At 74.1% G+C, this 57,671-nt stretch carries 47 protein-coding genes and 4 tRNA genes (2 of these 51 running past the window's edge); 10 read left to right on the top strand and 41 right to left on the bottom strand.

The window, feature by feature from the left end:
• The 12 genes from fusA to CAE01nite_RS02985 form a co-directional block, all read right to left on the bottom strand.
• Nucleotides 1-591, bottom strand: partial view of an elongation factor G gene (fusA, locus tag CAE01nite_RS03040; protein ID WP_146899621.1) — the beginning only. Its footprint begins 1,512 nt before the window's first position; 591 of the gene's 2,103 nt are visible here — the first part of the coding sequence; the start codon lies at nt 589-591; the stop codon falls past the left edge of the window.
• A gap of 97 nt (nt 592-688) precedes the next feature.
• Nucleotides 689-1,159: a 30S ribosomal protein S7 gene (gene rpsG / locus CAE01nite_RS03035; RefSeq protein WP_146899618.1), complete on the bottom strand. Its 471-nt coding sequence runs from the start codon at nt 1,157-1,159 to the stop codon at nt 689-691.
• A 5-nt stretch (nt 1,160-1,164) separates the two neighbouring features.
• Nucleotides 1,165-1,533: a 30S ribosomal protein S12 gene (rpsL, locus tag CAE01nite_RS03030; RefSeq protein WP_146899615.1), complete on the bottom strand. Its 369-nt coding sequence runs from the start codon at nt 1,531-1,533 to the stop codon at nt 1,165-1,167.
• A 399-nt stretch (nt 1,534-1,932) separates the two neighbouring features.
• A complete protein-coding gene (locus tag CAE01nite_RS03025) occupies nt 1,933-5,811 on the bottom strand; it encodes a DNA-directed RNA polymerase subunit beta' (protein ID WP_146899612.1) in 3,879 nt (1,292 codons plus the stop codon).
• Nucleotides 5,812-5,933: 122 nt separating this feature from the next.
• On the bottom strand, nt 5,934-9,440 hold the full coding sequence (rpoB, locus tag CAE01nite_RS03020) for a DNA-directed RNA polymerase subunit beta (RefSeq protein ID WP_146899609.1): 3,507 nt from the start codon (nt 9,438-9,440) through the stop codon (nt 5,934-5,936).
• Between the two features lie 500 nt (nt 9,441-9,940).
• Entirely contained in the window at nt 9,941-10,330 is a 390-nt protein-coding gene (gene rplL / locus CAE01nite_RS03015; protein WP_146899606.1) for a 50S ribosomal protein L7/L12, read from the bottom strand.
• A gap of 82 nt (nt 10,331-10,412) precedes the next feature.
• Nucleotides 10,413-10,943 (bottom strand): 50S ribosomal protein L10, encoded by a 531-nt coding sequence (gene rplJ / locus CAE01nite_RS03010; RefSeq protein ID WP_146899603.1) that lies wholly within the window; start codon nt 10,941-10,943, stop codon nt 10,413-10,415.
• Between the two features lie 476 nt (nt 10,944-11,419).
• On the bottom strand, nt 11,420-12,142 hold the full coding sequence (gene rplA, locus CAE01nite_RS03005; protein ID WP_146899600.1) for a 50S ribosomal protein L1: 723 nt from the start codon (nt 12,140-12,142) through the stop codon (nt 11,420-11,422).
• Between the two features lie 73 nt (nt 12,143-12,215).
• A complete protein-coding gene (rplK, locus tag CAE01nite_RS03000; RefSeq protein ID WP_146899597.1) occupies nt 12,216-12,647 on the bottom strand; it encodes a 50S ribosomal protein L11 in 432 nt (143 codons plus the stop codon).
• 81 nt (nt 12,648-12,728) lie between these two features.
• Nucleotides 12,729-13,547, bottom strand: coding sequence for a transcription termination/antitermination protein NusG (nusG, locus tag CAE01nite_RS02995; protein WP_146899595.1), 819 nt, complete (start codon nt 13,545-13,547; stop codon nt 12,729-12,731).
• A gap of 90 nt (nt 13,548-13,637) precedes the next feature.
• On the bottom strand, nt 13,638-13,931 hold the full coding sequence (secE, locus tag CAE01nite_RS02990) for a preprotein translocase subunit SecE (protein WP_146899592.1): 294 nt from the start codon (nt 13,929-13,931) through the stop codon (nt 13,638-13,640).
• A gap of 122 nt (nt 13,932-14,053) precedes the next feature.
• Nucleotides 14,054-14,126, bottom strand: a tRNA-Trp gene (locus tag CAE01nite_RS02985).
• A gap of 145 nt (nt 14,127-14,271) precedes the next feature.
• Between CAE01nite_RS02985 and CAE01nite_RS02980 the strand changes: the two genes are divergently transcribed.
• The 4 genes from CAE01nite_RS02980 to CAE01nite_RS02965 all read left to right on the top strand — a co-directional run bounded on the left by CAE01nite_RS02980 (nt 14,272) and on the right by CAE01nite_RS02965 (nt 18,129).
• On the top strand, nt 14,272-15,513 hold the full coding sequence (locus CAE01nite_RS02980) for a pyridoxal phosphate-dependent aminotransferase (protein ID WP_371862879.1): 1,242 nt from the start codon (nt 14,272-14,274) through the stop codon (nt 15,511-15,513).
• 64 nt (nt 15,514-15,577) lie between these two features.
• Nucleotides 15,578-16,606 (top strand): adenosine deaminase, encoded by a 1,029-nt coding sequence (locus CAE01nite_RS02975; protein WP_146899586.1) that lies wholly within the window; start codon nt 15,578-15,580, stop codon nt 16,604-16,606.
• Nucleotides 16,607-16,708: 102 nt separating this feature from the next.
• Nucleotides 16,709-17,638 (top strand): hypothetical protein, encoded by a 930-nt coding sequence (locus CAE01nite_RS02970; RefSeq protein ID WP_146899583.1) that lies wholly within the window; start codon nt 16,709-16,711, stop codon nt 17,636-17,638.
• Nucleotides 17,635-18,129 (top strand): GntR family transcriptional regulator, encoded by a 495-nt coding sequence (locus CAE01nite_RS02965; RefSeq protein ID WP_146899580.1) that lies wholly within the window; start codon nt 17,635-17,637, stop codon nt 18,127-18,129. The genes CAE01nite_RS02970 and CAE01nite_RS02965 overlap by 4 nt, the downstream gene beginning before the upstream one ends.
• On the opposite strand, the gene CAE01nite_RS02960 is transcribed toward CAE01nite_RS02965, so the two are convergent.
• The 3 genes from CAE01nite_RS02960 to CAE01nite_RS02950 are packed head-to-tail and all read right to left on the bottom strand — an operon-like array spanning nt 18,086 to nt 22,012.
• Entirely contained in the window at nt 18,086-19,273 is a 1,188-nt protein-coding gene (locus tag CAE01nite_RS02960; RefSeq protein WP_146899577.1) for a UDP-N-acetylmuramate dehydrogenase, read from the bottom strand. The genes CAE01nite_RS02965 and CAE01nite_RS02960 overlap by 44 nt on opposite strands.
• A gap of 10 nt (nt 19,274-19,283) precedes the next feature.
• Nucleotides 19,284-20,591: an MFS transporter gene (locus CAE01nite_RS02955; protein ID WP_146899574.1), complete on the bottom strand. Its 1,308-nt coding sequence runs from the start codon at nt 20,589-20,591 to the stop codon at nt 19,284-19,286.
• Nucleotides 20,588-22,012, bottom strand: a complete 1,425-nt coding sequence (locus CAE01nite_RS02950) for an MFS transporter (protein WP_146899572.1) — start codon at nt 22,010-22,012, stop codon at nt 20,588-20,590. Before CAE01nite_RS02950 ends, CAE01nite_RS02955 begins: the two co-directional genes overlap by 4 nt.
• A gap of 156 nt (nt 22,013-22,168) precedes the next feature.
• Here CAE01nite_RS02950 and CAE01nite_RS02945 point away from each other — a divergent pair, with 156 nt between their 5' ends.
• Nucleotides 22,169-23,242 carry a LacI family DNA-binding transcriptional regulator gene (locus tag CAE01nite_RS02945; protein WP_146899569.1) on the top strand — a complete coding sequence of 358 codons (1,074 nt, stop codon included), beginning with the start codon at nt 22,169-22,171 and terminating at the stop codon, nt 23,240-23,242.
• Between the two features lie 20 nt (nt 23,243-23,262).
• On the opposite strand, the gene CAE01nite_RS02940 is transcribed toward CAE01nite_RS02945, so the two are convergent.
• From CAE01nite_RS02940 to CAE01nite_RS02915, 6 genes are all read right to left on the bottom strand, one after another.
• The gene (locus tag CAE01nite_RS02940) at nt 23,263-23,709 is read right to left on the bottom strand and encodes a MaoC family dehydratase (RefSeq protein ID WP_146899566.1); all 447 of its coding nucleotides are present in this window, start codon (nt 23,707-23,709) and stop codon (nt 23,263-23,265) included.
• Complete coding sequence (locus CAE01nite_RS02935; RefSeq protein WP_146899563.1) at nt 23,706-24,155, bottom strand: FAS1-like dehydratase domain-containing protein; 450 nt, start codon at nt 24,153-24,155, stop codon at nt 23,706-23,708. Before CAE01nite_RS02935 ends, CAE01nite_RS02940 begins: the two co-directional genes overlap by 4 nt.
• Nucleotides 24,156-24,177: 22 nt before the next feature.
• A complete protein-coding gene (gene rpmG, locus CAE01nite_RS02930; protein WP_146899560.1) occupies nt 24,178-24,348 on the bottom strand; it encodes a 50S ribosomal protein L33 in 171 nt (56 codons plus the stop codon).
• Nucleotides 24,349-24,440: 92 nt separating this feature from the next.
• A tRNA-Met gene (locus CAE01nite_RS02925) sits at nt 24,441-24,514 on the bottom strand.
• A 54-nt stretch (nt 24,515-24,568) separates the two neighbouring features.
• Nucleotides 24,569-24,641: transfer RNA gene (locus tag CAE01nite_RS02920), tRNA-Thr, on the bottom strand.
• Between the two features lie 171 nt (nt 24,642-24,812).
• A tRNA-Tyr gene (locus CAE01nite_RS02915) sits at nt 24,813-24,894 on the bottom strand.
• 153 nt (nt 24,895-25,047) lie between these two features.
• Here CAE01nite_RS02915 and CAE01nite_RS02910 point away from each other — a divergent pair.
• Nucleotides 25,048-25,545 carry a YajQ family cyclic di-GMP-binding protein gene (locus CAE01nite_RS02910; protein ID WP_146899558.1) on the top strand — a complete coding sequence of 166 codons (498 nt, stop codon included), beginning with the start codon at nt 25,048-25,050 and terminating at the stop codon, nt 25,543-25,545.
• A 52-nt stretch (nt 25,546-25,597) separates the two neighbouring features.
• Here the strand turns inward: CAE01nite_RS02910 and htpX are convergent, their stop codons facing one another.
• A complete protein-coding gene (gene htpX / locus CAE01nite_RS02905) occupies nt 25,598-26,521 on the bottom strand; it encodes a zinc metalloprotease HtpX (protein ID WP_146899557.1) in 924 nt (307 codons plus the stop codon).
• Between the two features lie 158 nt (nt 26,522-26,679).
• Between htpX and CAE01nite_RS02900 the strand changes: the two genes are divergently transcribed.
• Genes CAE01nite_RS02900 through CAE01nite_RS02890 form a run of 3 tightly spaced genes read left to right on the top strand, consistent with a single transcriptional unit; the run spans nt 26,680 to nt 29,205 of the window.
• A complete protein-coding gene (locus tag CAE01nite_RS02900) occupies nt 26,680-27,531 on the top strand; it encodes an ABC transporter substrate-binding protein (protein ID WP_146899554.1) in 852 nt (283 codons plus the stop codon).
• Nucleotides 27,532-27,550: 19 nt separating this feature from the next.
• A complete protein-coding gene (locus tag CAE01nite_RS02895) occupies nt 27,551-28,420 on the top strand; it encodes an amino acid ABC transporter permease (RefSeq protein WP_146899551.1) in 870 nt (289 codons plus the stop codon).
• Entirely contained in the window at nt 28,417-29,205 is a 789-nt protein-coding gene (locus CAE01nite_RS02890) for an amino acid ABC transporter ATP-binding protein (RefSeq protein WP_146899548.1), read from the top strand. The genes CAE01nite_RS02895 and CAE01nite_RS02890 overlap by 4 nt, the downstream gene beginning before the upstream one ends.
• A gap of 40 nt (nt 29,206-29,245) precedes the next feature.
• On the opposite strand, the gene CAE01nite_RS02885 is transcribed toward CAE01nite_RS02890, so the two are convergent.
• Nucleotides 29,246-30,640 (bottom strand): FAD-dependent oxidoreductase, encoded by a 1,395-nt coding sequence (locus tag CAE01nite_RS02885; RefSeq protein ID WP_146899545.1) that lies wholly within the window; start codon nt 30,638-30,640, stop codon nt 29,246-29,248.
• A gap of 243 nt (nt 30,641-30,883) precedes the next feature.
• Between CAE01nite_RS02885 and rarD the strand changes: the two genes are divergently transcribed.
• Complete coding sequence (rarD, locus tag CAE01nite_RS02880; protein WP_146899542.1) at nt 30,884-31,858, top strand: EamA family transporter RarD; 975 nt, start codon at nt 30,884-30,886, stop codon at nt 31,856-31,858.
• Nucleotides 31,859-31,885: 27 nt separating this feature from the next.
• Here the strand turns inward: rarD and CAE01nite_RS17985 are convergent, their stop codons facing one another.
• The 18 genes from CAE01nite_RS17985 to CAE01nite_RS02790 form a co-directional block, all read right to left on the bottom strand.
• Nucleotides 31,886-32,359, bottom strand: coding sequence for an LpqN/LpqT family lipoprotein (locus CAE01nite_RS17985; protein WP_186816390.1), 474 nt, complete (start codon nt 32,357-32,359; stop codon nt 31,886-31,888).
• A complete protein-coding gene (locus tag CAE01nite_RS17980) occupies nt 32,356-33,207 on the bottom strand; it encodes an FHA domain-containing protein (RefSeq protein ID WP_186816389.1) in 852 nt (283 codons plus the stop codon). Before CAE01nite_RS17980 ends, CAE01nite_RS17985 begins: the two co-directional genes overlap by 4 nt.
• Nucleotides 33,208-33,389: 182 nt before the next feature.
• Nucleotides 33,390-35,849, bottom strand: a complete 2,460-nt coding sequence (locus tag CAE01nite_RS02870; protein ID WP_146899539.1) for a transglutaminase-like domain-containing protein — start codon at nt 35,847-35,849, stop codon at nt 33,390-33,392.
• A complete protein-coding gene (locus CAE01nite_RS02865; RefSeq protein WP_146899536.1) occupies nt 35,846-37,000 on the bottom strand; it encodes a DUF58 domain-containing protein in 1,155 nt (384 codons plus the stop codon). Before CAE01nite_RS02865 ends, CAE01nite_RS02870 begins: the two co-directional genes overlap by 4 nt.
• A complete protein-coding gene (locus CAE01nite_RS02860; protein ID WP_146899533.1) occupies nt 36,997-42,798 on the bottom strand; it encodes an Ig-like domain-containing protein in 5,802 nt (1,933 codons plus the stop codon). The genes CAE01nite_RS02865 and CAE01nite_RS02860 overlap by 4 nt, the downstream gene beginning before the upstream one ends.
• Nucleotides 42,795-44,462 (bottom strand): serine/threonine-protein kinase, encoded by a 1,668-nt coding sequence (locus CAE01nite_RS02855; protein ID WP_146899531.1) that lies wholly within the window; start codon nt 44,460-44,462, stop codon nt 42,795-42,797. Before CAE01nite_RS02855 ends, CAE01nite_RS02860 begins: the two co-directional genes overlap by 4 nt.
• Nucleotides 44,459-45,802 carry an FHA domain-containing protein gene (locus tag CAE01nite_RS17975; protein ID WP_186816388.1) on the bottom strand — a complete coding sequence of 448 codons (1,344 nt, stop codon included), beginning with the start codon at nt 45,800-45,802 and terminating at the stop codon, nt 44,459-44,461. Before CAE01nite_RS17975 ends, CAE01nite_RS02855 begins: the two co-directional genes overlap by 4 nt.
• On the bottom strand, nt 45,799-46,599 hold the full coding sequence (locus tag CAE01nite_RS02840) for a PP2C family protein-serine/threonine phosphatase (RefSeq protein WP_146899528.1): 801 nt from the start codon (nt 46,597-46,599) through the stop codon (nt 45,799-45,801). The genes CAE01nite_RS17975 and CAE01nite_RS02840 overlap by 4 nt, the downstream gene beginning before the upstream one ends.
• A 161-nt stretch (nt 46,600-46,760) precedes the next feature.
• Nucleotides 46,761-47,789, bottom strand: coding sequence for an AAA family ATPase (locus CAE01nite_RS02835; RefSeq protein WP_246130955.1), 1,029 nt, complete (start codon nt 47,787-47,789; stop codon nt 46,761-46,763).
• A 25-nt stretch (nt 47,790-47,814) separates the two neighbouring features.
• On the bottom strand, nt 47,815-48,828 hold the full coding sequence (locus CAE01nite_RS02830) for a polyprenyl synthetase family protein (RefSeq protein ID WP_146899525.1): 1,014 nt from the start codon (nt 48,826-48,828) through the stop codon (nt 47,815-47,817).
• Nucleotides 48,825-50,432 carry an NADH-quinone oxidoreductase subunit NuoN gene (gene nuoN / locus CAE01nite_RS02825; protein WP_246130954.1) on the bottom strand — a complete coding sequence of 536 codons (1,608 nt, stop codon included), beginning with the start codon at nt 50,430-50,432 and terminating at the stop codon, nt 48,825-48,827. Before nuoN ends, CAE01nite_RS02830 begins: the two co-directional genes overlap by 4 nt.
• Nucleotides 50,429-52,003, bottom strand: coding sequence for an NADH-quinone oxidoreductase subunit M (locus CAE01nite_RS02820; RefSeq protein ID WP_146899522.1), 1,575 nt, complete (start codon nt 52,001-52,003; stop codon nt 50,429-50,431). The genes nuoN and CAE01nite_RS02820 overlap by 4 nt, the downstream gene beginning before the upstream one ends.
• Before the next feature lie 12 nt (nt 52,004-52,015).
• Complete coding sequence (nuoL, locus tag CAE01nite_RS02815) at nt 52,016-53,971, bottom strand: NADH-quinone oxidoreductase subunit L (protein WP_146899892.1); 1,956 nt, start codon at nt 53,969-53,971, stop codon at nt 52,016-52,018.
• 34 nt (nt 53,972-54,005) lie between these two features.
• A complete protein-coding gene (gene nuoK, locus CAE01nite_RS02810; protein WP_146899519.1) occupies nt 54,006-54,305 on the bottom strand; it encodes an NADH-quinone oxidoreductase subunit NuoK in 300 nt (99 codons plus the stop codon).
• Nucleotides 54,306-54,363: 58 nt separating this feature from the next.
• Nucleotides 54,364-55,398, bottom strand: a complete 1,035-nt coding sequence (locus CAE01nite_RS02805) for an NADH-quinone oxidoreductase subunit J (protein WP_146899516.1) — start codon at nt 55,396-55,398, stop codon at nt 54,364-54,366.
• Nucleotides 55,395-56,222: an NADH-quinone oxidoreductase subunit NuoI gene (nuoI, locus tag CAE01nite_RS02800; RefSeq protein ID WP_146899513.1), complete on the bottom strand. Its 828-nt coding sequence runs from the start codon at nt 56,220-56,222 to the stop codon at nt 55,395-55,397. Before nuoI ends, CAE01nite_RS02805 begins: the two co-directional genes overlap by 4 nt.
• Nucleotides 56,215-57,561: an NADH-quinone oxidoreductase subunit NuoH gene (nuoH, locus tag CAE01nite_RS02795; protein ID WP_146899510.1), complete on the bottom strand. Its 1,347-nt coding sequence runs from the start codon at nt 57,559-57,561 to the stop codon at nt 56,215-56,217. Before nuoH ends, nuoI begins: the two co-directional genes overlap by 8 nt.
• Nucleotides 57,558-57,671, bottom strand: partial view of an NADH-quinone oxidoreductase subunit G gene (locus tag CAE01nite_RS02790; protein ID WP_146899507.1) — the end only. 2,802 nt of this gene lie beyond the right edge of the window; the window shows 114 of its 2,916 coding nt (coding positions 2,803-2,916); its start codon lies beyond the right edge, outside the window — the gene reads right to left on this strand; the stop codon is at nt 57,558-57,560. The genes nuoH and CAE01nite_RS02790 overlap by 4 nt, the downstream gene beginning before the upstream one ends.

Below are 57,671 nucleotides of genomic sequence, written 5' to 3'. Positions count from 1 at the left end.
CTTCTCGCCCATCGCCGTCTCGCCGCGCCACACCAGCGCGCGCATCTCGATGAGGTCGACGACGCCGATGAAGTCGTTCTCGGAGCCGATGGGGAGCTGGATCGGCAGCGGCTTGGCCTTCAGGCGGTCGACGATCGTCTTGACCGTGAAGTAGAAGTCGGCGCCGAGCTTGTCCATCTTGTTGACGAAGCAGATGCGCGGGACGTTGTACTTGTCGGCCTGGCGCCACACCGTCTCGGACTGCGGCTCCACACCCTCCTTGCCGTCGAAGACGGCGACGGCGCCGTCGAGCACCCGCAGGGAGCGCTCGACCTCGACCGTGAAGTCGACGTGACCGGGGGTGTCGATGATGTTGATCTGGTTGTCCTTCCAGTAGCAGGTCGTCGCGGCGGACGTGATCGTGATGCCGCGCTCCTGCTCCTGCTCCATCCAGTCCATCGTCGACGCACCGTCGTGCGTCTCACCGATCTTGTAGTTGACCCCGGTGTAGAACAGGATCCGCTCGGTGGTGGTGGTCTTGCCGGCATCGATGTGCGCCATGATGCCGATGTTGCGGACCTTGTTGAGGTCCGTCAGCACGTCGAGTGCCACGTTGTCGCCCTTCTGAGCAGTTGGTTCGCACCGAGGGACCCGGCGCAGCTGGGTTCACCAGCGGGTCTCGCCGAGGTCCCCCGGCGCGAGGCTGGGGTCACCAGCGGTAGTGCGCGAAGGCCTTGTTCGACTCGGCCATCTTGTGCATGTCCTCGCGACGCTTCACCGCGGCACCGAGGCCGTTGCTCGCGTCGAGGATCTCGTTCATGAGCCGCTCGGTCATCGTCTTCTCGCGACGGGCGCGGGAGTAGTCGGTGAGCCAGCGCAGCGCCAGCGTCGTAGAGCGCACGGGGCGGACCTCGACGGGCACCTGGTAGGTCGCGCCACCGACGCGGCGCGAGCGGACCTCGAGCGCCGGGCGGACGTTCTCCAGCGCGCGCTTGAGGACGACGACGGGGTCGCCGCTGGTCTTCTCGCGCACGCCCTCGAGGGCGCCGTAGACGATGGACTCGGCGACGGACTTCTTGCCGTCGAGCAGCACCTTGTTGATGAGCTGCGTGACGACCGGGGACCCGTAGACCGGGTCGACGATGAGCGGCCGCTTGGGGGCCGGACCCTTGCGAGGCATGTCGGTCAGCCCTTCTTCGCGCCGTAGCGGCTGCGAGCCTGCTTGCGGTTCTTGACACCCTGGGTGTCGAGAGCCCCACGGACGATCTTGTAGCGGACACCCGGCAGGTCCTTCACACGACCACCGCGCACCAGCACGATGGAGTGCTCCTGCAGGTTGTGGCCGACACCGGGGATGTAGGCGGTGACCTCGACCTGGCTCGAGAGGCGGACGCGCGCGACCTTGCGGAGAGCCGAGTTCGGCTTCTTCGGGGTGGTCGTGTAGACGCGGGTGCACACACCGCGGCGCTGCGGGGAGCCCTTGAGCGCGGGGGTCTTGGACTTGGTCACCTTGGGCGACCGGCCCTTGCGGACCAGCTGCTGGATCGTAGGCACTACGTCTCCGTGTCTGTTCGATGTGGATCTCTGATCGACCGGAGCCTTGTCCGATCTGGTGGGACCGACCTGACGGCCGGCCCGGAAGGCCTTGAGTCCCGCCCCGCCCCCGCAGCCGGGCGTGTCGCCCGGTTCCGGCGCACCGTCCACCGACCGAGATCAGCGATGGTGGGTGCGTGTGTGCGGTGGATCTGACCACCCGCACCCGTCCGGGCCGCCGTGGGACGGCCTCGGACGCAGGTGCATGCACGCAGGGCCCGACGGTGCGGGCACGGTGGACCACATTACCCGGCCCCGTACAAGGGGTCAAAGGCATGTGACCAGCCCGACACGGCCCGGCCCCCGCGCCACAGGGGCGCCGGGACCGGGCCGGTCGGGTGCGTCACCCGGACAGGACGGTCAGCGGAAGTCGCCGAAGTCCAGGTCCTCGAGCGGGATCGCCTCGCCCGAGCCGAGGCCCAGGGCGGGGAAGTCGATCTCGTCGTACCCGAAGCTCGGGTACAGCTCGGCCTTCGCGGCCTCGGTCGGCTCGACCGAGACGTTGCGGTACCGGGCCAGGCCCGTGCCGGCCGGGATGAGCTTGCCGAGGATGACGTTCTCCTTCAGGCCGAGCAGCGGGTCGCTGCGGCCGCTCATCGCCGCCTCGGTCAGCACCCGGGTCGTCTCCTGGAAGGAGGCGGCCGAGAGCCACGAGTCGGTGGCGAGCGAGGCCTTCGTGATGCCCATCAGCTCCGGACGACCCGAGGCCGGCTGGCCACCCTCGGCGACCGCACGCCGGTTGGCGTCCTCGAACCGGCCACGCTCGGCCAGCTCACCGGGGAGCAGGTCGGTGTCACCCGAGTCCAGCACGGTCACGCGACGCAGCATCTGCCGCACGATGACCTCGATGTGCTTGTCGTGGATGTCCACACCCTGCGAGCGGTAGACCTGGTGGACCTCGTCCACCAGGTGCTTCTGCGTCGCGCGCGGGCCGAGGATGCGCAGCACCTTCTTCGGGTCGACGGCGCCCTGGACGAGCTGGGTGCCGACCTCGACGTGCTGGCCGTCCGCGACGAGCAGACGCGACCGCTTGGTGATCGGGTAGGCGATCTCCTCCGAGCCGTCGTCCGGCGTCAGGACGATCCGGCGCGTGCGCTCGGCCTCGTCGATCGTGATCCGGCCCGTGAACTCCGCGATCGGTCCCTCACCCTTGGGGGTGCGGGCCTCGAAGAGCTCCTGGATACGGGGCAGACCCTGGGTGATGTCGTCCGCCGAGGCCACACCACCGGTGTGGAAGGTCCGCATCGTCAGCTGCGTGCCGGGCTCACCGATCGACTGGGCCGCGATGATGCCGACGGCCTCGCCGATGTCGACGAGCTTGCCGGTGGCCAGCGAGCGGCCGTAGCACTTGGCGCAGGTGCCGACCCGGGACTCGCAGGTCAGCACGGAGCGGACCTTGAGCTCGGTGACGCCGGCCTCGAGCAGGGCGTCGATGAGCACGTCACCGATGTCCTCGCCCGCCACGCCCAGCTGGGCGCCGTCGACGTCGACCGTCGTGGCCAGCGTCCGGGAGTAGACGCTCGTCTCGACCTTGTCGTGGCGACGCAGCGCCCCGTCGGGACCCGCGACGCCGACCGGCATGACCAGCCCGCGCTCGGTCCCGCAGTCCTCCTCGCGGACGATGACGTCCTGGGAGACGTCCACCAGACGACGCGTGAGGTACCCGGAGTCGGCGGTCCGCAGAGCGGTGTCCGCCAGACCCTTGCGGGCACCGTGCGAGGCGATGAAGTACTCCAGGACCGACAGGCCCTCGCGGTAGTTGGACTTGATCGGGCGCGGGATGATCTCGCCCTTCGGGTTCGCCACGAGGCCGCGCATGCCGGCGATCTGACGGACCTGCATCCAGTTCCCACGGGCACCCGAGCCGACCATCCGGTAGACGGTGTTGCGGGCCGGGAAGTTCTCCCGCATGGCCTCGGCGACCTTGTCGGTGGCCTGGGTCCAGATCTCGATGAGCTCCTGACGGCGCTCGTCGTCGGTGATCAGGCCCTTCTCGTACTGGGACTGGATCTTCGCCGCGCGCCCCTCGTGGTCCTCGAGGATCTGCGCCTTGGCCGCCGGCGTGGCGACGTCGGAGATGGCGATCGTGACGCCCGAGCGGGTGGCCCAGCGGAAGCCGGCCTCCTTCAGGGCGTCCAGGCTCGCCGCGACCTCGACCTTGGGGTACCGCTCGGCCAGGTCGTTGACGATGACCGAGAGGCGCTTCTTGTCGACGACGCCGTTCTCGTACGGGTAGTCCACGGGCAGCAGCTCGTTGAACAGGGCACGGCCCAGGGTCGTCTCGAAGACGATCGCGTCGCCCTCGCTCCAGCCCTCGGGGAGGGTCTCCGCCGTCGGGGCGACGAGGTCCTCCATGCGGATCCGCACGACCGCGTTGAGGTCCAGGTCACCGGCGTCGAAGGCCATGATCGCCTCGGAGACCGAGCTGAACAGGCGACCGGAGCCCTTGGCGTCCTCGGCCGGCTTGTCCGACGTCAGGTGGTACAGGCCGATGATCATGTCCTGCGACGGCATGGTCACCGGTCGGCCGTCGGACGGCTTGAGGATGTTGTTGCTCGAGAGCATGAGGATCCGGGCCTCGGCCTGGGCCTCCGCGCTCAGCGGCAGGTGGACGGCCATCTGGTCGCCGTCGAAGTCCGCGTTGAACGCGGCGCAGACGAGCGGGTGCAGGTGGATCGCCTTGCCCTCGACCAGCTGGGGCTCGAAGGCCTGGATGCCCAGGCGGTGCAGCGTGGGCGCACGGTTGAGCAGCACGGGGTGCTCGGTGATGACCTCTTCGAGGACGTCCCAGACCACCGGACGGGCGCGCTCGACCATGCGCTTGGCCGACTTGATGTTCTGCGCGTGGTTGAGGTCCACGAGCCGCTTCATGACGAACGGCTTGAAGAGCTCGAGCGCCATCTGCTTGGGCAGACCGCACTGGTGCAGCTTGAGCTGCGGGCCCACGACGATGACGGAACGACCCGAGTAGTCCACGCGCTTGCCGAGCAGGTTCTGGCGGAACCGGCCCTGCTTGCCCTTGAGCATGTCGGAGATCGACTTCAGCGGGCGGTTGCCCGGGCCGGTCACCGGACGCCCACGGCGGCCGTTGTCGAACAGCGCGTCGACGGCCTCCTGGAGCATGCGCTTCTCGTTGTTGACGATGATCTCCGGAGCACCCAGGTCGAGCAGGCGCTTGAGGCGGTTGTTCCGGTTGATCACGCGGCGGTACAGGTCGTTCAGGTCCGAGGTGGCGAAGCGGCCACCGTCGAGCTGGACCATCGGGCGCAGGTCCGGCGGGATGACCGGGACGGCGTCCAGGACCATGCCCTCGGGCGAGTTGCTCGTGGTGAGGAACGCGTTGACGACCTTGAGCCGCTTGAGCGCACGCGTCTTGCGCTGGCCCTTGCCGTTCTTGATCGTGTCCCGCAGCGAGTCGGACTCCGCCTCGAGGTCGAAGGCCTGCAGGCGCTTCTGGATCGCCGCGGCGCCCATCGAGCCCTCGAAGTAGTTGCCGTACCGGTCGTTGAGCTGGCGGTACAGCATCTCGTCGCCCTCGAGGTCGGCGACCTTGAGGTTCTTGAAGCGGTCCCACACCGTGTCCAGGCGCTCGAGCTCGGCGTCGGCACGCTTGCGGATCTGCGCCATCTCGCGCTCGGCGGAGTCGCGCACCTTGCGGCGCGCGTCGGACCGGGCACCCTCGGCCTCGAGCTCGGCCAGGTCGGCCTCGAGCTTCTGGGCGCGGGTGTTGATCTCGTTGTCGCGGCGGTCCGCGATCTCCTTCTTCTCCAGGTCGATCTCGTTCTGGAGGTTGGGCAGGTCCTCCTGGCGACCGGCGTCGTCGACCGACGTGATCATGTACGCGGCGAAGTAGATGACCTTCTCGAGGTCCTTCGGCGCGAGGTCCAGCAGGTAGCCCAGGCGCGAGGGCACGCCCTTGAAGAACCAGATGTGGGTCACCGGGGCGGCGAGCTCGATGTGGCCCATGCGCTCACGGCGGACCTTGGAGCGGGTCACCTCGACGCCGCAGCGCTCGCAGATGATGCCCTTGAAGCGCACGCGCTTGTACTTGCCGCAGTAGCACTCCCAGTCCCGGGTGGGGCCGAAGATCTTCTCGCAGAAGAGCCCGTCCTTCTCCGGCTTGAGGGTGCGGTAGTTGATGGTCTCGGGCTTCTTGACCTCGCCGTGCGACCAGGCGCGGATGTCCTCAGCCGTGGCGAGTCCGATACGCAGCTCATCGAAGACGTTGACGTCGAGCAAGGGGGTCCTACTTCCTTCGCTTGCCGGGCACCCGACGGGCGCCCAGCGGTGATGGAGGAACTACAGAAGGGGTGCCGGCCCCGGCCCGCTCCGCGAGGCGGTGGCGGGCCGGGGGCGCGACGTCAGATCTCTTCGATGCTGCTGGCGTTGGGCCGGCGCGAGAGGTCGATGCCGAGCTCTTCCGCGGCGCGGTAGACCTCGTCGTCGTTCTCCTTCATGTCGATGGAGACGCCGTCCGAGGACAGCACCTCCACGTTCAGGCAGAGCGACTGCATCTCCTTGAGGAGCACCTTGAACGACTCCGGGATTCCCGAGTCGGGGATGTTCTCGCCCTTGACGATGGCCTCGTACACCTTGACGCGCCCGGGGACGTCGTCGGACTTGATGGTGAGGAGCTCCTGCAGCGTGTAGGCGGCGCCGTACGCCTCCAGGGCCCACACCTCCATCTCGCCGAACCGCTGACCACCGAACTGCGCCTTACCACCCAGCGGCTGCTGCGTGATCATCGAGTACGGGCCGGTCGAGCGGGCGTGGATCTTGTCGTCGACCAGGTGGTGCAGCTTGAGGATGTACATGTAGCCAACCGCGACCGGGTCCGGGAACGGCTCCCCCGAGCGACCGTCGAACAGGCGCGCCTTGCCGGTGCCGTCGACCATGCGGTCCCCGTCCCGGTTCGGGTGCGTCGCGTCCAGCAGGCCGGTGAGGACCTGCTCGGGCACGCCGTCGAACACGGGGGTGGCGACCGGCGTGCCGGGCGCGCTGCGCTCGGCCGCGGACGGGACGTCGGAGACCCACGACGCGGAGGCGTCGGCGAGCTCGATGTCCCAGCCCTGCTTGGCGACCCAGCCCAGGTGCGTCTCGAGGACCTGGCCGACGTTCATGCGGCCGGGCACGCCGAGCGGGTTGAGCACGACGTCGACCGCGGTGCCGTCGGGCAGGAAGGGCATGTCCTCGACCGGGAGGATCTTGGAGATGACGCCCTTGTTGCCGTGACGGCCGGCGAGCTTGTCGCCGTCGGTGATCTTGCGTCGCTGCGCGATGTACACGCGGACCAGCTCGTTCACGCCGGCGGGCAGCTCGTCGCCGTCCTCGCGGTTGAACGTGCGGACCTCGATGACCGTGCCGGACTCGCCGTGCGGCACCTTGAGCGACGTGTCGCGGACCTCGCGGGCCTTCTCGCCGAAGATCGCGCGGAGCAGGCGCTCCTCCGGGGTGAGCTCGGTCTCGCCCTTGGGCGTGACCTTGCCGACCAGGATGTCGCCGGCCGCGACCTCGGCACCGATGCGGATGATGCCGCGCTCGTCGAGGTCGGCCAGGACCTCCTCGGAGACGTTCGGGATGTCCCGGGTGATCTCCTCCGGCCCGAGCTTGGTGTCGCGCGCGTCGACCTCGTGCTCCTCGATGTGGATCGAGGACAGGACGTCGTCCTGCACCAGGCGCTGGCTGAGGATGATCGCGTCCTCGTAGTTGTGGCCCTCCCACGACATGAACGCCACGAGCAGGTTGCGGCCGAGCGCGAGCTCGCCCTCGTCCGTCGCGGGGCCGTCGGCGAGCACCGAGCCGACCTCGACCCGGGCGCCCTCGTCGACCAGCACGCGCTGGTTGTAGGACGTGCCCTGGTTGGAGCGGCGGAACTTCGCGACGCGGTAGGTCTGCGTCGTGGCGTCGTCGGCCGAGACCACGATGAGGTCGGCGGAGACCTCGGTGACCACACCGGGCTTGGTCGCCACGATGACGTCGCCGGCGTCGACCGCCGCACGGCGCTCCATGCCGGTCCCGACCAGCGGGGCCTCGGACCGCACCAGCGGCACGGCCTGACGCTGCATGTTCGCGCCCATGAGCGCGCGGTTGGCGTCGTCGTGCTCGAGGAACGGGATGAGGGCCGTCGCGACCGACACCATCTGGCGCGGGGAGACGTCCATGTAGTCCACGTCGGCGCCGGGGACGAGGTCGACCTCGCCACCCTTGGTGCGCACCAGGACGCGGTCCTCGGTGAACCGGCCGCGGTCGTCCAGCACGGCGTTCGCCTGGGCGATGACGTAGCGGTCCTCGTCGTCGGCGGTCAGGTAGTGGACGTCCTCGGTGACGGCGCCGGCCACGACCTTGCGGTACGGGGTCTCGACGAAGCCGAACGGGTTGATCCGCCCGTACGTCGCGAGCGAGCCGATGAGGCCGATGTTCGGGCCCTCGGGGGTCTCGATCGGGCACATGCGGCCGTAGTGTGAGTGGTGGACGTCGCGGACCTCCATGCCGGCGCGGTCACGGGACAGACCACCCGGGCCCAGCGCGGACAGGCGACGCTTGTGCGTCAGGCCCGCGAGCGGGTTGTTCTGGTCCATGAACTGCGAGAGCTGCGACGTGCCGAAGAACTCCTTGATCGACGCCACCACGGGGCGGATGTTGATCAGGGTCTGCGGGGTGATCGCCTCGACGTCCTGCGTCGTCATGCGCTCGCGCACGACGCGCTCCATCCGGGACAGGCCCGTGCGGACCTGGTTCTGAATGAGCTCGCCGACCGCGCGGATGCGACGGTTGCCGAAGTGGTCGATGTCGTCGGTCTCGACGCGGACCTCGACGGCCTCCCCGTTGCGGTTCCCCGGGATGGTCGCGACGTCGGCGTGCAGGGCCGCCATGTACTTGATGGTGGCGACGATGTCCGTCACGGACAGGACGCTCTCGCCCAGCGGGGCGTCGATGCCGAGCTTCTTGTTGACCTTGTAGCGGCCGACCTTGGCGAGGTCGTAGCGCTTGGGGTTGAAGTAGAAGTTCTCCAGAAGCGCACGGCCGGCCTCGACCGTGGGCGGCTCGCCCGGGCGGATCTTGCGGTACAGGTCGAGCAGGGCCTCGTCCTCGGTGTGGACGTGGTCCTTCTCCAGCGTGTCCAGCACGGCCGGGAACTGCGCGAACTCCTCGCGGATCTGCGCCTCGGACAGGCCCAAGGCCTTGAGCAGCACCGTGACGGACTGCTTGCGCTTGCGGTCGACGCGCACGCCGACGGCGTCGCGCTTGTCGATCTCGAACTCGAGCCAGGCACCGCGGCTGGGGATGATCTTCGAGGTGAAGATGTCCTTGTCCGACGTCTTGTCCGCGACGCGCTCGAAGTAGACGCCCGGCGAGCGGACGAGCTGGGAGACGACGACGCGCTCGGTGCCGTTGATGATGAAGGTGCCGCGCTCGGTCATCAGGGGGAAGTCCCCCATGAAGACCGTCTGGCTCTTGATCTCACCGGTCGTGTAGTTGACGAACTCGGCCGTGACGAACAGCGGCGCGGCGTACGTGAAGTCCTTCTCCTTGCACTCCTCGGCCGAGTACTTCGGCGGCTCGAAGCGGTGCTCGCGGAAGGACAGCGACATGGTGCCGCCGAAGTCCTCGATCGGGGAGATCTCCTCGAAGATCTCCTCCAGGCCGGCGGTCTCCGGCACGTCGGTCCGGCCCGCCTCGACGGCGGCGGCCACGCGGGCCTGCCACTTCTCGTTGCCGAGCAGCCAGTCGAAGTTCTCGGTCTGCAGGCCCAGGAGGTCGGGGACCTCGAGCGGCTCGTGGATCTTGGCGAAGGAGATGCGGCGAGACGCGGTGCGATTTGCGATAGCGTCGGCGGACGGAGCGGACGGGGTGCGCGAGGCAGCCAAGAGGGGTCCTTCCCTGCGGATCGTGTGCACGCTGCGCTGCCCGGCGGTTCGCGACCCCCCGGCCGCAGGCCGTCGCACGTCGCACTTGCGACGATGGACGGTCGGGTTATACGGGGTAGCGGGCACAGGCCTGCGCAAAGCGCTAGCCTAGACCACCCGGTGGACCCTGTCCACCATCCTGGGCACGGGGGCTTCCCTCGCAGGCCCTGCGTCCCGTACCCTGCCCCGCCGCAGTGATGGGGGCCACAGCCGGCGCCGCGACGTCGTCGCCGCCGGCCGCCGTCGTCCCCCTGTCGGGCCGGCCCCTCTCCCCCGTCGCCCGCTCGCCACGGTGGCCCGCCCGGGCCCGGCGCGCAGCCCGCCCGCCGCAGTACACGGCCCGACGCACGCACGAGTCGCGCCGGACGCACGAGGCCCGCACCCCGTGACGGGGTGCGGGCCTCGAGATCCGTGGACTCCGCGTCAGACGCGGGGCGACGGGGTGCCCCGAAGGGCAGGGGTCACTTGACGGTGACGGTGGCGCCGGCACCCTCGAGCGCGGCGACGGCCTTGTCAGCGGCCTCCTTGTTGACACCCTCCAGGACGGCCTTGGGGGCACCGTCGACCAGGTCCTTGGCCTCCTTGAGGCCCAGGGACGTGAGCGCGCGCACCTCCTTGATGACCTGGATCTTCTTCTCGCCGGCGGCCTCGAGGACGACGTCGAACTCCGTCTTCTCCTCGACCTCGGGCTCGGCCGCACCGCCACCGGCGGCGGGGCCGGCGGCCACGGCGACGGGGGCGGCGGCGGTGACCTCGAAGGTCTCCTCGAACGCCTTCACGAACTCGGAGAGCTCGATGAGCGTGAGCTCCTTGAAAGCGCTGATGAGCTCGTCGGTGCTGAGCTTCGCCATGGTGGCGTTCCTTCCGTTCTGTCCCGCGGGCCCGGACGGGTCACGCGGATGCTGGGGTGGGGTGTGCGCGAGCCGGGTCGGCTCAGGCAGCGGTCTCGGCAGAGGCCTGCTTCTCGCGCAGGGCCTCGACGGTGCGCACGGCCTGGGCCGCGGGCGCCGTGAACAGGTACGCCGCCTGGAACAGCGTCGCCTTGAGCACGCCGGCCGTCTTGGCCAGCAGGACCTCACGGGACTCGAGGTCCGCGAGCTTGGTGATGTCCTCGGCGGTCAGGGCACGTCCCTCGAGGACGCCCCCCTTGATGACCAGCGCGGGGTTCGCCCTGGCGAAGTCACGCAGACCCTTGGCAGCCTCGACCGGGTCACCGGTGACGAAGGCAATCGCGGAGGGGCCGGCCAGGTGCGCGTCGTCGACGGGCACCCCTGCCTGCTTGGCCGCGATGGAGGTCAGCGTGTTCTTCACCACGGCGTAGGTTGCGTTGCCGCTGAGCGCGCGCCGCAGCTGCTTGAGCTGGGCGACGGTGAGCCCGCGGTACTCGGTCAGCACGGCAGCGTTGGAGTCGCGGAACTGGTCCGTGAGCTCGGCGACTGCGGCTGCCTTGTCCGGCCTCGCCATGGCAATCCTTCCGGTGGTGGTGCCACCGGTCGTCCGGGCCCCGGAACGACGAAGAGCCCCGCGCAGGCGCGGGGCTCGGACGCACGCGATGCATGCGGAGGAAGAGCTCACACCTGCGCTGGCCTCCGCTGCTGCGGGACTTCGGTGAGCCACCCGGTGAGGGGCAGCCGACGACCGGCGGTCTTGGGCAGGGACGACTGTACGTGACGCCGGCCGGGCGACCAAATCCGTCGTGGCCGCACCGGCGCACGTCACACCCGGCCCGCGCCGCGGCGTGCCGCGGCCCCGCCGTTCCACCGCGTCCCGCGTCCGGTCCCACCGAGTGCGACGTCGTGGACGCGTCGTGGGCCGGGAACGGTACGGAAGGTCGCACTCGACGGGAGGGGGCGGTGCGGGAGCGGGACGGCGGACGGAAGGCGAAGGGCCCGGCAGCCGAAGCTGCCGGGCCCTGCGGACCGTGCCGGGTGGAGCGGACGTCAGGCGGCGTCCGCGTCCTCCTCGGTGAGGTTCCGGGTCTTGCTCTGGTCGAGCAGGATCCCGGGGCCGTTCGTCGTGGTCACGACGGCCTTGCTGATGTAGCGGCCCTTGGAGGCGGCCGGCTTCAGACGCAGGACCTCGTCGAGCGCCGCGGCGTAGTTCTCCACGAGCTGGACGTCGGAGAACGACGTCTTGCCGATGATGAAGTGGAGGTTGGAGTGCTTGTCGACGCGGAACTCGATCTTGCCGCCCTTGATGTCGGACACGGCCTTGGCCACGTCCATCGTCACGGTCCCGGTCTTCGGGTTCGGCATGAGACCGCGCGGGCCCAGCACCTTGCCCAGGCGACCGACCTTGCCCATGAGGTCCGGGGTCGCGACCGCGGCGTCGAAGTCGGTGTACCCGCCCGCGACCTTCTCGATCAGCTCGTCGCCGCCGACCTCGTCGGCGCCCGCGGCGATGGCCTGCTCCGCGCGCGGACCGGTCGCGAAGACCAGGACGCGGGCGGTCTTGCCGGTGCCGTGCGGGAGGTTGACCGTGCCACGGACCATCTGGTCCGCCTTGCGCGGGTCGACACCCAGGCGGAAGGCGACCTCGACGGTGGCGTCGAACTTCGCCACGGAGGTGTCCTTCGCCAGCCGGATGGCCTCCAGCGGGGCGTACTGGTGGTCCTTCTCGATCTTCTCGGCGGCGGCCGTGTAGGCCTTGCTGCGCTTCGTCATCTGCTTGCTCTCTCTCGTGTGTCAGCAGTCGTGGTGCGGGCCAGCGCGGCCCTCCCACTGCGGTCGGGCTGGGTCAGCCCTCGACCTTGATGCCCATGGAGCGGGCGGTGCCGGCGATGATCTTCTCAGCGGCGGCGAGGTCGTTCGCGTTGAGGTCCTCGAGCTTGGTCGAGGCGATCGTGCGCACCTGGTCGGCGGACAGCGTCCCGACCTTGGTGGTGTGCGGGGTCGGCGAGCCCTTGGCGACGCCGGCGGCCTTCTTGATGAGCTCCGCAGCCGGCGGGGTCTTCGTGATGAAGGTGAAGGAGCGGTCCTCGTAGACCGTGATCTCCACCGGGATCACGTCGCCACGCTGGGCCTCGGTGGCCGCGTTGTACGCCTTGCAGAACTCCATGATGTTGACGCCGTGCTGGCCCAGGGCAGGACCGATCGGCGGCGCCGGCGTGGCGGCCCCGGCCTTGATCTGGAGCTTGATCAGGCCGGTGACCTTCTTCTTGGGGGGCATGATGCCTTCCGTTTCTGTGTGGTGGGCCTACGCCGTGGGCGATGACCCGGTTGCAGTGCTGCTGCCGCCGGTGGGGCGAGGTCAGATCTTGGCGACCTGGCCGAACGACAGCTCGACCGGGGTCTCCCGGCCGAAGATGGAGACGAGGACCTTGAGCTTCTGGCTCTCGGCGTTGATCTCGGAGATCGTGGCCGGCAGCGTGTCGAACGGCCCGTCGGTGACCGTGACGGACTCGCCCACGGTGAAGTCGACCTTGATCTCGGCCGCCGGACGCTGACCGCCACCGGCCGCGGGGGCCTTGGGCGCGAGCGTCGGGGCGAGCATCGAGAACACCTCGTCGAGGGTCAGCGGCACGGGCTGGTGGGTGTGGCCCACGAAGCCGGTGACGCCCGGGGTGTGCCGGACGGCGCCCCACGACTCGTCGGTCAGGTCCATGCGCACCAGGACGTAGCCGGGGATCCGGACGCGGCGCACGATCTTGCGCTGCGCGTTCTTGATCTCCGTGACCTCCTCCATGGGGACCTCCACCTGGTGGATGTAGTCCTCCATGTTCAGGCTCTGGATCCGGTTCTCCAGGTTGGTCTTCACCCGGTTCTCGTACCCCGCGTACGAGTGGATGACGAACCAGTCGCCGGGCTGGCGGCGCAGGTCGGCCTTGAACTGGTCGATGGGGTCGACCTCGGCAGGCTCCTCCTCGACGGTGTCGTCGTCGGCCGGCACGTCCACCGCGTCGGTGGACGGCGCGACGTCGTCCGTGGCGTCGGCGGACGGCGTCGCGTCGTCGGCGTCCACCTCGTCGGTGGTGTGGGCCTGCTCGATGGCACCGACCGAGGCGAGGGCGTCCTCGAGCTCCACCTCGGCCGGGGTGCCGACGGTCTGCTCCTGCGACTCCTGGGACACGTCCTGACCTGCTTTCTCAGATGACCATCACTGGCGTACTCGTGCGCGGCTCGACCGCGCGACCGCATCGGCGGACGACCGCCGGTGGCGTCAGTCGCCGAAGACCCACAGCGTGACCTGGCCGATGCCCAGGTCCAGCACCGTGACGAAGGCCATCACCACGAGCACGAAGACCAGCACCACCGAGGTGTAGGTGATCAGCTCGGACCGGGTGGGCCGGACGACCTTCTTGAGCTCCGCGACGACCTGACGGACGAACAGCGCGATCCGGGCGAACAGGCCGCGCTTGGGCGCGTCCTGGTCCGACGCGCTGCGGGCAGGCCGCGGACCGTCGGCGGCCGCGCCGCCGGCGCCGGATGCCGCAGCGGGTGCGGAATCGCTCACAGTCTGTCCCTACGTCTCGAGAGGTCGGTCGGTGCTGCCCGACGGTGCTGCCCGACCGGGCTGCTCGGGCGCCGGCCACCCGGGCCGACCCCGGAGAGGGTCGGCCCGGCGGCCGGTGTGCGCAGGGCAGGCGAGACTCGAACTCGCAACCGCCGGTTTTGGAGACCGGTGCGCTACCAATTGCGCCACTGCCCTTCGGTGACTCCGCCCGCCGCCTGCGGCCGGACCCGGACTGGAGCGTCGGGGCACGACCGATCATGGCGGACGTCAACCACCGGGGATCCACTGTACGCGAGGGACCGGCGTGGGTCGAACAGACCGACGTGCCAAGATGGCCGACGTGACCGTGAACACACCCGCCACCGCCCCCGTGCCCCCGTCCAGCCGGCGGGTCTCCGCACGGCTCGCCGCGATCGCCGAGTCCGCGACGCTCGCCGTCGACGCCCAGGCGAAGGCCCTCAAGGCGGCCGGCCGGCCGGTCATCGGCTTCGGCGCGGGCGAGCCGGACTTCCCGACCCCGGAGTACATCGTGGAGGCCGCCGCCGCGGCCACCCGGGACCCCGCGAACCACCGCTACTCCCCCGCGGCCGGCCTGCCCGCGCTGCGCGAGGCGATCGCCGCCAAGACGCTGCGCGACTCGGGCTACGAGGTCTCGCCGGGCCAGGTGCTGGTGACCAACGGCGGCAAGCAGGCCGTCTACCAGGCGTTCGCCGCGGTGGTGGACCCCGGCGACGAGGTGCTGCTGCCCGCGCCCTACTGGACCACCTACCCCGAGGCCATCCGGCTGGCCGGCGGAGTGCCGGTCGAGGTGTTCGCCGGCGTCGACCAGGGCTACCTGGTGACCGTGGAGCAGCTGGAGGCGGCCCGGACCGAGCGCACGAAGGCGCTCCTGTTCTGCTCGCCGTCCAACCCGACCGGCGCGGTGTACTCCCCGGAGCAGACGGCGGAGATCGGCCGGTGGGCGCACGAGCACGGCATCTGGGTCCTCACCGACGAGATCTACGAGCACCTGACCTACGACGACACGGTGTTCACCCCGATCCTGCGTGCGGTCCCCGAGCTCGCCGACACCACGATCGTGCTCAACGGCGTCGCCAAGACGTACGCGATGACCGGGTGGCGGGTGGGCTGGATGATCTCGCCGGCCGACGTCACCAAGGCCGCCACCAACCTCCAGTCGCACCTGACGTCGAACGTCGCCAACGTCTCCCAGCGCGCCGCGATCGCGGCGCTGACCGGCGACCTGTCGGCGGTGGACGCCATGCGCGCCGCCTTCGACCGGCGGCGGCGCACCATGGTCGAGATGCTGTCGGCGATCGACGGCGTCGTGTGCCCCACCCCGCAGGGCGCGTTCTACGCCTACCCGAGCGTCGAGGGCGTGCTGGGCCGCACGATCCGCGGGACCACGCCCACGACGTCCGCCGAGCTGGCGGCGCTGGTGCTCGAGCACGCCGAGGTCGCCGTCGTCCCCGGCGAGGCGTTCGGGCCGAGCGGGTTCCTGCGACTGTCCTACGCCCTGGGCGACGAGGACCTCGCCGAGGGCGTCGGCCGCATCCAGCGGCTGCTGGGCGAGGCCTCCTAGCCCCGTCGCGCACGCGCCGGCCCCACCTGCGAGCGGCCTCCCGGGCGGCTGGCAGACTGACCGCGTGCGTGACCTCGCCGCGCTGCCCAAGGCGCACCTGCACCTGCACTTCACCGGGTCGATGCGCACGTCGACCCTCGCCGAGCTGGCCGGGGACGCGGGCGTGCGGCTGCCGGTCGCCCTGCTCGAGCCCGACGTGCTGCAGCTCGCCGCGGGCCCGCGCGGCTGGTTCCGGTTCCAGCGGCTCTACGACGCCGCCCGCGCCTGCGTGCGGTCGGAGGCGTCGATGCGGCGCATCGTGCGCGAGGCCGCCGAGGACGACGCCGCCGAGGGGTCCGGCCGCCTGGAGATGCAGGTGGACCCGACGTCGTACGGGCCCTTCGTCGGCGGGGTGACCCCGGCGCTGGAGATCGTGCTCGACGAGGCCCGGGAGGCGAGCGCGGCGACCGGCGTGGAGGTGGCGGTCGTCGTGGCGTCGTCGCGCCTGCGTCACCCGCTGGAGGCGCGCACGCTCGCCCGGCTCGCGGCCCGCTACGCCGGGGACGGTCCCGGCCAGGTCGTGGGCTTCGGGCTGAGCAACGACGAGCGGCGCGGGGACACGGCGGAGTTCGGCCCGGCGTTCGCGATCGCCCGCCGGGCCGGGCTCGCGTCGGTCCCGCACGGCGGCGAGCTGCTCGGTCCGGCGCACCTGACCGACGTGCTGGACCACCTGCACCCGGACCGGGTCGGGCACGGCGTCCGGGCCGCGGAGGACCCGCGGGTGCTCGAGCGCCTCGCGGCCGAGGGGGTGGCGCTCGAGCTGTGCCCGGCGTCCAACGTCTCCCTCGGGGTCTTCGACGAGGCCCACCAGGTCCCGCTGCGGGCGCTCGTCGACGCGGGGGCGACCGTGGCGCTCGGCGCCGACGACCCGCTGCTGTTCGGGTCCCGCCTGGTCGCGCAGTACGAGACGGCCCGCTCCGTGCACGGCTTCACCGACGCCGAGCTGGCCGACCTCGCCCGCGCGTCGATCCGTGCCTCGACGGCGTCGGACGTCACCCGCGCCCGGCTGCTGGCCGGCGTCGACCGGTGGTGCGACAGGGCCGTCGCCGCCTGAGCCCGCGGGCTCCCCGTCACGCCGACGGGTGTTGACCTCAGTGACCGGCTCCGTCATTGTGTCAATCACTCGACACATTGACGCACATCTGCGAGGTCTGGCATGGCGACGTCCCTCGGTCTGGTCCTCCTCGCGCTGCTCGTCGCGGCCACGGTCGCCATCGGGCTGCTGACGGTGCTCCTGGCCGCCGCGCGAGGTCCGGCCCCCCTGCCGTCGCAGGCGGCGCGCGCGGCGGTCCGGCACGGCGGGACGGTGCACGCGATCGCCCTGGCGTCCCTGCTGGCCGCCGTCGTCCTCGTCCCGCCCGCGATCGCCCGGCTCGTCGCCGGCCCGGCGCAGGGCGTGGCCCTGGGACTCGCGCCGGCCACGGCCGGCCTCGCGTTCGCCGCGGTCCAGGCGGCCGGCGAGGTGACGTGGCCGCGCCCGTCCGGCACGCTGCGGCGTGCGCCGCTGACCCGACGCACCGTGCGCGACGTCGCGCCACGGCGGCTTCGGGCGGCGGCGTGGGGGTGGGCCGCGCTCGCGCTCGTCACGCTGGTGGCGTGCGGCTGGGCGTCGCAGGACGGGCGTGCGATCTCCCGCACCTTCGCCGACGGCGCCGCGTCGTCCGGTCCCTTCCCCGGCTGGTACTTCGGGGTGCCGCTGGTGGCGGCGGTCCTGGTGGTGCTGCTCGCCGCCGAGGGCGTCCTGCGCCTGGTGGCGCGCCGCCCGTCGGTGGCCGACGCGGACCCGGCCTGGGACATGGCGCTGCGCCGCCTGTCCGCGCACCGGGTGCTGCGCGGCACGCAGCTCGTGCTGGCGTGGACGGCTGCCGGGGTGCTGCTGGTGGCGGGCGCGGCGCTGCGCAGCGTCGGCCATGCGGTCGTGCCCGGGGTGGCGTCTGAGTCGGCCCTGCACACCGGCCTCGGGTCCGGTGCCCTCACCCTCGGCCTGGCGGTCGCGCTGACCGGGACCGTCCTCGCGCTCGTGCCGGCGACCCCGGTCGCAGCGCCGACCGGCCTCGCCACCGCCGGGCTCGACGCGCCGGCATGAGCCTGCAGCTCGAGGTCGACCTGGCGGCGGGCGTCCCCCCGTTCGAGCAGATCCGGTCCCAGGTCCTCGCGCACGTCGCCGCCGGCCGGCTGCGCGCGGGCGACCGGCTGCCGACGATCCGGGCCCTCGCCGCCGACCTGGGCGTGGCCGCGGGGACCGTCGCGCGGGCCTACCGCGAGCTCGAGGCGTCCGGGGTCGTGGTCACCCGGCGCCGCACGGGCACCGTCGTGGCCGCCGGCCGGGACGCGCCGGACGACGCCGTGGCGCGCGCCGCGCACGCCCTGGTTCGCAGCGCCCGGGCGTCCGGCCTCACCGACGCCGAGGTGCTCGACGTCGTCCGCGGCGCGCTGCTGGCACCCGCGGCCGGCACATCGGGGACGGCGGGCACGGCGGGCACGGCGGGCACGGACGACTCGGACGCCGCGCGCACGCCGGCCCGCGGGACGCTCAGAGCGTCAGACCCACCAGGACCGGCTCCGGCTCCAGCGTGATGCCGAAGCGCTCCCGGACGCCGTCGCGGATCGTCCGGGCCAGCGCGACGAGCTCCGTGGCGGTGCCCCCGCCGCGGTTGGTCAGGGCGAGGGTGTGCTTGGTGGACAGCGACACCTGCGCCGGCAGCCCGAAGCCGCGACCGAACCCGGCGTGCTCGATCAGCCACGCGGCGCTCGTCTTGACCAGGTCCGGGTCGACCCGTCCCAGGCTCGGGCCCGTGGTCCGCTCGGGGACCGCCGTCCGGACCGGGAACCGGGGCGCACCCGGCGGCAGCCCCTCGGCCTGCGCGGTGGTCAGCACGGGGTTGGTGAAGAAGGACCCCGCGCTCCAGGTGTCCGGGTCGGCGTCGTCGAGCACCATGCCCTTGCCGCCGCGCAGCTCCAGGACGGCGTCGCGCACGGCACGGGTGCTCGTGCGCTCCCCGACCGCGATCCCCAGCCGCCGGGCGAGCTCGGGGTAGACCACGGGGGCGGACTGGTCGCCGCGGCGCAGCTGCATGCCGACGTCCAGCACGACGTAGCGCGGCGTGGGCCCCCACGGGGAGCCGGGCTCGAGGAGTGACTGCTTGAGCAGCGACGTGCGGTACCCGAACCTCAGGTCGACGAGCGGCAGGGTGCGCACGCGGGAGCGCTCGCGGTCCCAGACGCGGACCGTGGAGACGACCCCGGAGACCTCCTGGCCGTAGGCGCCGATGTTCTGCACCGGCGCCGCACCCGTCGACCCGGGGATGCCGGACAGCGCCTCGACGCCGACCCACCCCTCCTGGACCGCACGGGCGACCAGGTCGTCCCACACCTCGCCGGCCGGGACCGTGATGCTGGCCCCGCCGCAGGAGTCGGCGGAGTCGACGTGGACGCCGCGCCGGGTGTCGCGCACGACGACGCCCGGGAAGCCGTCGTCGGACACCACCAGGTTGGAGCCGCCGCCCAGCACCAGCAGGGGCTCACCGGCGGCGTCCGCCGCGCGGACCGCCTCGACGAGCGCGTCGGCCGAGTCGGTCTCGACGAGCCGGCCCACCGGGCCACCCAGCCGCAGGGTCGTCAGGTCGGCCAGGACGGGAGCGGGCCGGGAGACCGCGCGGTCCGCGGTGGTCGTGCCGGTCGTCGTGCCGGTCGTCGTGGCGGTGGGGAGGGCGGCGGACATGGGGACGAGGCTACGCCGGGCGTCCGGCCCGCTCCTGCGCAGGGTCGCCGGTGCCCGTGGACGTCAGCGGGGCGGCCGCCCGCACGACGAGCAGCCCGATGACGACGGGGACCGCGATCGCGAGCAGCGCCTGGCGGTACCCGACGTGCTCCGCGAGCAGCCCGAGCAGCGGGGGGCCGGCCAGGAACGCGCTGTACCCGATGGTCGACACGACGCTGACCCGCGCGGGCGCACGGACCGGGTCGTCGCTCGCGGCGCTCATGCCGACCGGGAAGCCCAGCGCGGCGCCCAGGCCCCACAGGACGACGCCGACCATCGCGAGCGGGAGCCACGGAGACAGCCCGAAGACGAGCAGGCCGACCATCGCCAGCGCGCCGCACAGCCGCAGGACCGCGATGCGGCCGTAGCGGTCGAGCAGGTGGGTGCCGAGCAGGCGCATGGCGGTCATCGCGGTGACGAACACGCCGAACGTGAGGGCGCCCACGGCGTGGCTCTGGTCGAACCCGTCCACCACGGCCAGGCCGACCCAGTCGTTCGCGGACCCCTCGGTGAGGGCCGCGGCCAGCACGACGAGGCCGATGAGCAGGGTGCGGGGCTCCAGCCACGCCCCGAACGCGCGTCTGACGCCGGCCTCCGCAGCGGCGGTCGTCCGCGAGGCGGTCGCCGGTGAGGCGCCGTCGGCGTCCGCACCGCCGGACGCCGACCCCCCGTGGACCTCGGCGTCGAAGTGCCCCGCGGGCAGGAAGGACCGCACCGCCCACAGGGTCCCGGCGAGGCTCAGCCCCAGGACGACGAGCAGGTGCGCGAGGACCGACGTGCCGAGCTGCGCGGCGAGCGCACCGACCCCGGCGCCGATCATGGTGCCCACCGAGAACCCCGCGTGGTAGCGCGGCATGACCGTGCGGCCCAGGCGCTGCTCGACGAGCGCTCCCTCGAGGTTCATCGCCGCGTCCCAGACCCCGGTGCCGACGCCGAACAGCACGAGGCCGGCGCCGACCAGGACCACCTGGCCGGTCGCCACACCGGCAGCCGCCACGAGCAGCCCGGCGACGTTGGCGGTGGCGAACGCCCCCACCGTTCGGCGGGCGCCGAGCCGCTGCACGACGAGCCCGGACACCGGCAGCGCGGCCAGGGACCCGATGGACCCGATGAGCAGCAGCACGCCGACCTGCGCCGCGGACAGCGACAGGGCGTCGCGGACGGCGGGGAGGCGGGACGCCCAGCTGGCGAAGTTGAAGCCGTTGAGGACGAACACCGCGAACACGGCGGTGGACGCCGTGGTGACGGCGCGCTCGACGGTCGGACGGTCTGCGGTCATGCGGGTGCTCCACGACGAGTGGGGACGAGGACTCCCTCGGCGGGCAGGACGTCAGTCTCCCCCACGCCGACCGGGACCGGCTCGCCGGCGTCGGCCGACGGGCTCCCGGGCCGGGCACCGCCGGGGGCGGCGTCCGGCCGGTCGAGCGGCTGGTCGACCGGCCGCTCGACCTCCCGGGACAGCAGGACGCTGACGACCATGGCGGCGGTGATGAGGAGCAGCGCGTGGCGGGCGCCCACGTGCTCGGCGGCCAGGCCCAGCAGCGGCGGCGCCGCCAGGTGCGCGATCGAGGAGAACGCGGAGACGACCGACACCCGCCCGGCCGCGCGGAGCGGGTCGTCCGACGCCGCCGCCAGGCCGATCGGGACCGCCAGCGCCGCGCCCAGGCCCCAGGCGACGACCCCGGCGACGGCGATCGCCAGGCTCGGCGCGAACCCGAACACGAGCAGCCCGGCCATCGACACCAGCCCCGAGACGCGCAGGACGAGCACGCGCCCGAACCGGTCGATGAGGCGGGTGCCGAGGATGCGCACGAGCGTCATGGCGCTGACGAACACCCCGAACACGATGGCGCCGACCGCCTCGGTCCGGCCGAAGCCGTCCACGACCGCCAGGGCGAGCCAGTCGTTCGCCGACCCCTCGGACAGGGCGGCGGACATGATGACGAAGCCGATGAGGACGGTGCGGCGCTCCCGCCACGCGCCGAGGGCCGTCCGCAGGCCGCCGCCGCGCGGCCCGACCGCCACGACGTCGTCCGACGTGCCGCCGTGCGGGGCGGACCGCACGACCGGCGCGGTGTCGAGGACGACGTGCGGGACGGACGCGAGGCGCCACACCAGCCCGACCACGCCCGTGCCGACGAACTGCGCGAGCAGGCCGACCTCGAGCTGCGCCATCGCGGCCCCCAGCAGGGACCCGAGGACCGCGCCCACCGAGAAGGCGGCGTGGAAGTGCGGCAGGACCGTCCGGCCCAGGCGGCGCTCGACGCCGGCGGACTCGACGTTGAGCGGCACGTTGCCGATCGCGAACGACACGCCGTTGAGGAAGACGCCGACGGCCAGGATCGGGACGGACCCGACCGCGGGCCCCAGCCCCAGCAGCACGAACGCCACCGCGAACCCGACCGAGGACAGGACCAGCGACACCCGGCCGCCCCAGCGGGTGACGACCGCACCCGCGACGGTGACGGCCAGCAGAGCGCCGACGGCCCCGGCCAGCAGGACCGCGCCGAGCTCGCTCGGGCTCATCCCGAGGGCGTCCCGCACGGACGGCAGGCGGGCGAGCCAGCTGGAGAACATCAGACCGCTGAGCATGAACAGACCCATGAGGGCCCATCGCGCCCGCGCCAGGCGGGGTCCGTCGACGACCTCGAGGACGGTCCGGTCGTGGCGCACGGGGCTCTCCTGGCAGGCGGTCGTCATGGTCGAATCGATTCGACCACCAGCGCAGCGACGACGCGACCATCGTCGGTCGAATCGATTCGGGGAGTGCGTCCAGTCTGTGGGTACGCTGACCGCGCCGTCAAACGGGCAGGCAGCCGGCGCCTGACCCCCGGCCCCAGAGCGGAGGTGCGCCCGGTGACCCACCCCCGACCGACCCTGGCGGACGTCGCCGCGGAGGCCGGCGTCTCGGTGTCGACGGCGTCCCTCGCGTTCTCCGGTGCGGGCCCCATCGCCTCCGCGACCCGCGACCGGGTGCTGGCCGCGGCGACCCGCCTGGCGTACGCCGGTCCGAACCCGCTCGGGCAGCAGCTGCGCAGCGGACGGTCCGGCATCGTCGGGGTCGTGGTGGGCGACCGGCTGCGACGCAGCTTCCGCGACCCGGTCTCCACCCAGATGCTCGACGGCCTCGCCCAGGCGCTGAGCGAGCAGAGCCTCGGGCTGCTGCTCGTGCCGTCCGAGGCCGGTGAGGTGCCGCCGCTGCTGCGCCACACCGCGATGGACGCCGCGGTGGTCGTGCTCGCCAACGGCCCCGACGACGGCGTCGTCCTCGCGCTGACCCGCCGCGGCATCCCGGTCGTCTCCGTCGAGGGGGAGATCGGCGACGACCCCGCCCGGCCCGGCTCGGCCACGGTGAACGTCGGCATCGACGACCGGGGTGGCACCGAGCTGCTGGTCCGCGAGCTGACCCTCCTCGGCCACCGCCGGTTCGGCGTCGTGTCGCTGCCGTGGGGGCACGACCGGCGGCTGGGGCAGCCGGACGCCGACGCCGGCACCCGTGCCGGCTACGCGCACACCCGTCGCCGGCTGGCCGGGATCGCCGATGCCGGAGTCGTGCCGGACCTGGTCGTCGAGACGCCGGCGTCCCTGGTCGAGCACGGGCGCAGCGCGGGCCACCAGATCCTCGACCGGCCGGACCGGCCGACGGCGGTCGTCGCGCTCAGCGACCTGCTGGCGTCCGGGGTGGTGCTCGCCGCCCGCGAGCTGGGGCTGCGTGTCCCGCAGGACGTGTCGGTCGCCGGGTTCGACGGCATCGAGCTGCCGTGGCTCGCGCCGGACGTGCTGACCAGCGTCCGCCAGCCCCTGGCCGACAAGGGCCGCCTGGCGGGCGAGGCCGCCGTCGAGCTCGCCGCCGGACGTCCGGTCACCGGGACGGTGCTGCCGGTCGAGCTCCAGCTCGGCACGACGACGGGCCCGCCGCCGGCGGGGTGACGCCGCGCGGTGGGAGGGGCTCAGCCGAGCCGGACGACCGCCTGCGCCTTGCCGAGCACACGGGCGCCGTCGCACGTGACCGTGAGGTCGATCCGGGCGGTGCCGGCCTCGGCGTCCAGCGCACCGACCGTCCCGGTCACCTCGACGACGGCGGCACCGGGGTCCGGGACCGGGACCGGGCGGGTGAAGCGCACGCCGTAGTCCACGACCGCACCGGGGTCCCCGGCCCAGTCCGCCACCAGGGAGACGGCGGCGCCCATCGTCCACATGCCGTGCGCGATGACGCCGGGCAGGCCGACCTCCCGGGCGACCCGGTCGTTCCAGTGGATGAGGTTGAAGTCGCCGCTGGCGCCGGCGTAGCGCACCAGCCGGCTCCGGTCCACCTCGAGGGTGCGGGTGCCGACGACGTCGCCGACCGCGAGGTCGACCAGCGAGGGCCGGGCCGGGCCGGGCGCGCCGGCGCTCATGCGGACTCCCCGCGGACGGCGAGGGTGGAGACCACCGTGGCGACCGGGGCGCCGTCGGCGGCGGCGATCTCCGCGCGCGTGGTGACCATCGCCAGGCCCGCGCGCTCGGTGATCGAGTCGACGTGCAGGACGGTCACCAGGCTGTCCCCGGCACGGATCGGGCGGTGGTGGGTGAACCGCTCCTCGGCGTGCACCACGCGGCTGAAGTCGATCCCGGCGTCGGGGTCGGCGATCAGCTGCTGCTCCGCGCGCTGGGCGACCACGACGGCGAACGTGGGCGGGGCGATGACGTCCGGGTACCCCAGGGAACGAGCGACGCCGACGTCCCGGTGCGCCCCGTGGGCGGCACCGACGGCGTCGGCGAAGTCTCGGATCCTCTCCCGGCCGACCTCGTAGGGGTCGTTCGCCGGGTACTCGCGTCCCGCGTACGTCAGGTTCACACCCATGTCAGCGCGGCGCGAGGGCGGGTCAGCGGGTCTCGCGGTGCACGGTGTGCTTGCCGTCGCGCGGGCAGAACTTCTTCATCTCGAGCCGGTCGGGGTTGTTCCGACGGTTCTTCTTCGTGATGTAGTTCCGCTCCTTGCAGTCCACGCACGCGAGCGTGATCTTCGGGCGGACGTCCTGGGACTTGCTGGCCACTTGGAGCCTTCTTCCACGTCACACGCCGCTCGCACGACGCTCTGTCTGTCTCATCGCGCCGCCGGCCGGTCGACACGCGTTCGCCACCTGTGTAGCGGGGGCGGGACTCGAACCCGCGACACCACGATTATGAGCCGTGTGCTCTAACCACCTGAGCTACCCCGCCATGTCGTCACAAGGGGGGCCGACGCCTGCGCGTCGACCCCCGCCATGACCACAGAGCCCCGAAAGGGAATCGAACCCTTGACCTTCTCCTTACCATGGAGACGCTCTGCCGACTGAGCTATCGGGGCAGCGCGGACCAGGCTACACGGACCCGGCCGCGGCTGGAAATCGGCCGCCCGCGACGTCCGCCACACCGGGCGGCACGCCGCCGAGGCGGCCCGAGCACCCACCGGCCCCCCGACCGACCGGGACCCGGCACGACGACGGGGCGCCCTCCGGTGGAGGACGCCCCGTGGCGGTGGCGGGTGAGGGATTCGAACCCCCGTAGGCGTTGCCAGCTGATTTACAGTCAGCCCCCTTTGGCCACTCGGGTAACCCGCCGCGCACCTGGCCGCAGCGCTCCGCGTGGAGCACCGTGACCGTGGCGGATGGAAGGATAGCAACACATCCGGGGGTCCGAAGAACCGGGGCAGCGGAGCGGGTGCGCCCGCCCGGCTGCCGGCAGACGAGCAGCAGACGAGCACTGGAGGGGTCATGGCGAGCGAGTCCTCGTTCGACGTCGTGAGCAAGGTCGACCGGCAGGAGGTCGACAACGCGCTGAACCAGGCCACGAAGGAGATCGCGCAGCGGTACGACTTCAAGAACGTCGGCGCTTCGATCGCCTGGAGCGGGGAGTCGATCGTCATGACGGCGAACTCCGCCGAGCGGGTCATGGCGGTCCTGGACGTCTTCCAGACCAAGCTGATCAAGCGCGGCATCTCCCTGAAGTCCCTGGACACCGACGACCGGGAGCCGCAGCTGTCCGGCAAGGAGTACCGGCTGGCGGCCACCATCAAGGAGGGCCTGAGCCAGGAGATCGCCAAGAAGATCGGCAAGATCGTCCGCGACGAGGGACCCAAGGGCGTCAAGACCCAGGTCACCGGGGACGAGATGCGGGTCACCGCCAAGAGCCGCGACGACCTGCAGGCGGTCATCGCGCTGCTCAAGGGCGCGGACCTGGACGTCGCGCTGCAGTTCACGAACTACCGCTAGGCCCGGGGGGCCGGCGCCGGCGGGCCTGGCGCCGGCCACCGGCGCCGGCGGGTCAGTACAGCGGCGGGCTGACCTGCGGACCGCCGGGGGCGCCGCCGTACGCCCCGCCGCCGTACGGCCCGGCCATGGCCTCCAGGCGGGCGATCCGGTCTCCCATCGGCGGGTGCGTGGCGAACATGCGCCCCATGCCGGCGCCGCGGAACGGGTTGGCGATCATCAGGTGCGACACGTCGACCAGGTCCCGGTCCTGCGGCAGCGGCGCGCGCTGCGTGCCGGCCTCGAGCTTGCGCAGCGCGGACGCCAGCGCGAGCGGGTCCCCGGTGAGCCGGGCGCCGTCCTCGTCCGCGTCGTACTCGCGGGTGCGGCTGATCGCGAGCTGGACCAGCATCGCCGCGACCGGGGCCAGCAGGGCCAGCGCGAGCGCCGCCAGCGGGTTCCCGCCGCGGTCCCGGTCGCCGCCGCCGCCGAAGAACATGAGGAACTGCGCGAACGACGTGATGAGGCCCGCGACCGCGGCCGCCACGGACGACGTGAGGATGTCGCGGTTGTAGACGTGCATGAGCTCGTGGCCCAGCACGCCGCGCAGCTCGCGCTCGGTGAGCAGGTCGAGGATGCCCTCGGTGCAGCAGACGGCGGCGTTGCGGGGGTTGCGACCGGTGGCGAAGGCGTTCGGTGCGTCCGTCGGGGACAGGTACAGGCGCGGCATCGGCTGCCGGGCGGCCGTCGACAGCTCCCGGACGATCCGGTACATGGCCGGCGCCTCGAGCTCGCTGACCGGGTAGGCGCGCATGGAGCGGATCGCGATCTTGTCCGAGTTCCAGTACCCGTACGCCGTCCCGAGCAGGCCGAGGGCGGCGAACACGACGAACAGGCTGCGGTTGCCCCCGCCGACCACGGCGTACAGGCCGAGCAGCACCGCCCACATGGCGCCGAACAGGGCCGCGGTCTTCAGACCGTTGTAGTGCCGACGGGGCATGGCGCCTCCGACCTCCTCGCGTGTGGTCCGGCGACGACGGTGTACCGCGTCGCGCTGCCCGGAGCAACGCGTCGGCCGCCGGGACGGTTCCCCTACGCTGTGCCTCGGTCCGCCCCACGGCGGCTCCCACCTCGACGTCGACCCCTCCGGAGACCCCCGTGCGCCCGTCCCGTGTGCTCGTCCTGGCCGCCGTGAGCACCCTGGCCCTGGGGGCCTGCTCGCCCGTCGAGGAGGCGGCCGACACGCCGTCGGCCCAGGCGTCCGCGGACGACGGCGCCCTGCCGACGCTGACCGACGGCGTCCTGACGGTGGGCACGTCCGACCCGGCGTTCGAGCCCTGGGTGGTGGACAACGACCCCACCTCGGGCGAGGGCTTCGAGTCGGCGGTCGCGTACGCCGTCGCCGAGGAGCTCGGCTTCGCCCGCGACCAGGTCGAGTGGGTGCGCGTGACGTTCGACCAGATCATCGCCCCGGGCGCCAAGGACTTCGACGTGGCGATCAACCAGGTGTCGATCACCGAGGAGCGCCGCGCCAGCCTCGACTTCTCCTCCAGCTACTACGACACCGCCCAGGCCGTGGTGACCGTCGAGGGGTCGCCGGTCGCGGGCGCGACGTCGCTCGCCGAGCTCGCCGGCGCGCGGGTCGGGGCCATGGTCGGCACCACGAGCGCGCAGATCGCCACGGAGTCGATCGCGCCGACCACCCCGGTCCAGCAGTTCAACGACAACGACCAGGTCAAGCAGGCGCTGACCGCGGGCCTCGTCGACGCGATCGTCGTCGACCTTCCGACCGCGCTGTTCCTCGTGGCCGCGGACCTCGACGCCGGTGTGCTGGTCGGCCAGCTGCCGGCCGGGGACTCCCCCGACCAGCTCGGGCTCGTGCTGGACAAGGACAGCCCGCTGACGGAGCCGGTCACCGCGGCGGTCGACGCGCTGCGCGAGGACGGCACGCTGGCGGACCTCGAGGCCCGGTGGCTCACCGAGTCCGCCGGCGCCCCGGTCCTCGAGTGACCGCCCGTCCGGGCGTCGCGTGACCGGCTGGACCCCGTCCCCGCGCCAGCAGGACCGGCTCGCGTACCGGCGCCGGCAGGCGCGACGCTCCGTCGGCGTGGCCCTGGCCAGCACGGTCGCCGTCGCCGGCCTGGCGGTGCTGGCGCTGACGAGCTCACCGGGGTGGCCCCGGGTGCGGGCGTCGTTCTTCGACCCGGACGTCGCGCTGGCCTCGCTCCCCCGGGTGCTCGAGGGCCTGTGGCTCAACGTGCGCGTGATGGCGGTCGCCGCCGTCGTCATCCTCGTCGTCGCGCTCGCCCTGGCGATCGCCCGGACGCTGCGCGGTCCGGTGTTCTTCCCGCTGCGCGCGGCCGCGGCCGCCTACGTGGACGTGTTCCGCGGGCTGCCCCTCATCCTCGTGCTGCTGCTCGTCGGCTTCGGGCTGCCGGGGCTGCGGCTGCAGGGGATCCCGTCGTCGGCGGTCGTCCTGGGCGGCCTGGCGCTCGTGCTGACGTACTCCGCGTACGTGGCCGAGGTGTTCCGCGCCGGCATCGAGTCCGTGCACCCGTCCCAGGTCGCCGCCGCCCGGTCGCTGGGCCTGAGCCGCTCCCAGGCGATGCGCACGGTGGTGCTGCCCCAGGCCGTGCGGCGCGTGGTGCCGGCGCTGCTGAACGACCTCGTCGCGCTGCAGAAGGACTCCGGGCTCATCTCGATCCTCGGCGCGATCGACGCCGTCCGCGCCGCGCAGATCCAGACCTCCCAGTACGCCAACTTCACCCCCTACGTCGTGGCCGGCGTCCTGTTCGTGCTGCTCACGATCCCGCTGACCCGCTTCACCGACGCCCTGGCCCGCCGCGGCGGCTGGGCGGGCGCGACCGGCGGGCTCGCCGGCGCGGGGGCCCTGCGGTGAGCGCACCCGCACCGACGCCCCCCTCGACGTCGCCCTCGACGTCGCCGCTGCTGAGCGTGCAGGGCGTCCGCAAGGCGTTCGGGACGAACGTCGTGCTGGACGGCGTCGACCTCGACGTCGACGCCCACCGGTGCGTCGTCCTGATCGGCGCGTCCGGGTCGGGCAAGTCGACGCTGCTGCGGACGGTCGACCTGCTCGAGGACGTCGACGACGGCGTGATCCTGCTCGACGGCGAGGACATCACCGACCCGCGACGGGACGCCGACGCGGTCCGGGCCCGGATGGGGATGGTGTTCCAGGCCTTCAACCTGTTCCCGCACATGCGCGTCCTGGACAACGTCACGCTCGCGTCGCGGCTGGTGCACCGGGTCCCGCGCCGGGAGGCGCAGGAGCGTGCGCACGCGATGCTCGAGCGGGTGGGCCTGGGTGCGCGGGCCGACGCCTTCCCGGACGAGCTGTCCGGCGGGCAGCAGCAGCGCGTCGCGATCGCACGGGCGCTGGTGACCTCCCCGCGGCTGATGCTGCTCGACGAGGTCACCAGCGCCCTGGACCCCGAGCTGGTCGGGGAGGTGCTGGACCTGCTCGGCGAGCTCAAGGCCGAGGGCATGACCATGGTGGTGGCGACCCATGAGATGGGGTTCGCCCGGCACGTCGCGGACGAGGTCTGCTACCTGCACGCCGGCACGGTGCACGAGCGCGGGACGCCGGAGCAGGTGCTCGGCGACCCGCAGCAGCCGCGCACGCGGGAGTTCCTGCGGCGGATCATCGAGGCCGGACGCGCCTGACGGAGCCCGGGGTGGGCCCCGACGTGCCGTCGCCGGCCGGTCAGCCCTGGACGCGCCGCGCGCGGGCGATGAGCGTCATCTCGTCGCGCGGGACGACCTTGATGCGCTCGCGTCCGGCCGCCTCGCCGAGCGCCCGCTCGTGCGCGTCGAGCAGCTCCCAGTCGGACCACTCGACGACGGGCACCGCGCGGGAGCGCAGGAACTCGGTGACGGCGTCCGGCTCGGTCTCCACGGCGGTGCGGACCGACGGACCCTGCTCGGAGTCGCCGGCGACCACGTCCTCCACGAGGTGGCGGATGGTCTCGGTGGCGTCGGACTTCGTGTGCCCGATGAGGCCGACCGGTCCGCGCTTGATCCAGCCCGTGGCGTAGACGCCGGGGACGACGTCGCCGTCCACGTCCACGACGCGACCGCCGCGGTTCGGGATCACGCCGGCCAGGTCGTCGAACGGGATGTCCACGAGCGGGGAGCCGAAGTACCCGACCGCCCGGTAGACCGCCTGCACGGGCCAGTCGTGGTGCTCGCCGGTGCCGCTGGCCGTGCCGTCGCCGTTCAGCGCGGTGCGCTCGGTGCGCAGGCCGACGACGCGACCGTCCTCGCCGAGCACCTCCACCGGCCGGTGCAGGAAGTGCAGGTGGATGCGGCGGCTGGCGGTCATCTCCGCCGGGTCCTTGAGCGTCCAGTCGGTGAGGGTCTTGACGACCTGCTTGGTCTGGTTGGAGGAGTGGATCGCCGCCATCGACCCCTCGTCGAAGTCGAAGTCCTCCGGGTACACGACGACGTCGACGTCCGGCACGTGGCCGAGCTCGCGCAGCTCCAGCGGGGAGAACTTCACCTGCGCGGGGCCGCGGCGGGCGAAGACGTGCACGTCCGTCACCGGGGACGCCTTCAGCGCGTCGTACACGTTGGCCGGGATCTCGGTGGGCAGCAGGTCGTCGGCGTGCTTGGCCAGGATGCGCGCGACGTCGAGCGCGACGTTCCCCGCGCCCAGGACCGCGACCTCACGGGCCTCCAGGGGCCACGTGCGCGGGACGTCGGGGTGCCCGTCGTACCAGGAGACGAAGTCCGCGGCGCCGTAGGACCCGGTCAGCTCGATCCCGGGGATCGGCAGGGCGGCGTCGCGGATGGAGCCGGTCGAGAAGATCACCGCGTCGTAGAACTGGCGCATGTCCTCGAGCTTGAGGTCGACGCCGTACTCCACGTTGGCGAGCAGCCGGACGTCGCCGCGCTCGAGCACCTTGTGCAGCGCGACGATGATCTGCTTGATCCGGGGGTGGTCGGGCGCGACCCCGTAGCGGACGAGGCCGAAGGGCGCGGGCAGCCGCTCGAAGAGGTCGATGCTGACGTCGAGGTCGGTCTTGGACAGGATGTCCGAGGCGTAGATGCCGGCGGGGCCGGCGCCGACGACGGCGACGCGCAGGGGTCGTGTGCTCACGAGCGGGACCTTCCGGTTCGGGGACGCCCGCCGCTCCCGGGCGGACCACGTCGGGGACGGGTCGCGCGCTGCCGGGCGGCGGGGTTCTCCCCTCGAGTGTACGGCGCGGGGTGAGGGTCGCCTTATGTGGTGCGTCACGCCGGGCGTGGACGGTCGGGGCGGATCGGCGTGACGGCGCCGCGTGCGGGCTGCCCCGCGACGGCGTGAACCGCACCGCGCCGTCGGCGGGGCTAGGTTCACCCGGTGAGCAGCACGCGCCCCACCGCGACCGTCCCCACCTCGCCGGCCACGGCGGCTCCCGACCGCACCGGCCTGGCCCTCGGCGCGGGGGCGTACCTCCTGTGGGGCGTGCTGCCGGTGTACTTCCCGCTGCTGCAGCCGGCCGGCGCGGTGGAGATCATCGGTCACCGGGTGGTGTGGTCGCTGGGGTTCTGCCTGCTGCTGCTCGTGGTGACCCGGACGTGGGGCACGTTCGTCTCGGTCCTGCGCACCCCCCGGACGCTGGGTCTGCTCGCGGTCGCCGCGGCGCTCGTCGCGGTCAACTGGACGACCTACGTGTACGGCGTGCTGTCCGACCAGGTGGTCGACACGGCGCTCGGTTACTTCGTCAACCCGCTGGTGACCGTGCTGCTCGCGGTGTTCGTCCTGGGCGAGCGGCTGCGCCGGGCGCAGTGGGTGGCGCTCGGGTTCGGTGCCCTGGCCGTCGTCGTCATCACGGTCGGGTACGGCCGCCTGCCGTGGATCGCCCTGGCGCTCGCGTTCAGCTTCGGCGGGTACGGGCTGCTGAAGAACCGGGTCGGCCGGACCGTGCCGGCGGTCGCCAGCCTGGCGGTCGAGACGCTCGTCCTGATGCCGCTCGCCGCGGGCTACCTGCTGGTGCTCGCCGCGCAGGGCACCGGCGGGTTCGGGGCGCACGGCCCGTGGCACGTCGTCGCGCTGGTCTCCAGCGGCGTGGTGACCGCGGTGCCGCTGCTGCTGTTCGGGTCCGCGGCCCGCCGGCTGCCGCTGTCGGTCGTCGGGATGCTGCAGTACATCGCGCCCACTCTGCAGTTCCTGCTCGGCGTCCTGGTCTTCGGCGAGCACATGCCGCCCGCGCGGTGGTTCGGCTTCGCGCTGGTGTGGGTCGCGCTCGTGGTGCTCACCACCGACGGGCTGCGGGCGGGGCGGGCCGAGGCACTGGCACGCCGGTCGGCGCCGGCCACGCCCGCCGCGGCCTGACGACCCGAGCCCGAGCGCGGCCGGGACTCAGCCCAGGCGGGCCGACGCCTGGATGGAGCGGATCTCGTCCAGGGTGCCCTTGGCCTGCACGGCGGTGCACGTGCCGGTGATCTGCACGAAGTCCACCGCCGACCCGTGGTCGACGACCGTGATCCGGGCGGCCTGCACGAGCCCGCCGACCTGCGGGTGGACGAACGCTCCCTCGATCCGGAACCCGGGCAGCCCGAGCACGTCCAGGTCGGCGCGGCCCAGCTCGGAGTACTGCGCGAGGGGGGCGACGCTGGCCAGCACCGTGTCGATCGCGTCCTGCAGGGTGTAGCCGGGCGCGAACCGCGCGACCGAGACCCCGACGAGGGGCTGGAACGTGCGCGGCGCGACCCGCTTGGTCACCGCGAGCACGACCCCGACGCCGGCGCCGGGTGCCCACCCCTGCGGGTGGTCGAGCTCGATGGCGGGGAACGCGGGGAAGGCGTCGCTGGGGAACCGCACGGTGCGGGTCATCGAGGCGGCTCCTGGTCGGTGGTCGTCGGGTGGCTGGTCGGGTCGGTCGTCCGTCCGGTGGCCGTCGGGTCGACGACCGTCACGGTGAACGTGTGCTCCCCGAAGGACACGCACGCCCCGGGCGTCAGCCGGACGCGGCGCTCGGGGACGCAGAGGATCTGCTGACCGTCCGGCAGGGTCACGACCGTACCGTTCGTCGACTGCCGGTCGACGACCCAGGCGCCCCCGGCGTCGACGCCCACGCCGAGGTGCGTCTTGGAGACGGACCTGCGGGCGTCGGGGACGGCGACCAGCCGGCCGGGCCGCTCGCCGACCCGGGGCGCGGGGTCCCGCCCGACCAGCACCGTCCCGGTGAGGGTCAGCGTCCGGCCGTCGGAGAGCTCGAGCCGCGCCCAGGGTCCGTCCACCGGGACCGCCGGGACCGCCGGGACGTCGAGGTGGCCGGTGGGCCGGTCCGTGGTGTCTCCGGCCGGGACCCCGAGGTCCCGGGCGACGCGGGGCACCGGCACGGAGGCCTCCCGGGCGGGGGCCTCCCGGGCGGGGGCCTCCCGGGCGGGGGCCTCCCGGGCGGGAACCTGCCAGGCGGGCGCGGGGGCGTCCCAGCCGCGCTCCGCCTCGATCGCCGCCCAGGCCACGTCGATCGCCGGATCGACGGACGAGGCCGGCCGCACCTCCGGCGCGCTCCACGCCTCCCGGGCGGCCCGTGCCTCCCGTGCCTCCCGTGCCTCCCGTGCCTCCCGTGCCTCGCGGGCCTCCCGGGCCTGCTCCCGGGCCGCCCGTGCGCCGTCGGGCGAGAGCGGTGCGAACGGGGCGTCGGCGTCCCGCGCGGTGGGCCATGCGGCCGTCACGGCAGCACCGGCCGGCACGCCACTCGACGGCACGGCACCCCGCGGCGCGAGATCCCACGCCGTGGCACCCCACGGCGCGGCGGCCTCCCGGCGGGCGCGGAGGCGACCGAGCGGGTCGAACCGGCTCGGCCGGCGGTGCCGGCCGGAGGTCGGGGAGGGCGTCCCGGGAGAGGTCGGGGGGGTCATGACGCTCCGTCCCGGCGTGCGGACGCCCGGGCTCGTGGGGATGGGTGGGCTGTGGTGGATGCGGGTGCGGTGGACGGGCGGCGACGCAGCGGGCGGGACCGACGACGGCGCAGGGACGCGGTGGACCACCGTGCCCGCAGGCGCTGACCGCGCGTGACGGCGGCGTGCATGGTCGCCACCGTCCGGGACACCTGGTCCCAGTACGCGTCGACCTCCGCGGGCTGCGGCTGGCCGGGGGCGAACACCGCGGCGTCGGCCTGGGTGGCCAGCCGGGTGAGCGGCGACGCGCTCGCGGGGCCGAGCTCGGCGACGAGCAGGGCGGCGGTCTCCCGCCGGGTGCCGCCGTCGGGGACGGGGACGGCCAGGTCCGTGGCGGCGTCGAGGACCTCGTCCCACCCGCCCGCGACCCGCGCCACGCCGTCGCCGCGCGTGCGGCGGCGGCGTCGACGGCGGTGGCGCAGGGCGCTGACCAGCAGCGGCGGTCCGAGCACCAGCAGCAGCGGCACCGCACCCACGGCGGCGACCAGCGCGACGCGGCGCCAGACCGACGCGGCGCCGTCGTCCGTGCCGGGGTCCTCGGTGCGCACCTGCTCGGTGTCGTCCTCGGGCGGCGTGACCGGCTCGGGGGCGGGCGGGGGCGACTGCACGACCTGCGGCTGCGGGTCGGCCCGGTCCTGCGGGGTGTCCTGGCTGGGGGTCTTGCTCTCGTCCGGGGTCGGGTGGAACGGCACCCACCCGTGACCGGCGAAGGCGATCTCGACCCAGGCCTCGGCGTCGTCGCCGGTCAGCGTGACCTCGCCGGCGGCTCCGGTCGCGGTGTCCCCCGCAGCGGCGTCCTCCTCCGCCCGCTCACCGGCGCCCGGACGGAAGCCGAGCACGACCCTCGCGGGCAGCCCCAGCTCGCGGGCCATGAGCGCCATCGCGGACGCGTACTGCTCGCTGTCGCCGACCATGAGGTCGCCGCCGAGCAGGGACGTCATCCGGTCGGCGCCGTGCCCGGACAGGGACGGGTGGTCGCCGGAGTCGGTGAGGCCGTGGCTGAACCAGCCGCGCTCGACGAGACCGGCCTCGAGGGTGCGTGCCGTGCCGACCGGGCCCGACGCGGTCGCCGCGAGCTCGGTGGCGACCAGGGGGACGACGTCGGGCACGGCGAGCGGCTGCGGCAGGCTCACCGCGGCCGCCGGCACGTCGGCCAGCTCGGCGTCCTCGGGCACCGGCGGGACGACGGCCCGCAGCGTGTACGACAGGCCGTCGGTGAGCCCGCCGGTCAGCACGGCCGCGCCGGTCGCGTCGTTGACGCGCAGCTCGTCGCGCACGTCCGCGGAGTCGGGGCCGGCGGCCTGCAGGTCGACGACCTGGCCGACCGTGGGCAGCCACACCCCGGGCAGGGCGTGCACGTCCACCTCGACCTCGACGGGCCGGCCGGCGCCCGCGGCGGGCACGGCGAGGGGGGCACCCGGCCGCCGGAACGAGCCGGACCCGTCCGGGGCACCCTGACCCGACACGTTCCACACCACCCCGTCGTAGAGGTCCATGGTGGCCAGCCGGACGGGCACGCCGTCCGGCAGGCCCCGGACGGTCAGCAGCTCGGTGTCCTTCCACTCCTTGACGAAGCGGCGGTACCCGGCCAGCGGGCTGGGGTGGTCACGGGGGTCGAACGGCGGCACGAGGTGCTCGCGCAGGACGAAACGCGGGCTGCCCTCGGCCAGCACGGGCCCCGCGACGGCGCCCCCGACGGCGACGACGGCGGTCCCCACGGCCAGCGCGACGACGCGGCGGACCGCGAGCAGCCCCTGCCGCCAGGACGCCCAGGTCACCAGCGTCACGCCGGCCACCACGGCCGCCACGACGGGCAGGACGGTCTGCCGGGTGCCGAGCAGCACCGCGACCAGGCCGACGACGACCGGGACCACGGCCGCGGCCGACGCGACGCGACCGCTCCGGGCACGCAGCGCGACGCTCGTGGCGGTGACGGCGCCGGTGAACGCGAGCGCGTACGGCGCGACGAGAGCGGTTCCGGTGACCGCGAGCGGCGGTTCGAGGGTCAGCACCTCCTTCCACGACGTCACCGCACCGCGCAGCAGCGTCGTGACGGTGGTGAGCGTGGGCGCGGCACCGGCGACGGTGGTGCCCGGTGCGGCGAGCGGCCCGCCCGCCAGCAGCCACACGAGCACCGCGGTGGCGGCCGTGCCGACCGCGGACCAGGCGCGGTGCGCGGCGACGGCGGCCACGACGACGCCGAGGACCAGCCCGCCCGCCAGGGCGGGCACGACCCGCGACCCGGGTCCGCCGAACACCGGCAGCACCGGCAGCACCGCGAGCACGAGCGTGAGGAGCAGGACCGTGACGTCGACGACGGGCCGGCGGCGGCCGGCGTCGTCGGGCGCCGGGGTGCGACCGCGGGGGCGACGGCGGACGGCGGTGCCGGCGCCGGTGGGCGCGGTCAGGCGGCTCATGCGGCCACCGCCGCCCGCAGCGTGCGCGGCAGGTCGCCGAGCGCCGCGACCCGGGCGAGGGTCGTCGTGCCGGCGGTGCGCACGCCGGTCGGCGCCGACCGGTCGCACGCCAGGACGAGGGTGCGCGTCCCGGCCGGGACCGCGGACGCGTACGCGCGCAGCTCCGCGGGAGTCGGGACGGACCCGACCACGAGGATCGCGACCGAGGCGTGCGGGACCTGCCGCCGGACCCACGCGGCGAGGTCGGCCGGACCGGGCTGGCCGGGCGCCGGCGCGAGGGACGCGCAGTCGTCGAGCAGCCGCTGCGGGGTGCCCGCGCGCAGCGGCTCGCCCCCGGCCAGGACCGTCACCTCGCGCTCGTCGCGCAGGGCGGCGACGCCCAGCGACGCGACCACGGAGATCGCGAGCTCGAGCTCGTCGGCGTCGGCGTACCCGTCCGGGTCGGTGGCGAGCGCGACGGCGGTGTGGCTGCGGCGGGTGTCCTCGAACTGACGGACCATGAGGTCGCCGTGCCGGGCGGTCGCCTTCCAGTGGATGGTGCGGCGGTCGTCCCCGGGGACGTACTCGCGCAGCGCGTGGAACGCCAGGTCGCTGTCGGACACGACCCGGGTCGCCTGACCCTCCAGGTCCCGCAGGGCGCCCTGGGCGGCGCCGGGCAGCGGATGGGTCAGGGGGTGGACGTAGAGGTCGACCGGGTCGGTCCAGTCCAGGCGCCGGCGGACCAGGCCCCACGGGTCACCGCGCACGGACCGCACCGGCCCGACGACGACGACGCCGCGGCGCGAGGTCGGCACCGCGAAGACGTCCTCGTGGCGGTCGCCCGGGCCCAGCGACGGCAGCGGGAAGTCCGCGGACCCGCGGCCCACCGGCAGCTCCACCCGGGCCGGCAGCAGCCGCCGCCCGGAGGTGTTGCGCACCGCGATCCGGCCGACGGCACGCTCGCCGACCCGCACCCGGCGCCCGGAGAGCTCCAGCTCGACGGCGTAGGTGGAGCGTCCGACGGTCAGGGCGGCGGCGACCGCGAGCGCGGCGAGCAGCACGGCGCCGGCCGAGGCCGCCTCCACCCACCCGAGGCGCACCCCGAGCACCGCCAGCCCGAGGCCGGCCGCGGCCACCGTCCAGCCGAGCCCGGACACGGGACGGTCGCTCATGGCTGCTCCTCCTGGTCCGGGACCGGGACGCCGGTCACCTCGACCGCCTCGCTCCACCCGCCGAGGCTGCGGACCTGCACCAGGACGCGCACCGGCTCCCCCGGCCCCGGTCGGTGGTCGGCGGTCACCGCGCCGTGGTCACGGCCGTCCCCGACCGTGACCCAGTCGCCGTGGTCCACCACCCGGTAGCGCGCCGCCTCGACCGGGGCGCCGCCCGGGTCGCGGGACTGCCACTCGATCACGAGCCGTCCGTCGACGTCGGCGCGGACGGTGGCCGTGGGCGCCTGCGGGACGGTGACGACCGTGGTCGACGCGACGGGCGCCCACTCGCTGACCTCGCCGGCCGAGCTGACCGCGCGGACCCGGGTGGGCGGGGTCGGACCGCCCGTCAGCCCGGTAGCGGTGTACGACGTGCCGCCGACGAGCGCCGCGACGCCCTCGAGCTGGTACCCGGTGATCGTCAGTCCGGCGCCGCCGGCGTCCGCGGGCGGCTCCCAGCTGTAGGTCACCGAGCCCTGCCCGTACGCCGCGTCGGCGGGGCCGGCCTGGGCCGACGCCCCGCGCGGGGCGGACGGCGCGCTCCACGTACCACCGGTGACCGTCCCCCACGCCGACCAGCCGGACCGGTTGCGGGCGCGGACGCCGAACGTGTAGGTCACCCCGCGCTCGGCGGCGGTGAACGCCCACGTCGTGGCGCTGCCCGGCAGGGTCTGGACGGTCCCGCCGTCCACCGCGACCTCGTACGCGCTGACCGGGTCGCCGTTGCCGGCCGGGGTCGTCCAGGCGAGGTCGACGCGGCCGGCGCCGTCGAACCAGCCCGACCCCTGCCGGGTCGCCGTCGGGGACGGGCTCGCCGGGGGTCCGGCCGGCACCTGCCCCGCGGACGGCGCGCTCCAGTCGCTGGGCTCGGTGGCGGCGTTGTGCGCCCGCACGCGGACGGTGTACGCCACGCCGTTGGTCAGGCCGCCCACGGTGACGGACGTGCCGGCGGTGGTGAGCGTCGCGCCCCCGGCCGGCGCGGGGCTGACCTCGACGGTGTACCGCGACACCGGCGAGCCGGTCGTCGCGGCGGCGGCCCAGGTGGCCGTGAGCGAGGCGTCCCCGGCGACGACGGTCGGAGCCGCGGGCGTCTCCGGGCGCCGGTCCGGCCGCGCCGGGGCGGACGCGCCGCTCTCGGGCGACCAGTCGACGGCGTTGCGTGCCGCGACGGTGAACGTGTAGGTCGTGTCGTTGGCCAGCCCCTCGACGGTGCAGGTGGTGCCGGCGCACTCCTGCGCGAGGTCGCCGGGCTGGGCGGTGACCCGGTAGGCGCTGATCGGCTCGCCGTTGATCGCGGGCGCGTCCCAGGCCAGGACGACGGCGCGGTCGCGCACCTCCACGACGCGGGGCGGCGTGGGCGCGCCGGGCCGGCCGCGGACCACGACCGAGACGCGTCCGTCCACCTGCCGGGCCGGGTCGCCGGTGGCGTCGCGGACCGAGAACCGGGTGACCATCGTGCCGATGAAGCCCTCGGCGGGGCGCACGGAGACCTGGGAGCCGCTCACCTGGGCGGAGCCCGGGAACGGGTTGAACGCGCCGGCGAGCACGTCGACCGTGGTGGCGCGGCCCTCGACGCCGTCCGGCACGGTCGCGTCCACGACCCGGGCCAGGGGCCGGGTGCTCGCGACGACCCGCAGCTCGACGCGGGCGCCCACCTCCGCCGCGCCGTAGCCGATGCTCAGACCCAGGCTCCCGGAGGTCCCCCGCGCGGCGTCGGCGGACGCCGCGACCCGCAGGACGGTCCGGTCCAGCGTCGCGGTGAACCCCTCGGGGACGGCCGAGGTGACCGTGTACCGGTACGCGGCGTCGTCCCCGGCGCCGACGGGGTCGGACGTGAAGGCGGTGAGGTCCACCGCGACCGGCGCCTCGCCCGGGGCCACGTCGACGACGGCCGGCGCGAACGTCGGGGGGTGGTCCTCGGCGGCGAGCACGGTGATCGGCAGGGTCAGCGTCCGGACCCGGGCGCCCGGGTCGCCCGGGCCGGTGGCGTCGGTGACCTCGACGGAGACGGAGGCGGGGCCGGCGTAGGAGCGCGGGGCGCGGAACACGACCGTGGTGCGGTCGTCACCGCGCACGAGCGGCGAGCCGTCCGCACGCGTGGCCTGCACGCGCGCCGGGTCGGTGATCCGGGCGGTGCGGCCGGGGGCGACCTGGACCTGCTCGGCGAGCCGGACGGTCAGCTCCGCGCCGGCGAGCACCTGCAGGGCCGGCGCCCTGGGGCGCGGGACCGGCGGGAAGTCCCCGAGCGCGGGCACGGTGATGAACGCGGTGCTGCGGGCGCCGCCGGCGTCGGCGGTGTTCGTGAGCACGTAGGGGACGGTCTGGGCCTCGGCGACGAGCGTGACGACGACCGAGCCGGCCGGGGTGGCGGTCGCGACGGCGGCGGCCGACGGGTCGACGGAGACGGCGAGGTCGCCGATCGGGCCGCTCGGGTTCGTCGCCAGGGCCAGCACGTCGACCTCCACCTGCGTCCGGCCGATGGTCTGCGTGGCGGGCACGACGACGTCACGGGCGACCGGGGGCAGGACGGCCGCGTCCGCGCTGACGTCGACCGTCAGGACGGCCCGGTCCCGGCCGCCGCGCGCGTTGCTCGCGGTGTACGCGACCTGCAGCACCCCGGTCCGGTGGGGGGCTCGCACCACGATGCGTCGCCCGGTCACCCGCGCGTCCACGCCGGGCTGCAGCTCGAGCCCGGGCTCCAGCCGCAGCTCGTCGCCGCCCGGGTCGACGTCGTTGTCGAGCACGCGCACCTCGACGAGCTGGCCCGGCCGGACGCTCACCTGGTCGTCGCGCGCCACGACCGGGTCGGCGTCGGCGGGGCGCTCGGCGATCCCCACCCGGACGGTGGCGACGGCGCGCTGACCCACCCAGTCCTCGACCGCGTAGGTGAACTCGTCGGTCCCGCTCTGGTCGGCGTAGGCCTCGTACTCCAGCCAGTCCGCGCCCATGCCGACGACCCGGCCCTTGTCCGGCGCCCGGTCCTGGCCGAGCAGCGTGACGCCGTCGCCGTCGGCGTCGATGCCCACCAGGGGCACCGCGATGCGCGTGGTCTCCCCGGCGAACACGCGGGCGGTGACGGGCCTCGGGCGCGGCGGCGCCTTCGTGGCGGCGTCGGACGCGTGGACGGTGACGGTGAGCCGGGCGGTGGTCACGTTCCCGGCGCGGTCGCGCACGTCGAACGCCGCGACGGCGGTCGTCGGCCCGGCCGGGGCGCGGTAGCGCAGGACGTCGCCGGAGACGAACAGCAGCCCCTGCCCGGCGGGCAGCGGCTCGGCGAGCTCGGGGACCAGGGTGAGCGGGTCCCCGTCGGGGTCGACGGCGTGCTCGAGCACCGGCACGGTGACGACGCCGCCGGTCCGCACCGCGGCGGTGACGTCCTCGACGACCGGCGGCTGCTGGGTGGCGCCGGCCGGGACGGGTCGCACCACGACCTGACCGCGGGCCTCGGCGACGCCGTTGGACACGACGTAGTCGAACGTGGCCGGCCCCTGCAGGGCCCGGACGGCGGTGATGGTCAGCAGCTCGTGCCCGACGGCGGCGACCCGCAGCCCGGACTCGGGGGGCACGTCGACCGACCGCAGGACAAGCACCCCGCCGGCCGGGTCGACGTCGTTGGCGAGCGGGTCGACGGTGACCTCCCCACCCGCCGGCAGCAGCGCGCGGTCCCCCACGGCCAGCGGGCCGCCGGGCTGCGCCGGACGGTCGCGCACGTCGACCCGGGCCACCCCGGCCGTCTGCTGCGGTCCGGCGGCGACCGCGAACGTCACGTAGTAGGTGCCCGCGCGCGGGGCGACGAAGCGGAACGTGCCGGCATCCAGGTCCGGCTCGACCGTGACGCCCGTCAGCGGGTCGACGGCGGCCAGGCGCGCCGGCTCGCGGGAGCCGCCGCGCACGGCGTCCAGCGCGCGCACGGTCACCGGGACGTCCACCTCGGTGACGGCGTGCACCGGGTCGACCTGCGGCGCTGCGGACCCGGCCGGGCGCACGTCGAGGGTCAGCAGCCCCTCGACCGTGTCGGTGCCGTCCGAGACGAGCAGGCGGACGTCGACCCGGCCCAGGGCCCCGCCGTCGGCGGTGACCGTGACCTGGCCGTCCGGGCGCGCGCGCACGGTGGCGGCGCCGGCGGTGGCGCCGACCAGCACGAGGTCGTCGCCGTCGGGGTCGAGGAAGCCGGGCAGCACCTCCAGGGACGCGCGCGCGTCCTGCTCGACGACGAGGGAGGGCACCCGGACCTGGACCGGCGCGCCGTTGGTGCCGTCGGCCCGGATGCCGAGCCGGACGGTGGCGGTCGACGGCGCGGAGCTGCCGCGGCCGTCGGTCACGGTGTAGGTGAAGGACGCGGACCCGCTCGCCCCGTCGGCGAGGTCCACCTGCAGCGCGCGGCCGCCGTGCACCGGCACGAGCGTGCCGAACGCGGCCGGCAGCGGGTCGAACTCGGAGACCACGAGGACGCCGCAGTCGGAGGACGCGTCGTTGTCGACGACCGGCAGGACCGTGGTCCGGCCCGGACGCAGGCCGAACTCGTCGTCGGCCGCCGTGGGCGGGGCCGACTGCGGCGTGCACTCGGTCAGCAGGTCCTGGGTGCTCTGCCGGGCGTCGGAGTCGTCGTCGGAGTCCTGCTCGCGGCGCTCCGGCTCGACGTCCTGCCAGTTGGGCTCGCGCAGCTCGGGGTCCCGGGTCGGGACCCAGACCCGGCCGCGCCCGGTGTCGTTGAGCACGACCACGCCGCGGTTGACCCGGAACACCAGCGCGTCCTGCGCGCTCATGCCGGCCAGGTCCAGGCGGTGCTCGTCCTCGCCGTCGCAGGCGACGAGGTAGCTGCCGGTCGCGGCCGCCCACGCGCCGTGCGAGCAGGTCCCGACCCGGACGGGCGCCGCCGGCGCGCCGGTGCCACCGGAGCGGTGCTCGCGGACGGTCCCGCCGTCGAGCGGCACCTCGAGCAGGGCGATCGGGCTGGCGACCAGGACCGACCCGGACGCCGGGCCCGGCTGCTGCAGCGCCAGCGGGCTGCCGTAGCGTGACAGGTCGACGGCGGCGGACCCGGTGCGCAGGCTCGCCCCGGCCAGCGCGACGGCCTCGTCGCCGACCGCGGTCACCGCGTCCCAGCCGGCCACGGGGTCACCGGCGAGCCGGTCCCCCGCGGCGACCGTGGTGCCCGCGCCGTCGACCGCCAGGGTGCTGAGCGCGCCGTCGGCGGCCGCGGCGAGCACGGTGCCGGACGTCGTCACCACGGCCCGGCCCCCGTCGCCGAGGTCGAGGTCGGCGGTGCCCGCGTCGGTGCGCAGGTCGCGCAGGGAGTCCGTGGTCGCGGCCCACAGGGACCCGTCGGCCGGGTCGAGGACGGCGACGGTGCCGGCGGCCATGGTGACCTCGGCGGCGGCGGGCACCGCCGCCTCGGCACGCGGGGTGACGCTCGCGGGATCGACGACGGCGATGCTGCCGGGCTCGACGAGGACGACGTCGGCGCCGTCCTGCAGGACGTCCAGGTCCGCCGCCGTCGCGACCAGGCCGCCGTTGAGCTCGTCGACGGTGGAGCTGTACCGGCCGAGCTTGAGCTCGGCGGAGTTCGTCAGCCAGACGCCGCCGTCGTGCAGGTCCAGCTGGGACACGGCCTGCCCGGGGTGGACCAGGGCGAGCACGGCCAGCAGCAGCGGTGCGGTGGCGAGCGCGCCGGTGCGCGTCCACGACCGGGGGCCGCGGCGCGACCCGTCCGCGGGCGGCGTCGGGGTGCTCGCGGTCGCCGGGGCGGCCGCGCTCACCGGGCGCACCCCACCGCGGGCCGGGTGGACGCGCGGCGGTCGGCCCGGACGATCGACACCTCGACGCACAGCGGCGCAGCGGCGCCGGCCTCGAGCGCGACGGGTGCGGCGGCCTCGGGCGCGAGGACGACCGTCGGCTCGTCGACCGTCCGCATCCGGGTCGGCTCGCCGGCGCGGGTGACGCCCCACAGGTAGCGGTCACCGTCCTGCGGCTGCGGGTTGGTCCAGGTGAACACGACCGATCCGTCGGGCTGCGTCGCCCCGGCGACGCCCTGCGGGCTCGGCACGGCGGTGACCACGGCGGGGACCGGGTGGTCCGACGCCACGGCACCGGCCGCGGGCGCCCGGTCCGGCTCGGCCAGCGCGGCGGCGCCGGCGAGCGTGCCGACGACGACGAGCGCCGCCAGCCCGGCCCGCATGCGGGTCCGGCGGCGGCGTCCGCCGGCGGGCGCGGCCGGGTCCGTCGTGCCCTCGGTGCTGCCCCCCGTGCTGCCCCTGGTCCCGTCCGCGGGTGCCGGGGCGTCGCGGGCGGCCTCGGGAGCGGGTCCGGCGGCGAGGGGCATCCGGGCGTGCGGCTCGGGGGCCGCGACGGCGGCACCCTCCGGACGGATGGTGCTGACCGGCCGGACGCGGGTCGCCTCGGCGGCCTCGTCGGCCGTGGAGCGGGCGGGCGGGCGGTGCGCGACGGGCGGCGTCGCGTCCGGGCCCTCGGGGTCGATGGTGACGACCGGGCGGAGCCGGGTGACGGCGTCGTCGACCGCGTGCGACGGCTCGACCGCGGACGCCCCGGTCCCCTCGGCCAGCTCGACGGGCGTGCCGGGCAGCATGAGCTCGTGCTCGACCGCCTGCAGCGCGCGGGCCAGCGCGAGCGCGGAGTGGAACCGGCGGACCGGGTCCTTCTCCATCGCGCGGGCGAACGCGGCCTGCAGGCTCGCCGGCACGTCGGCGCGGCCGGTCGCGGGCAGGGGGGACCGCTCGATGCGCGCGATCAGGTCCGCGGGGCCGTTCTCGCCGCCCGGTACCTCGAACGGGGAGCGACCGGCGAGCAGCGCGTACACGGTGGCGCCCAGGGAGTACACGTCCGCCCGCACGTCGCCGGTGGGGTGCTCGGCGAGCAGCTCGGGCGGGGACCACGGGATGGACATGCCGACGGCCGAGCCGCGGCTCCACCCGGTGGTCGCCGCGATGCCGAAGTCGGTCAGCGCCGGCCAGCCGAAGTCCGTGGTCAGCACGTTGGCGGGCTTGATGTCGCGGTGCAGGATGCCGGCGCGGTGCGCGGTCTCCACCGCGGACGCGAGCCGGATGCCGATCCGCAGCGCCTCGGCGACCGGGATGCGCTCGGTGCGGTACCGGGCGCCCAGGCCCGGTCGCGAGCAGTGCTCCATCACCAGGTACGGGCGCCCGTCGGCGGCCACCGCGGCCTGGTGGATGGTGACGATGGACGGGTGGTGGGACAGCCGCGCCATGAGGTCGGCCTCGGTCCCGAAGCGGGCGAGCACCTCCGGGTCCAGCGTGTCCGCGAGCAGCACCTTGACCGCGACCGGGCGGCGCGGCAGCTGCTGCTCGTAGAGGAAGACGTCGGCGAAGCCACCCATGCCGAGCAGGCGACCCACGCTGTAGCCCGCGATGACCGGGGGCGTCGACGGCCGGCGACCGGTCGTCACGCGCCCCGCTCCACGGTGAAGGTGATGCCCTCCCCGAGGTCCACGAGCACCCCCGGCTGCAGCACCGTCGCCTCACCGGGCTGCAGACGCTGCGGGCCGGCGTCGCTGCGCACGACGAGCACGCCGTTCGTCGAGTGCAGGTCGGTGAGCACGACGTCGTCTCCGTCCATCCGGACCTCGGCGTGCGTGCGGGAGATGTCCTGCAGCGGGCTCGGGACGGTCACCAGCCGCGGGACCTGGGTGCTGTGCACGCGGGCCGCCTGCGGGGCCCGGCCGATGAGAACGGGACGGTTGAGCGGCACGTGGTCGCCGGTGGACATGGCCAGCCGGGCCGGCGACCGGACCGGGGCCGGCGCCTGGGCTGGTGCAAGGGCCGGAGCCGGGGCGGCGGACGCGGCGGCCGCCGTGCGGGCTGCGAGCACCGAGTGACCGGCCCAGTCGGGCAGGCGGCGGCGCAGCGCGACGACGTCGGCAGACAGGACCGTGGTGCCGTCGTGGTCCGCGGAGGCGTCCGCGAGCGCACGGTCGACGGGAGCGGGGAGGGCAGGGCCGCCACGGGCGACGGCGGACGCGACGGGCGGGACCGCGGCCACGACCTCGGGGGGCACGGCCCGGCTGACCGACTCCGCCGCGTGCGGCGGGCGCAGGAGCGTGTGGTCGAACGGCTCGGCCTCGAGCGGGAGGTCGGCCGGGACGGCCGGCGACGGCACCTGCGGCCGCAGCGCCGGCACGGCGGGCGCCAGCACGAGCCCGCCCTGGGGACGGCGGCCGTGCGGCGCCGGCGCGGCGACGGGCGCGGCCACGACGGGCTCGACCACGGGTTCGATGACGACCGGCTCGACCACGACCGGCTCGACGCCGGGCTCGTCCTCGCCCACGCCGGCCGGCGTCCGGCGCAGCTCGACCCGGACCGCGGCCACGTGCGCGACTCCGGACAGCAGCGGGAACGACGGTGCGGCGGCGACGGCGTCCGCGCCCGGGGCGTGCACGGCGACGGCCAGGACGTCCTCGACCACCTGCTCGCACCAGGTGGCCACGTCGGGCGCGGTGAGCACCCGCGAGCCGTCGGCGACGGTGACCGCGACGCGCACGTCGCCGCGCACGACGGCGTGCAGCCGCCCGGCGGCGACCGAGAGGAGCGCGAACGGCGGCAGGGACGTGAGGCCGTCCCGGGTGATCTCCTGCAGGTGCCGCACGAGGGCGGTGCCGGGGCCGTCGCCGCGCATGGAGGTCCACAGCCGCCGCACGGTCGCCCCGTCGGTGCCCGGGGGCAGCACGGCGACGCCGCCGTCCGTCACGACGGCGACCCAGTCGCCGGGGGTGTACTCGGGGACGATCACGCGGTCACGGCTCCGTCCGGGTCGCGGGGCCGGTCGGCCGAGGTGCCGGGGCGCTCGACGGTGGCGTCGTCGACCGCGCGGCAGCCGCCGTCGGTGACGTCGACCACGACGGCCGTCACGTTGTCCCGGCCGCCGGCCTCGACCGCGGCGCGCACGAGCGCCTGCGCGGCCTCCTGCGCGTCCGGCTGGTCCATGAGCAGGAAGCGGATCGCCTCGTCGTCGAGCTCCTGGGTGAGGCCGTCGGTGCAGCACAGCATGCGGTCGGCCGGCGCTGCCGGGAGGAGCCAGTAGTCCGGGCTCGGGGCCGGACCGGTCCCGATCGCCCGGGTGATGATGTGCCGTTCGGGGTGGCGCTCGGCGTCCTGGGGGCTGAGCCGTCCGGCGTCGACGAGCTCCTGGACGACGGAGTGGTCGACGCTGATCTGCTCCAGCGCGCCGTCGGCGAGCCGGTACACGCGCGAGTCGCCCACGTTGAACACGAGCCAGTACGGCTCGCCGTCGTGGGACGTGACCGCGACACCGGCGACCGTCGTGCCGGCCGTCCGGCCGCTGCCGACGGTCACCCGCACCCGTGCGGCGGCGCGCTCCACGCACCGCTGGATGTCCTCGTGCGTGGTCACCGGACGCCCGGCGAGCTGGAAGAACTCCTCGACGGCCACCCGGCTGGCGACGTCACCCGCGGAGTGCCCGCCCATGCCGTCCGCGACGAGGAAGACCGGGGCGTGGACGAGCGCGGTGTCCTCGTTGAGACGGCGCACGCGCCCGATGTCGGTGGCCGAGCCCGCGGTCGTGTGCACGGCTCTCCTCTCGCGGTCGCGCCCGGCGGGGCCGGGCGCAGGGTCAGGTCTGCCCTCCCCATCGGGTGGGGGCGCGAGGGTATGAGTGATCCCGGTGGGACGACCTTCGCTCCGGCGGACATCCCGGCCGTACCGGGCACCCGGCGGCCGGACGTCGGCGGTCAGACGGCGGCGCGGCGCTCCAGCGGCGCGGCGACGTCCGCCAGGACGCGCTGCACGACGTCGCCGGACGTCGTCCCGGTGAACTCGGCCTCCGGGTCCAGCACGAGGCGGTGGGTCCACACCGGCCCGACGAGCTCCTTGACGTCGTCGGGGAGCACGTAGTGGCGCCCGTGCGCGGCGGCCCACACCTTGGCGGTGCGCACCAGCGCCAGGGACCCGCGCACGCTGACGCCCAGCCGGGTCTCGGGCGCGTCCCGGGTCGCCTCGGCGAGCAGCGACACGTACTCCAGCACGGCCCCGTCGACGTGCGTCGTCGTCGCGAGCTCGATGAGCTCGGCGACCCCGGCGGACGTGATCAGCGGCCGCAGGTGCCCCGAGCGGTCCCGCTCGGACGCCCCGGCCAGGATCTGCACGGTGGAGGCGTGGTCGGGGTACCCGATCGACGTCTTCATGAGGAACCGGTCCAGCTGCGCCTCGGGCAGCCGGTAGGTCCCCGCCTGCTCGACGGGGTTCTGCGTGGCGATCACCATGAACGGACGCGGCGCCGCGTGCGTGACGCCGTCGACGGTGACCTGGGCCTCCTCCATGACCTCCAGCAGCGCGGACTGCGTCTTGGGCGAGGCCCGGTTGATCTCGTCGGCGAGCACGATCGAGGCGAACACGGGGCCGGGGTGGAACTCGAAGGTCCGGGTGGCCTGGTCGTACACGGTCACGCCGGTGACGTCGCTCGGCAGCAGGTCCGGGGTGAACTGGATGCGGTGGTGGCTGCCCTGGACGGTCCCGGCCATCGCCCGCGCCAGCGACGTCTTGCCGGTGCCGGGTGCGTCCTCCAGCAGCAGGTGGCCCTCGGTGAGCATGCACGCGAACGCCAGCCGGACCACGTGCGGCTTGCCCAGCAGCGCCTCGCCGACGTTGCCCACCAGGCGGTCGAACGTCGCGGCGAAGCCGGCCGCCTGGTCGGCCGTCATGGTGCCCGCCGCGCTCGGGCGCCGGACGTCGGCGGCGGGCTGGTCGGGGTGCAGCGTCATGACGGTCAGTCTCCTCGCCGGGCCGTCAGGACGCCCGGTCGACCAGGGCGTCGGCGAACGCGACGAGGGCGTCCTTGGCGGGGCTGGGCTCCAGGGTGAGCAGCTCGTCGACGGCGGCCTGCGCCCAGGTCACCGCGAGCGCGCGGGTCTCGGCGACCACGGCGTGCGCGCGCAGGGCGGAGACCGCCTCGGACAGCGCCGCGTCGTCGGACAGGTCCGAGTCCAGCAGGTCCAGCAGGGCCCGGTCGTCCGCGCCGCCGGAGTCGCCGGCGGCCTCCACCCGCGCCCGCAGGAGCAGCACCGGCATCGTGGGCACCTGCTCGCGCAGGTCGGTGCCCGGCGTCTTGCCGGTGCGGGCGCCGTCCGCGGACAGGTCGATGACGTCGTCGGCCAGCTGGAACGCGACGCCGACCTTCTCCCCGTAGCGGGTCACGGGCCCGACGATCTCCGGCGGGCAGCCGGCGAACATCGCGCCGAACCGGGCCGACGTCGCGATGAGCGAGCCGGTCTTGTCGGCGAGCACGCGCAGGTAGTGCTCGACCGGGTCGTCCCCGTCCTGCGGGCCGACGGTCTCGTGCAGCTGGCCCAGGCACAGCCGCTCGAACGTCGTCGACTGCAGCCGCACGGCCTCGGGGCCCAGGCCGGCCACGGTGGTCGACGCGCGAGCGAACAGCAGGTCGCCGGTGAGGATCGCCACGGAGTTGCCCCACACCTCGTGCGCGGCCGGTGCCCCGCGGCGCAGGGGGGCGCTGTCCATCACGTCGTCGTGGTACAGGGTCGCGAGGTGGGTGAGCTCCACGACGACGGCGGCGTCGACCACCTCCGGCCGCTGGCCGTCCCCGAGCTGCGCGGCGAGCAGGGTGAGCATGGGGCGCAGGCGCTTGCCGCCCGCGTTGACCAGGTGCCGCGCGGTGGTGTCGGCGAGCGCGTCCGCGTGCGCGACCGCGTCCCGCAGGCGCTCCTCGACCACGGCGAGCCGGGCGGTGAGCACCTCGGCGAGCGCAGGATCGGGCAGCGGGAACGCTGTCGTGGGGGTCACGGGATGAACCTAGCCGCCTCGCCGACCAGATCCAGAACCGGGGAGGGCAGCACCCCGAGGCCGATGGTGGCCACCACGGCGAGCCCGATCGCGACCGTCGTGAGCCCCTCGGAGCGCACGACGGTCACGGCGCCGTGCACGCGGTCCGCCTCCGGCGAGCGGCTCGAGAAGAACAGCACCATGACGATGCGGATGTAGAAGAAGACGGCGACGGCCGACCCGACGACGCCCGCGACAGCGAGCGGGGTCGCCCCGCCGTCGACCGCGGCGGTGAACACCGCGAACTTGCCGATGAAGCCGGCGGTCAGCGGGATCCCGGCGAACGACAGCATGAACAGGCAGAACGCCCCGGCCAGCCACGGGCTGCGCCGGCCGAGACCGGCCCACTGGTTGAGGTGCGTCGCCTCGCCGGTGACCCGGCCCTGGGCGTCGACGGACCGCACGAGGGTCACCACGGCGAACGCCCCGATGACCGCGGCGCCGTACGCCAGCAGGTAGAACAGGACGCCGGAGACGCCGTCGACGTCGAGCGCGACGACGCCGGTGAGGATGAACCCGGTGTGCGCGATCGCCGAGTAGCCCAGGATCCGCTTCATGTCCTGCTGCGCCAGGGACGCCAGCGTGCCGACCGCGATCGTGAGGATCACCACAGCCCACAGAACCGGCCGCAGGTCCCACTCGACGGCGGGGACCACGACGTAGACCAGCCGCAGCAGCGCGCCGAACGCGGCGACCTTGGTGCAGGCGGCCATGAACCCGGTGATCGGCGTGGGGGCCCCCTGGTACACGTCCGGCGTCCAGGCGTGGAACGGCACGGCGCCCACCTTGAACAGCAGCCCGATGGCGACCATGACGACCCCGCCGAGCAGCAGCGGGTCCAGGCCGACGGTGGTGGCCGTGGCCTCGGCGATCACGCTCAGGCGGACCGAGCCGGCGAAGCCGTACAGCAGCGCGACCCCGAACAGGAAGATCGCGGACGTGAAGGCGCCGAGCAGGAAGTACTTCATGGCCGCCTCCTGCGACCACAGGCGGTGCCGCCGGCCGAGGCCGGACAGGATGTACAGCGGCAGGGACAGCACCTCCAGCGCGACGAACATGGTCAGCAGGTCCCCGGCCGCGGGGAAGATCATCATGCCGCCGGACGCGAACAGCACGAGCGGGTAGACCTCGGTCTGCGCCAGGCCCTGCTCCGTCGCCGTCCGCTCGTACTGCGAGCCGGGGACGGCGGCGGCCTGAGGGGCGAACGCGTCCTCCCCGTTCTGGCCGCGGTCGGCCACGACCAGCAGCGCGACGAGCGCGAGCAGGGCGACCATCCCCTGCAGGACCAGCGCCGGGCCGTCCAGGATCATCGAGCCGCCCAGCACCACGGTGCCACCGGTGTCACGGACCCCGGCCCACAGCGCCGCCACGGCCACCAGGGCGCCGGCGGTCGCCGCGAGCGCCAGGACCAGCTGCACCGGCCGCCGCAGCCGCTGCGGGACGAACGCCTCGACGAGCACCCCCGCGACGCCGGCACCGAGCACGAGCAGGACGGGCGCGAGCGGCGCCCAGTCGACGTCCGGCGGGGTGAACCCCGTGCCCACCGCCGTGTACGCCCCGGTCACCGCGTGCTCCCCTCGTCGTCGCCGTCATCGGTCCCGCCGTCGGCGGCCCTGTCCACCACCGTGCCCCCCGGCACGTCCGGCACGCCGACCTGGTCGAGCGTGACCAGCGACGGCTCCCGGACGAGGTCGATCATCGGCGCCGGGTAGAAGCCGAACACCACCATCAGCGCGATGAGCGGGGCGACGACCCAGACCTCCCGGACGGACAGGTCCCGGGTGGTCGCGAGCTCGTCGCGCACCGGACCGGTGAACAGCCGCTGGTAGGTGATCAGCACGTACAGCGCGGCGAGCACGACCCCCACGACGGCGACGACCGCCGCCGGGCGGGACCGGGCGAACGTGCCGACCAGCACGAGGAACTCGCTGACGAACGTCGACAGCCCCGGCAGCGACAGCGCCGACAGGCCCGCGACGAGGAACGTCCCGGCCAGCACCGGGGTCACCTTCTGCAGGCCGCCGAAGTCCGCGATGCGCTGGCTGCCGCGCCGGGCGACCAGGAAGCCGGCGACGAGGAAGAGCGCCCCGGTCGAGAGGCCGTGGTTGACCATGTACAGCGCCGAGCCCTGCACGCCGACGGACGTGAACGCGAAGATCCCCAGCACGATGAACCCGAAGTGGGAGATCGAGGTGTAGGCGATGAGCCGCATCAGGTCCTGCTGGCCGATCGCCAGCAGCGCCCCGTAGAGCACCGAGACCACGGCGAGCGCGATGATGACCGGCGCCGCCCACCGGGACGCGTCCGGGAACAGCGGCAGGCACAGCGTGAGCATCCCGAAGGTGCCGACCTTGTCCAGCACGCCGACGAGCAGGGTCGAGGTGCCGGCGGTCGCGTTCTGCGCGGCGTCCGGCAGCCACGTGTGCACCGGCCACATGGGCGCCTTGATCGCGAACGCGAGGAAGAACGCGAGGAACATCAGCCGCTCGCCGACGACGGGCAGGTCGAGCCCGGTGAGGTTGTCGGTGAGGAAGCCCTGGGGGCCGCCGGGTCCCTGCAGGTACAGCGCGATGACGGCGACCAGCATGATCAGGCCGCCGGCGAGGGAGAACACCAGGAACTTCACCGCGGCCCACCGTCCCAGCGGCCCGCCGAACGCGCCGATGAGGAAGTAGACGGGGACGAGCATCGCCTCGAACAGGACGTAGAAGAGGAACACGTCCCGCGCGGCGAACACCGCCACCATGAAGGCCTCGAGCACCAGCACCAGCGCGAGGTAGTGCTGCAGCCGGTCCCCGGTGCCGCCCTGGTGGCGGTCCGCGGCGAGCAGCACCAGGGGCGTCAGCACGACCGCGAGCAGCACGAGCAGCAGCGCGACCCCGTCGACGCCGACGGCGTAGCTCGCGCCGATCGCCGGGATCCACGGGTGGGTCTCGAGCAGCTGGTGGGTGCCGGCGTCGCCGGTGTCGAACGCACCGGCCGCGGCGACCGCGACGACGAGCTCGAGCAGCGAGACGGTGACGGCGACGGTCCGGGCGCGCGCACGCGCGGCGCGGGGCAGGGCCCAGACCACGGCCGCGCCGACGAGCGGCAGGACGATGAGGACGGTGAGCAGGGGGAGCTCGTCGAGGCGCATGGGATCTCCCTGTCAGAACCGGGTGGCCAGGACGACGCCGACGAGCAGGAGCAGCCCGGCCGTCATCGTGGTGGCGTAGGAGCGGACGAAGCCGGTCTGCAGGCGGCGCGCGCCGTCGCCCAGGCGCACCAGCAGGCGCCCCAGGCCGAGGAACGACCCGTCCACGACGGTCCGGTCGCCGAACACCAGCGACCGCGTCAGGTAGGTGCCCGGCTGCACGAGCAGGGCGTCGTTGACGTCGTCCTGGTACAGGTCGCGGCGGGCCGCGCGGGTCAGCGCGGACGCCGCCGGCGGGCGGAGCGGAACCGGCCGGCGCCCGAACCGGAACCAGGCGAGGGCGGCCCCGGCGACGACGAGCAGCAGCGTCAGGGTCACGATGGCCGGCACCGGCAGCACGGGCTCGTGGTGCTCGGCGACACCCGTCACCGGCTCCAGCCAGGTGACGAACCCGTCACCCGCGGCCAGCAGCATGCCCAGCACGAGCGAGCCGGCCGCGAGGACGACCATCGGCACGGTCATCAGCCGCGGGGACTCGTGCGGGTGCAGCACGGGGCCGGTGTCCCGCTCCGTCCCGCGGCTGTGCCCGCTGTTCCACCGGCGCTTGCCGTGGAAGGTCATGAAGTACAGCCGCGACATGTAGAACGCGGTCAGGCCGGCGCCGACGAGGGCGACGGTGCCGAACACCCACGGCCGCCACCCCTCCCCCACGAAGGCCGCCTCGATGATCGCGTCCTTGCTCCAGAACCCGGAGAACGGGGGGACGCCGAGGATGGCGAGCCAGCCGAGGGCGAACGTGCCCCAGGTGACCTTCATGAGCCCGGACAGCGCACCGAAGCGCCGCATGTCCACGGAGTCGCCCATGCCGTGCATGACCGACCCGGCGCCCAGGAACAGGCCGGCCTTGAAGAAGCCGTGCGTGACGAGGTGGAAGATCGCGAACGCGTAGCCGACCGGCCCCAGACCGGCGGCGAGCACCATGTAGCCGATCTGCGACATGGTCGAGGCGGCGAGGGCCTTCTTGATGTCGTCCTTGGCGCAGCCCACGATCGCTCCGAACAGCAGGGTGATCGCGCCGACGATCACCACGACGAGCTGCGCGGTCGGCGCGCCCTCGTAGATCGGCGCGGAGCGGACCACGAGGTACACCCCGGCGGTGACCATGGTCGCGGCGTGGATGAGCGCGGACACCGGCGTCGGACCGGCCATGGCGTCCCCGAGCCACGACTGCAGCGGGAACTGCGCCGACTTCCCGCACGCGGCGAGCAGCAGCGTCAGCCCGAGCGCGGTGAGCGTGGCCTCGCTCGCCGCCGGTGCGGCGCCCAGCACGGTCGCGAAGTCCACGGCGCCGAACGTGGCGACCATGATCATCAGCGCGACGAGCAGGCCCAGGTCGCCGATGCGGTTGGCGACGAACGCCTTCTTGGCCGCGACGGCGTTGGGGGTGTGGTGGTTCCAGAACCCGATGAGCAGGTAGGACGCGAGCCCGACGCCCTCCCAGCCGAAGAACAGCAGCAGGTAGCTGTCCGCCAGCACCAGGACGAGCATCGCCGCGACGAACAGGTTGAGGTACGCGAAGAAGCGGCGCCGGTCGACGTCGTGCTCCATGTAGGCCACGGAGTACACGTGGATGAGCGTCCCGACGAACGTCACGAGCAGGACGAACGTCACCGACAGCGGGTCGATCCGCAGCCCCGCGTCGACGCCGAACGTGCCCGTCGGCAGCCACCGGAACAGGTGCAGGTCCAGCACCCGCTCGTCCGCGTCACGGGCGCGCAGCGCCAGGAGCAGCACGACCCCGACGACGAACGACGCCCCGGACGCCAGGACCCCCAGCCAGTGCCCCCACGGGTCGGCGCGGCGCCCGGCGAGCAGCAGCACCGCGGCTCCGGCGAGGGGCAGCGCGACGAGGAGCCACGCGAGCGTGAAGGCGCCGCCCGCGGGGGCAGCGTCAGGTGTCGCGGCCGTCACGAGGGTCGCGAGGGATGAGGTCACCGATGGCCTCTCAGCTCTTGAGCAGGTTGACGTCGTCGACCGAGGCCGACCGGCGGGTACGGAAGATCTGCACGATGATCGCCAGGCCCACGACGACCTCCGCGGCTGCGACGACCATGACGAAGAACGCCATCACCTGCCCGGACAGGTCGCCGTGCTGCCGCGCGAACGTCACCAGCACGAGGTTGGTCGCGTTGAGCATGAGCTCGACGCCCATGAACACGATGATCGCGTTGCGGCGCAGCAGCACCGTGGTGGCGCCGATCGCGAACAGGACCGACGCGAGCACGAGGTAGTTGCTGAGGTTCACGGCGACTCCTGTTCGCGGGCGGTGCCCTGCTCACTGCGCTCGCAGCGCCTCCACCCGCTCACGGGACCACCTCCGGGCCGCGGCCGGTGGTGATGGGGGTCGCCGGTCCGGCGGTCTCGCCGGGCGCGCCCGCCTGCGGGGTGGGCGCGTGCCGGTCGGCGCCGCCGTCCTCCCCGGCCTCCAGGTGCAGCCCCGGGCTCGCCGGGCCGGCCGGGAGCTGTCCGGCGACGGGCCCGGTCGCCGGCCCGGGGACGACCCCGACCGCCTCCAGCTCGCGCTCCTGGCCGCGCACCCGCAGCACGCGGGAGACGGACTGCTCGATGGGCCGGCCCTGCGGGTCGAGCGCCGGCACGTCCATGGCGTTCGTGCGCGCGTAGACCCCCGGTGCGGGCAGCGGGGCGATGCCCTTGCGCTCCACCGCGTCGCGGTCGGCCTCGGTCTTGCCGAGCCCGGCGACCCGGCGCCGGGCCAGCTCGCGCTGCCCGACCTTGCGCACCAGGCGCTGGCGGTGGGTCAGGACCAGCGCCCCGAGGGCCGCGGTGACCAGCAGGACGCCGACGACCTCGAACGCGAACACGAAGTCGCCGAAGATCAGCCGGGCGACGCCGACCGGGTTGGAGGCGGCGTTCGCCTCGGCCAGCCCGACCGGTGCCGGGTAGGTGACCCGGGTGACGACGCCGACCAGCAGCACGGCCAGCCCGACGCCGAAGAGCAGCCCGAGCCAGCGCTGGCCGCGGATGGTCTCCACCAGGGAGTCCGACGCGTCGACGCCGACCAGCATGAGGACGAACAGGAACAGCATCATCACGGCGCCGGTGTAGACGACCACCTGGACGACGCCGAGGAACGGGGCGTCCTGGGCGACGTAGAGGAAGGCCAGGGACACCATCACCAGGACGACGCACATCGCCGCGTGGATCGCCTTGCGCGCGAACAGCAGCCCGAGCGCGGCCAGGACCATGATCGGCGCCAGCACCCAGAACAGCGTGGCCTCGCCGGTGCCGGTCCGCCCGGTGTCCGCGACGGCCGTCGCGAGCGACGCGGCGACCGGCGACGCGGCGACCGGCGAGCCGGCGGCCCCCAGCGCCGTCATCGGGTCTGCCCCGGGGTGCCGGTGCCCACCGCGGCGGCCGGCTCGAGCCGGGTCGCACCGGTGCCCGTGGCGACCTGCGTCCCCGGTCCGGTGCCCGGTCCCGTGCCCGATCCGCTGCCGGAGGCCCCGGGCAGGCTGGGGTCGTCCGGCCGGTGCCGGCGCACCCACTCCTCCTGCTCCGGCGTCGGACCGGTGATCTCCCCGCGGTAGTACTCGGTGTCGGTCGTGCCGGGCACCATCGGGTGCGGGGACGACAGCTGCCCCGAGCGCAGCGGCGCCAGCAGGTCCTCCTTCTCCCAGATGAGCCCCTCGCGGGTCGGTCCGGCCAGCTCGTACTCGTTCGTCATCGTGAGCGCCCGGGTGGGGCAGGCCTCGATGCACAGGCCGCAGAAGATGCAGCGCAGGTAGTTGATCTGGTAGACGCGGCCGTACCGCTCGCCGGGGGAGAACTGCGCGTCGGGGCCGTTGTCGGCGCCCTCGACGTAGATCGCGTCGGCGGGGCACGCCCAGGCGCACAGCTCGCAGCCGATGCACTTCTCCAGGCCGTCGGCGTACCGGTTGAGCTGGTGGCGCCCGTGGTACCGCGGCTTGGGCGGCACCTTCTCGAACGGGTACTGCTCGGTCACGGTCGGCCGGAACATCGACGCGAACGTCACCCCGAACCCGGCGACGGGGGCGAGCGCGCCACCGACGCCGGTCCGCGGCTCGATGAGGGGCTCGTAGGGCCGCGCGTCGGCGCCGGCCACGCCGACCTCGCCACCCGCCTCGCGGCGGGCGACGTCGCCGGTGGGCTCGCGGCCGGCGTCGGGCTGGGGCTCAGCCACGCTGCACCTCCGTGTCGTGGTGGTCGGTGTCGGGGGCGACGGTGGTCCGGGCGGCCCGGGCCAGCCGGCGCGCGGACGGCGGCAGCTGCTGACCCGGCAGCGGGGGGACGGGGTACCCGCCCTCGAACGGGTCGAACGGCCCGTCCCGCACGCCGTCGTCCGCGGCGGCCCGGGGCTTGTCCGGGATGAGGAACGTGATGCCGATGACGACGGCGGCGGCGACCACGAGCCCGATGATCAGCGTGGTGAGGTCGACGTCGACGAATTGCCGGATCCCCTGGACCACGGCGACCATGACGACCCACGCGAGGGCGGCCGGGATGAGGACCTTCCACCCGAGCTTCATGAACTGGTCGTAGCGCAGCCGCAGCAGCGTGCCGCGCACCCAGACGAACAGGAACATGAAGAGCCACATCTTGGCCAGGAACCACAGCACCGGCCACCAGCCGGTGTTGAGCATGCCGTCGTTGATCGCCGACAGCGGCCAGGGGGCGCGCCAGCCGCCGAGGAACAGCGTGGTGGCGATCGCCGAGACGTTGATCATGTTGATGTACTCCGCGAGGAAGAACCACGCGAACTTCATCGACGAGTACTCCGTCATGTACCCCGACACGAGCTCGCCCTCGGCCTCGGGCAGGTCGAAGGGCAGCCGGTTCGTCTCCCCGATCATCGAGATGACGTAGATGACGAACGCCGGCGCCAGCGGGATCGCCCACCACAGCGGCCGCTGGGAGTCCACGATCTGCGACGTCGACATGGAGCCGGCCATGATGAACACGCTCACCAGGGACAGGCCCATCGCCAGCTCGTAGGAGATGACCTGCGCGGTGGAGCGCACGGAGCCGAGCAGCGGGTACGTGGACCCCGACGACCAGCCGCCGAGCACGATGCCGTAGACGCCGACCGACGCGCACGCGAGCACGTACAGCGTCGCGACCGGCAGGTCGGTGAGCTGCAGCGGCGTGGTGACGCCCAGCACGGTGACCGACGGGCCGAACGGGATGACGGCGAACGTCAGCAGCGCGCAGAACACCGAGATCATCGGGGCGAGCAGGTAGATGACCTTGTCCGCCGCCTTGACGGTGATGTCCTCCTTGAGCAGGAGCTTCATCGCGTCGGCCAGGGACTGCAGCAGCCCGAACGGCCCGTGCACGTTGGGCCCGGGCCGGATCTGCATCCGGGCCACGACCTTGCGCTCGAACCAGATCGCCATCAGCACGCTGGTCAGCAGGAACACCAGGATGACGACGGCCTTGACCAGCCAGACCCAGATCGTGTCCTCGCTGAAGTCGGCCGTGATCGCCGGGTCCTGCGCGGCTCCCAGCAGCGTCGCGCTCATGCCCCGGTCCCCGATCTGCCGTGCTGCGGACCCCGGTCGTGCCCGGTCCCGTCGCCGTCGGTGCGGTGGTCGGCGCGGTCGTGACCCGCCCCGTGGCCGGCATGGTCGTG

This window comes from Cellulomonas aerilata (assembly GCF_007991755.1).
In the GTDB taxonomy this organism is placed as follows: domain Bacteria; phylum Actinomycetota; class Actinomycetes; order Actinomycetales; family Cellulomonadaceae; genus Pengzhenrongella; species Pengzhenrongella aerilata.
This window is presented reverse-complemented; position numbering and strand designations above follow the sequence as displayed.

Coding starts and splice junctions, on each gene's coding strand:
- rpsG (WP_146899618.1), bottom strand. CDS start 1,159: ATGCCTCGCAAGGGTCCGGCCCCCAAGCGGCCGCTCATCGTCGACCCG.
- rplL (WP_146899606.1), bottom strand. CDS start 10,330: ATGGCGAAGCTCAGCACCGACGAGCTCATCAGCGCTTTCAAGGAGCTC.
- rplJ (WP_146899603.1), bottom strand. CDS start 10,943: ATGGCGAGGCCGGACAAGGCAGCCGCAGTCGCCGAGCTCACGGACCAG.
- rplA (WP_146899600.1), bottom strand. CDS start 12,142: ATGACGAAGCGCAGCAAGGCCTACACGGCCGCCGCCGAGAAGATCGAG.
- rplK (WP_146899597.1), bottom strand. CDS start 12,647: ATGCCCCCCAAGAAGAAGGTCACCGGCCTGATCAAGCTCCAGATCAAG.
- CAE01nite_RS02970 (WP_146899583.1), top strand. CDS start 16,709: ATGGCGACGTCCCTCGGTCTGGTCCTCCTCGCGCTGCTCGTCGCGGCC.
- CAE01nite_RS02965 (WP_146899580.1), top strand. CDS start 17,635: ATGAGCCTGCAGCTCGAGGTCGACCTGGCGGCGGGCGTCCCCCCGTTC.
- CAE01nite_RS02960 (WP_146899577.1), bottom strand. CDS start 19,273: ATGTCCGCCGCCCTCCCCACCGCCACGACGACCGGCACGACGACCGGC.
- CAE01nite_RS02955 (WP_146899574.1), bottom strand. CDS start 20,591: ATGACCGCAGACCGTCCGACCGTCGAGCGCGCCGTCACCACGGCGTCC.
- CAE01nite_RS02950 (WP_146899572.1), bottom strand. CDS start 22,012: ATGACGACCGCCTGCCAGGAGAGCCCCGTGCGCCACGACCGGACCGTC.
- CAE01nite_RS02940 (WP_146899566.1), bottom strand. CDS start 23,709: ATGAGCGCCGGCGCGCCCGGCCCGGCCCGGCCCTCGCTGGTCGACCTC.
- CAE01nite_RS02935 (WP_146899563.1), bottom strand. CDS start 24,155: ATGGGTGTGAACCTGACGTACGCGGGACGCGAGTACCCGGCGAACGAC.
- CAE01nite_RS02910 (WP_146899558.1), top strand. CDS start 25,048: ATGGCGAGCGAGTCCTCGTTCGACGTCGTGAGCAAGGTCGACCGGCAG.
- htpX (WP_146899557.1), bottom strand. CDS start 26,521: ATGCCCCGTCGGCACTACAACGGTCTGAAGACCGCGGCCCTGTTCGGC.
- CAE01nite_RS17985 (WP_186816390.1), bottom strand. CDS start 32,359: ATGACCCGCACCGTGCGGTTCCCCAGCGACGCCTTCCCCGCGTTCCCC.
- CAE01nite_RS02870 (WP_146899539.1), bottom strand. CDS start 35,849: ATGAGCCGCCTGACCGCGCCCACCGGCGCCGGCACCGCCGTCCGCCGT.
- CAE01nite_RS02865 (WP_146899536.1), bottom strand. CDS start 37,000: ATGAGCGACCGTCCCGTGTCCGGGCTCGGCTGGACGGTGGCCGCGGCC.
- CAE01nite_RS02835 (WP_246130955.1), bottom strand. CDS start 47,789: ATGACGCTGCACCCCGACCAGCCCGCCGCCGACGTCCGGCGCCCGAGC.
- CAE01nite_RS02820 (WP_146899522.1), bottom strand. CDS start 52,003: ATGCGCCTCGACGAGCTCCCCCTGCTCACCGTCCTCATCGTCCTGCCG.
- CAE01nite_RS02805 (WP_146899516.1), bottom strand. CDS start 55,398: ATGACGGCGCTGGGGGCCGCCGGCTCGCCGGTCGCCGCGTCGCCGGTC.
- nuoH (WP_146899510.1), bottom strand. CDS start 57,561: ATGAGCGCGACGCTGCTGGGAGCCGCGCAGGACCCGGCGATCACGGCC.